The sequence below is a fragment of the Gaetbulibacter sp. M235 genome (genome assembly GCF_043876835.1).
In the GTDB taxonomy this organism is placed as follows: domain Bacteria; phylum Bacteroidota; class Bacteroidia; order Flavobacteriales; family Flavobacteriaceae; genus Yeosuana.
In genome coordinates this window covers 519,042-567,913 of the sequence record NZ_JBAWJZ010000002.1, presented here as the reverse complement: position 1 = coordinate 567,913, position 48,872 = coordinate 519,042, and the positions used below count along the sequence as shown (strand labels likewise).

The window sequence follows — 48,872 nt, the reverse complement described above, 5'->3', positions numbered from 1 at the left end:
CGGGCCTAACAGCTACTTGTGACCAAACCGTAACCGTAAACGATACTACGCCTCCAACTATAACTTGTCCTGCTAACGTAACTGTCAGCGCCAATGCTTCTTGTGAGGCTACTGGTGTGGCGCTTGGTTCGCCTACTACTGCAGATAACTGCGGGGTGGCTTCTGTAACCAATAATGCTCCGGCTACTTTCCCGCTAGGAGCTACTATTGTTACTTGGACCGTAACCGATAACGCGGGCCTAACAGCTACTTGTGACCAAACCGTAACCGTAAACGATACTACGCCTCCAACTATAACTTGTCCTGCTAACATCACAGTAAACACATCTGATGACGGTACAGGAAACTGTACAACAACAGCAAACATAGGAACACCAACAGTTTCCGATAATTGCTCATCTTCCGGTAATGTAATAATTACCGCTAAGATAGGTGGGGTTATTATTAACCCTGCCACATATATATTTAGTGTTGGAAACACAACTGTTGTTTGGACCGCAACAGACGAAAAAGGAAATATATCTATTCCTTGTAATCAAATCGTCACAGTAGTGGATAATGAATATCCAACAGCTTCAAATCCTGCTCCTATTACTGCCTCTGGCTCAGCACCAGATCCAGACATTACAGTGGTAATTGATGAAGCTGATAACTGTACAGCTAGCCCTGTAGTGGCTTGGGTTAGTGATACACCTTCAGGTTCATGTCCAGTAATAGTGACCAGAATTTACAGTGTAACCGACAATGCAAATAACAGCATCAATGTAACACAAACTATCACTGTTAATGATGCTATCCCTCCTGTAGTAAACTGTATTGCCCCTTATACCCTTACTATCACTTTAGATAGTATAACAGGGGAAGCTACTATTACAGCAGACCAAATAGATGATGGTTCTGCAGACAATTGTGATTTAACACCCTTACTTAGTTTAGATAGATATACTTTTGGCTGTAATGATATTGGCACCAATACAGTTACATTAACTGTTACCGATAGTCAAGATAATTTTGATACTTGCCAAACCATCATTACTGTAAATGCACCAACTATTAATAGTGGTATACTTACCGGATGGAATATGATGACTGAAACATCAGCCGATGCTTCTGATATTATTGAATTAACTGCTTGCCCTGTGGATAGTAACGGAAATACCATAGCTCAAGATGTAGAACTTAATTTATCAGGTATTGACCCGGCACTAACCGATGATATAAACCGATGGGAATATTCAACCAATGGTGGGGTTACTTGGTCTACTTTAACAGGGACAATTAACACAACTTTGACCTATACTCTTGTTGATGTTCAGGTAACTACACTTGTACGAACTGTTATTGATGTAGGTGACTGTTTAGGGTTTTCCCCTGTTGCAATTATATCTGTAATACCACCAGATATACCACCAACAATTATTAATAATCCAGACACAACTATATGTTTAGGAGAATCTGTATTAGTTCAAGTTGAAAGTCAATACGGTGTAGGATCTGACATAAATGAAGGAGGTTTATTCCAAATTGCAAACCCTGAAGATTGGAGAATAAATGGTATTGATAATTGGAAACTACCTGCCAGCAATAGTAATGAAAAAAATTATATATGGGCTGAAGTGACAAACCAGAATGGAGGAAGAAATATGAATGGCATATTATACAATGCCGCTCAACCAAAATATATTATTGTACATGGTGATTTAACTGACCCATCTATTAAAAGAAATGGTCAACCATGGAATAATACTTGGTCTACTCTTGAAACTCCAATTTTTAGTCTCTATGGGTTAACAGAGGCTACTCTAATGTTTGATACAGCTTATTATTTAGAAGCCGGAGCTTATATAAAAGTAGAGTTTTCTGTTGATGGTGGTAATACCTATGATACAGTTTTAGATCCTGGCATAAATACCTTTGATGGTCAACCACATAATTTTACTGGACCTTCTACTTCTGGGGCTGGTACACATATGGCTAATTTTGTTCCCATTTCAATTGATCTTCAAAACTATGTTGGATTGTCAAACCTAAGAGTCCGATTTACTTTTGAAGGTGGTGGTTCAACAGGAAGCTCTTGGGCACTGGATAATGTTCAAATTCCAAATCGCCCTGTTGATGAAGTTATTCAGTGGACAGATAATTTTGGTACAGTAGTTACCACAGGTTCTTCTGTAAACATCCAACCCGTCACCCCTGGTGTTCAAAATTATGGTGCTACTTCATTAATTAATGGTTGTAGAAGTGAGGACAATTCTGGAACACAATTTATCACTGTAGAAGCCACATTATCATATGCCGGTGAAAATATTGTTCCTATTGTTAACGAGTGTGGCGAAGATACGGTTACACTTCATGCCTATGACAACAGCTTAACAGCACAACAAAATTATGATAATGGCGTTTGGAATAACAATTATAAAGTACCAAATATTGCACCTATCTCACCTGATTATCCAGGCACTGGTGAAATTGGAACTTGGAGTGTAACTTCAGCTCCTTCAGCATGTGGTACCGGTTCCTATTCATTTTCTGATGTGAATGATCCTAATGCCATATTTACCGGTGAACCTGGTACCTACACACTAACCTGGACTGTTAATGGTTGCGCTAGTAATGTACAAGTAACCATAAATAGTTGTAGTCAAATTGATTTTGATGGGGTAAATGATTATATAACATTTAAAGATAATTATGACAGAACAGGGCCATTTAGTATTGAAATGTGGATAAAGGCAAATTCTTTAACAGGTGCTCAGAGCTTATTATCTAAACGTGATGCCAATGATCTATCAACAGGATACGATTTAAGATTAAATGGTAGTACTGTAGAATTCCGTTGGAATACTAATTCCATTTCAAGTAATGCTATTGATGCTACTACTTGGCATCATATTGCAGTCACTTTTAATGGTAGTACATATAAATTATATCTGGATGGTGTTGAAAGAGCAAGTGCCAATGGTAGTGTCCCCGGGTCTAATAATATGGAATGCATATTAGGAGCTATGGATCAAGCAAATAATCCGCCTAATAAACCTGTAAATTATTATCATGGTTGGATTGATGAATTACGTATTTGGAACAAAGCTTTGGATGCTGAACACATTCACCAAATGATGAATCAGGAAATAAAACTTGATGGAGGTGATGATGTGATGGGAGAAATTATTCCTTTAAAGATTCATGGGCAAGATGCTGATCAAAATGGAACAGATGATAATCCATTGCTATGGTCAGATTTAGATGGTTATTATCGAATGGATATTAATTGTGGTTATTTAACCCCAACTAAAGGTAGTCTTAATGGTAGACTACGCAATATTTATTCTGATCAAGATCAAACAGCTCCTCTACCTTACATATCTGCAAATAATGGGTTGTGGGATAATAATAACACATGGGCAGAACCTACCGTTTGGTATACTCCTAACAGTAGCTTGTTTGGAACTAAAATTGACTGGAATATTGTAGAAGTAAAAAATAATATAGAATCCGGTAATAATGACATAACAGTTTTAGGGCTTTTTGTTGACAATGGATTTGAATTAACCATTCAAGACCCTACACCTCCTTATGATGAAACCAACACAGGTCAAGGTTTGTGGGTAACCCATTACCTAAAACTTGATGGATTTATGGATTTAGTTGGGGAGTCTCAATTAGTACAGAAACGTTATAATACTTTTGGAAACCCTACAGTTCAATTTAACGAAAGTGTTTTAGAACCTACAAGTTCAGGACTTTTAAAACGCGATCAACAAGGTACTGTAAATAAATATAATTATAACTATTGGAGTTTCCCTGTTGGAGAAAGAAACCCAACTAGCAATAATGTGCCTTCTATAATACAATGGCGCCACCGTGATGGAACAGATTCTAATAACCCTAAAGTAATAAATTGGTTGGCTAGCGGCCGCGACGCATCTCCTACAAGTCCTTTATCTATTCCTGAATATTGGTTATATTCTTATGAAAACTATACAAGTAATACCTATGGTAAATGGGTAAAATTAAATAGATATTCAGCTGTTAAAGTTGGTTTAGGCTATACTATGAAAGGAAGTGGTGCAACTGGTTCTTATCAAAACTATTCGTTTATTGGCAAACCTAACAATGATATAATTAAAACTGCGATTACCGCTGGAAATGATGCTTTAGTTGGTAACCCATATCCTTCAGCCATAGATGCTAGAGAGTTTATTAAAGATAATATACCAACTCTAAATCCAGATGGTAACCCAAGTAGTGCAAATCCAGGAACTACTGGAAGTATTGATGGATCACTTAATTTTTGGATACATTATACTACAAACAACACGCATCTACTAAATGGTTATCAAGGTGGTTATGCTACATATACCTTAGCTGGTGGCCTTGAGCCTGTAACATCACCATTATTGACTGAGGACGGTTATTATATTAGTGGACAAGGTTATTCTAATTTAAGACCTGGTCATTTTATTCCAATAGCTCAAGGTTTCTTTGTTCATTCAGCTGGCACCAATAAAACTGGAAATGAACTTAAATTTCAAAATAGTCAAAGATTTTTTAAAACAGAAGCTTACCCAAATGACTCTCAGTTTTTAAAATCATCTGCATCAAAAACTGCGAAAAGCAGTTCAAATCCAACTATTGATGAAACTGCGATTAAACGTGTTAGGCTACAATTTAAAACTCCTGAAGGAGCTAGAAGACATTTATTGTTGGCTTTTACATCAGACAATGAAGCCACTGATGGCTTTGATTATGGTTATGATGCCAAGTCTTTTGATAATCTTCCTAATGACATGCTATTTATGATTAATGATGAAAAATATGTTATTCAAGCTGTAGGTGCTTTTAATGAAACAAAGCAATATCCGCTTGGTATATTTTCCAAAACAGGTGGGGCTATTGAAATTTCTGTTACTGAATTAGAAAATTTAGACCCAAATACCAAAGTTTATATATATGATAGCCTTTTAGGAACATACACTAAAATTAATGAGAAAAATTCAAAATACGAAACAACACTTGATGTTGGAAACTATTTAAATAGGTTCTTCATAACTTTTGTTAAAAACAACAGCCTTTCAGTAGCTGATGAAATTTTAGAGCATGTTCAAGTAAACTACTTACAAAATAGTGGCGAAATTTATATTAAAACAACTAATGGAGTTGATGTAAAACAAGTGAATCTTGTTAATATTCTTGGACAAAACATTAAGGCTTGGAATCCAACAAATACAGCTTCTTTCTCAAATGATATGAAGATTCCAATAGGTCATGTTTCTGAAGGCAGTTATATAATAAATGTTTTAACAACAAGTGGTTCTGTAAACAAAAAAGTAGTTATAAATCAATAATTAATTGATTACAAGTAAAAAAGGTGGATTTAAAAATCCACCTTTTTTATGCTTAAAAGTAAGACATAAAATACAACATTATGCATTTTGTCGATTTTATTTACCTTTTATAGATTAATAGTGTATTATTTTATATATTTACCATAAGTTTTTAAATGCTCATTATAAATCCCAAATCTAATGACTAAAAAAATACACTTATTCCTGGTATGCATATTATTTGTCATAGGAAGTAGCTTTACAAATACTTCAGAAGCTTATGCTGATAGTAATCTTCAAAGAGTTAGAATTGATTTTAAAATGCCAAATGGCTTTGTAAGACATTTACTATTATCATTTACAAAAGACAATTCTGCAAGTGATAGTTATGATTATGGCTATGATGCTATTAATAAAGATGTATATCCTTATGATTTAAACTGGATGATTGGAGATTTAAAATGTGTTATTCAAGGTGTTGGTGCCTTTGATGATTCAAAAAAATATCCTTTAGGTATGTTTATGTTTAATGATGGTAATATTGAAATTTCACTGGATACTCTAGAGAATTTTGACTCTCCTATTGATTTATTTATTTATGACTCACAACTTGATACTTATACCCAAATTAATGATTCAAATTATGCAGCAAATATAGCTAAGGGAGATTATTTAAATAGATTTTATTTGGCCTTTAAAACTGATAATGCAAGCAATTCATTTGCAAAAAACAGTCTTTCAACCGATGAAATTAGTTTAGAAGATATTAAAGTAAATTATTTACATAATACAAAAGAAATATATGTAAATACACATGATAAATTTATAATTAAAACCGTTAATGTGCATAATTTATTAGGACAACAAATATTTTCTTTAAGCTCTGTAAATTCCAAAGTTATTAAAATTCCGTTCCAAACTAATCAAACTAAATACGGTATTATAACGATAGAAACCGACGAAGGTGGTCATTTGAGTAAACAAATAGTTATAAATTAACCTCTAATTTATAAAGTAAAATATTAAAGGTCTGAATTAATATTCAGGCCTTTTTTCTTTTATAAGATTTACCAATTCATCAAGTGTTACTTGATTTTGGTCTCCAGAAATCATGTTCTTTAAAGTATAAGTATTCGAATTCATTTCTTGCTCTCCTACCAAAACTACAAATGGAACATTTCTCTTATTAGCATGCATCATTTGTTTTTTCATTTTAGCAGCATCAGGATATAATTCAGCATTAATACCACTTTCACGTAGTTTTTTAATAGCTTTCAAACTAAACAAAGCTTCTTTGTCTCCAAAATTTATAAATAATACATCAATGGTTTTTGTAATAGTTTCTGGAAACAAACTAAGTTCTTGTAAAACCAAATAAATCCGGTCTAATCCAAAACTAATACCTACTCCACTAACATCATTCAAACCAAAAATTCCGGTTAAATCATCATATCGGCCACCACCACCAATAGAACCCATTTGTACGGTTTTTGGGGCAGCAACTTCAAAAATAGCACCTGTATAATAGTTTAAACCACGAGCCAAAGTCACATCAAGTTGTAAAGCCGCCGTTTTCAATTCTAAAGAATTAATAGCCGTATTAATAAAATCTAATTCTTCAATCCCTTTTAAGCCATCTTCAGAAGTTGATAATATCACTTTTAAAGCTTCAATTTGCGATTGAAAACTTCCTTGTAAAGTAAATAATGGTTGGAGTTTATCAATTCCAGACTGTGGAATACCTTTGCTTAACATTTCTTCTTTAACCTTCTCCTCGCCTATTTTATCAAGCTTATCAAGAGCTACTGTAAAATCGATTAATTTATCTTGTGCACCGATAACTTCAGCAATACCTGAAAGGATTTTTCTATTGTTAATTTTAATGGTAACACCTTCTAATTTTAAGGCAGAAAAAACCGCATCGTATAATTGTACAAACTCTACTTCTTGCCATAATGATTGTGACCCAACTACATCGGCATCACACTGATAAAACTCTCTAAAACGTCCTTTTTGAGGTCTGTCTGCACGCCAAACAGGCTGCATTTGGTAACGCTTAAACGGGAATTCTATCTCATTTTGGTGTTGAACTACATAACGTGCAAAAGGCACGGTTAAATCGTAGCGTAGAGCCTTTTCAGATATTTTTGAAGTTAATTTGTTTGAATCTTTATTTTTATAGATTTCATCATCAACTTTGCTTAAATAATCACCCGAATCCAATATCTTAAAAATCAAACGGTCTCCTTCATCACCATATTTTCCCATTAAAGTTTCAGAGTTTTCAAAACTTGGGGTTTCTATAGGTTGAAATCCAAAAGTTTGAAACACACCACGAATCGTGTTAAAAATATAGTTTCGTTTTGCTACTTCTTCTGGGTTAAAATCTCTTGTGCCTTTAGGAATACTTGGTTTTTGAGCCATTGATAATTTTTTAAAGCACAAATATCTTAATTTTTAACGTGACTTGATACCTTTTTTAAAATTTATAGTAACTTTATTCCCCTTTGTTAGTCTAACCTTAAAAGGAAATAATTTATAAACCCAATTTATGTTTTCATTAGTACGAGAAAATATTAGAATCGCCATAGATTCTATAAAAAGCCAAATATTACGTACTATTCTAACTGTTTTAATCATTGCTATTGGTATCATGGCGCTTGTGGGCATTTTAAGTGCCATTTCTGCCCTTGAAAACACCATCTCGAGTGATTTTTCATCAATGGGATCAAACACCTTTAATATACAGCGTAATGAATTTGAAGTTAGACGCCATGGAGGTGAAAGGCAAAAGGAAAATCCTATAATTACTTATGCTGATACTAAAGATTTTATTGAAAAATATCAATTTCCTTCTTCGTCAATTTCATTGGTTTTTACAGGAACAAATTCTGCTGAAATAAAATATGAAAACAAAAAAACGGATCCAGATGTACTTGTTTTAGGCGCCAACGAAAATTATTTTCAAAATTCAGGGCTTAAAATAGCTATTGGTAGAGAATTCACTTTTTTTGATGTTGAAAACAATAACAATGTATGCGTCATTGGAAACGATTTAAATAATAAATTTTTTGAAAATTTAAATCCAATAAATAAAACAATTAGTGTACGAGGAAGTAAATTTAAAGTTATTGGAGTTTTAGAATCCAAAAAAACAGGATTAGGAAGTAATGAAGATTACAGAGTTATAATTCCGATACAAAAAGCGCGCGCTATTTTTACAAATGCCAATATTAATTATGGATTAAGTGTGAAAGTTGATAAAAAAGAATTTCTTGATGCAGCTCAGGAAGAAGCTATTATAACCTTTAGGAAGATTAGAAAATTAAACCCTATTGAAGATAATAATTTTGCTATTGAAAACAGTACAGATTTGATTAACAGGGTTGCTTCAATGACGCAATATTTATATATGGCCGCCTGGGTAATAAGCATCATAACCATTTTTGGGTCATCTATAGCATTAATGAATATTATGTTGGTATCTGTTACCGAAAGAACTCGCGAAATTGGTGTTAGAAAAGCATTAGGTGCCAAACGGGTTACCATTGCCATTCAGTTTTTTATAGAAACCATTATAGTTGGCCAACTTGGTGGTATTTTAGGAGTGATTCTAGGGATATTGTTAGGACTAATTTTTTCGGCTGTAGCCGGATTTAATTTCACAACGCCTTGGCTAGCAATGTTTAGTGCTTTTGCAATTACCTTTTTAGTTGCCATTTTATCTGGATTGTTACCAGCAATTAAAGCTTCCAAGCTAGACCCTGTAGAATCGTTACGTTACGAATAGCTAATTAATAAGTTTGTTGAAAAACTTATACAAATCCCCTTTTGTAATTACCGAACCTTGTTGAATCAGTTTAAAAATATCAAGATTTCTGTCTTCAGAATACTCTTTTTTTGCTTGTAAAAATTCAACATTTTCATCCATTAAATTCTCACGTAACCAATTAAAACCCTCATGCGTAGTCATATCTACATCATTTTTTAATGTTACTGCAATTACATGGATATTCTCTTCGTTAACGCCAAATAAATGCATATGCTGAGGCGAAATATGTTCTAAATATTTAGTGGTTTTTAAAACTCCTTCCCAAATTAAATCACTAAACACATCCAATTCCATTTCGGCTAACTCAGGCTTGTTCTCCTTTAAATTTTTCCACTCATCGGCAGTGATAGATTGTGTTGCTAAAAAATTAATGAACTCTTGGTGTAACTCTTCAAACTGTTCTTTTGTAAGTCTTGAATATTTCATAATAAAAATGCGCCCCTTTTTTAGGAGCGCAAATTTAATAATATATATTCTTTTATTTTAGAAAATATAGCGTAATCCCACTTGAGCTTGCCAACGAGATGCTAAACTTGTATCATAACCAAATGTTTTGGTTTGATTTGCATTAAAACTATAAGTAGGTGTTCCATTAGAATCAACACTTACTCCTATTGGTTGAACATTATTAGGTTGTTGAATAACGCCCCAATCAGAATTTATAAGATTCCCAATATTTAAAACATCTATACTGAACTGAATAGTATTAGTTTTATTTTCAGAAATTTTAATCTTGTAATCTTGTAAAAACTTAACATCCCATTTACCTCTCCAAGGTGCAATAGCCCCATAACGCTCTGCATATTGACCTCTTCTTCCACTTAAATAATCATCTTGTTTAATATAAGTTTCTAATGCGGCTGCATCACCTGCGCCTGCAAATTGCATTTGTCCAATTTCACTAGAAGTTGGGATATAAATAAGATCATTTAAATTTGAACCATCACCATTAATATCTCCTCCATAAGTGTAGTTAAAACGTCCACCTTGAGCATACTCAAAAAATGTTGATAATGTTGTTGACCATTTATCATTTCCATAATTCCACTTTTTACTTATTACCCCTATGAATCTATGGGTATCACCATATTTAGAATAGGATAATACATCATCATTTACATTACCTCTAGCAGCATTAAAAGTAAAGGCATCACCTGTTATTTCAGCTTCAATAGAGTTCACATCCTTAGAATCTAAATAACTATAGGCTAACATGGTATATAATCCATTTTCAAAAGATTTTTGTGCTTTTACAGAAGCATTCCAAATACGACCTTTATCAGAATTAGTAAACACATAAGCATTGTTGATGATATCTGAAGACGTATAAATTGGTCTGTTATCAACACCTTGTAAAGTTCCCGATGGTGGCAACAATCCCCAGTTTTGAACGTGTGCTCCATTAATATCTTTTGTATAGGAAACATCACCAGTCAAAATTAAGCCGTTTTCTAACTTATAATCGGTTCCAATATTGGTTCTCCAAACTTGTGGAAATTTATAATCAGGGTCAACTGCTTGATAGAAAAACACTTCTGGATTTGCAATTTGATTTCCTAACCATACAAATGGAAAACGACCTGTAAATAACCCAGACCCACCTCGCAATTGGAAAGTATCATCACCTTTTACATCATAATTAAATCCTAAACGAGGAGAAATCAACCAATCGTTATTTGGCATTTGTGTATTATCCAATAATACAGTTTCTCCATTATTTGGATTTACATAAGGTATGTCTGGAGCATAACAACACGCCCTGTCAATCACATCTTGTGCTTTTTTTGCAGAATCAAAAAACAGTGGTTTATCAAAACGGACACCATAGGTTAACTTGAATCTGTCTGTAACATTCCATTCATCTTGAACATAAAATGCTAACTGACCAACATTGGTTTCTGCCAAAGCCCAACCACCAGCTACACCAACGCCATTTGCTTCTAAAGCATTATAAGCAGCAGTAGCATCATTCAACATTCCTTGTAAACCTCCTCCTGGAGCCGAATCAGCAAGAAAATCTGCTACACTGTCGTATGATGGAAAAAATACTCCTCTTGCTCCATAAACACCTAAGTTAAATGAATTATCAAACTGAAATTTTTCAAATGAAGTTCCAATTGTAAACGTGTGATCTCCTTTATAAAAACTTAAATTATCTGTAAATTGAAATACCTTTTGATCTAGTGTATTGTGAATAGAAAATGGTTCATGACCAGCAATAATATAATTTGAACCTCCCTCTAAAATAGTTATGGTTGGTGCTGGAACTGACAATGGGTTTCTAAAGTCATCAAAATGCGTATAACCAACCTGAAGCTTGTTACTAGAGCTTTCTGATAAAGTGGAATTTAATTCTAATTGAATAGACTGAATTTTATTATTTATTTCATATCCTGTATTTTCAAATTGAAGTGTTGCAGCATTTGGCCCTCTAAATCCTAAAGCCGTTGGATGTGCAGGCTTTTCTTTTGAAGCGTTCAAAAAATTATAAATAATTGCCAAACGATTTTTATCGTTAATGTTCCAATCTAATTTAAAAATACCTTTTGTAGATTCTGAAGCATATGTAAATCCTTCGTAGGCACCAGTATTATATCCTAGGCCTCCTATTCTCGTTCCATTTGGTTGCAAAACGCCCCAAAGAGCCTCCTGAACTGCCTGCAAATCTGCAGCTGTTACCCTTGATTCATTAATCGCTCCTGTTCCTCTATTTGGCACCCAACCATTAGAGCCCAAATCAGAACGATCATCTTTTTCAAAGTTTGCAAAAAAGAATAATTTATTTTTAACAATAGGTCCACCAATACTTAATCCATACTGGGTTTGACTTAGTTTAGGCCTTACTACATTTTCTCCTTTAATTTTTTTTCCTGTCATTTTTTCATTCCTGGTAAAACCATATACAGTACCATGAAACTCATTAGTACCACTCTTTGTAACCGCATTTACAGAAGCGCCAGTAAAACCAGATTGAGTAACATCGTAAGGTGCTGTAGAAACAGAAATTTGATCAATAGCATCTAAAGAAATAGGCTGAGCGTCTGTTTGCCCGCCTGGTGTTGGGGCGTCTAAACCAAATGGATTATTAAAGATTGCGCCATCTAATGAAAAATTATTAAACTGATCATTTCTTCCTCCAAATGAATTCCCACTGGCTGTTGGCTCCAATCTAGTAAAATCGGAAGCAGAACGTGAAATGGATGGTAAACGAGTCAATTCGCGTCTTCCAACGCTAGTTTCAGCGCCAGTTCTATCACTTCCAAAGGTTCCAGTTCCAGTTGTACCAGTAACCACAACAGCCTCTAATTGCTGGCTATCTGCTTCAAGTGTTAAATCCAATGAAAGCGTTTTACCTAAATCTAGGTAAACATCATTAAAAGTTTGGGCTTTGTAACCAACATAACTAACAGTTATACTGTATGGACCACCAACACGAAGGTTTAATAAATTGAAACGTCCGTCAATATTAGTAGCGGCTCCATCTTTGGTACCTGTAGGCGTATGAACAACCACAATATTAGCACCAGGTAATGGTTGAGCTGATTCGTCTAAAATCAACCCTTTTATATTGGATGTGGTAACTTGCGCCATAGCAAAGCCAGCACTCAACATAAAAATTAAAGTAAATGCAATTTTTCTCATTTGAAAGTATGTTTGAATTAGTCGCTCAAATTTAGTTATTAATAACTATAAATAATGAAGGCCACTCATTTGAGTGGCCTTCATTTATCAACATTTGTTAATATTTTTTTAACTAATTTGCTTGTGCTATAACTTCGAAAGGTAATTCAACACTTACTGCTCTATGTAAACGAATAACAGCATTGTATTTACCAGTGCGTTTAATTGTAGCAACAGTAATAAATTTTCTATCAATAGATTGCCCTTCTTTTTCCAAAGCTTCAGCAAGATCAATATTATTTATAGAACCAAATAATTTATCACCTGAACCAACTTTGGCAGCAATTTTAATTTCTAATGCTTTTAAAGCTTCGGCAACTTTATTAGCATCATCAACTATTTTCTTTTCTTTATAAGCTCTTTGCTTTAAGTTTTCTGCTAACACTTTTTTAGCAGAAGCCGTAGCCATAACAGCTTGTCCTTGAGGAATTAAAAAATTTCTACCATAACCGTTCTTAACTGTTACAACATCGTCTTTAAATCCTAAATTTTCAACGTCTTGTTTTAATATAAGTTCCATTGTTATCGGTATTTATTTTAATAAATCAGCTACATAAGGCATTAAAGCTAAATGACGAGCTCTTTTTACAGCAACTGACACTTTTCTTTGATACTTTAATGAAGTTCCTGTTAAACGTCTTGGTAAAATTTTACCTTGCTCGTTAACGAATTTCAATAAGAAATCTGGATCTTTGTAATCAATATATTTTATTCCAGATTTTTTGAAACGACAATACTTTTTAGTTTTGTTAGTTTCAATGTTTAAAGGCGTAAGATATCTTATCTCTCCGTCTTTTTTTCCTTTTGATTGTTGTTCTATTGTAGACATAATTACGCTTTTACATTAAGTTTTGCTCTTCTTCTTTCTGCCCAAGACACAGCATGCTTGTCTAAAGTTACAGTTAAATAACGCATAAAACGTTCGTCACGTCTAAATTCAATCTCTAAAGGAGCAATTACTTCTCCTTCTACTTGGTACTCAAATAAGTGATAAAAACCACTTTTTTTGTTTTGAATTGGGTAAGCTAACTTTTTTAGTCCCCAATCTTCTTTTGATACCATCTTAGCTCCTCTAGAAACAAGAAAATCTTCGTATTTCTTTACTGTTTCCTTTATCTGATCTTCAGATAAAACGGGATTTAAGATGAAAACAGTTTCATAATGATTCATAAAAATTTAAATTTATTATTAAAATGGGTGCAAAAATAAGCTTTTTATTTATATATTGCAAGTACATTTTATCTATATTTCTTTGTTTTTGAAATGTTAATATTTTGTTAAAAAAAACAGTTTAACGATGAAATTTGGTTTTTAACCGAATTTTTTGTAATATTGTCGATATCTTAACCGAAATAATAAATGTTATGACTTTAAACTGTGTAGTAGTAGACGACTCGGCAATACAACGTCTTTCAATAGTTAAGTTAGTAGAGAATCACCCCGCTCTTAACTTAATTGCAGAGTACAGTAGTGCTTTAGAAACCAAAAATGGTTTAAATAACAACCAAGTTGACCTCATCTTTTTAGATATAGAAATGCCTGTACTAAATGGATTCGAGCTCTTGGATGTTTTAAACAACAAACCACAAATTATCTTTGTAACCGGTAAAACAGAATACGCTTTTAAAGCGTTTAATTATGATGCTACCGATTACTTACACAAACCAATTACTAGAGAACGTTTCAATACTGCTGTTGAAAAAGCTTTAGAGCAACACAAATTAACCCAAGATTTTAATGAAGAAGAAGGTGAACATATCTTTGTAAAGAGCAATCTTAAAAAACGTAAAGTTTATATAAAAGATATTAAATGGATTGAAGCTTTGGGTGATTACGTGAAATTAGTAACTGAAGAGAACAGTCTTGTAGTTTTATCTACAATGAAATCTTTTGAAAAAGAATTACCAGAAAATAAATTTTTGAGAATTCACAAATCGTATATTGTTAATCTTGATAAAATTGACAGATTTAACAGTAAAAATGTTGAAGTTGGTGCCTACGAAATTCCTTTAAGTAGAAATAAAAAGACCCAGCTTGTAGATGCTTTAAATAATATTTAATAAATTATTAAATACACTAAAAGTTATCGACATTTAAAATTACCTTAACCGATCTAAATTCCTTTATACTAAAGAAGCTGTTATTTGTTTTAATAATAGCTTCTTTAGTTTTTACTAACGATTGTTTTTTAGGTATTTTAATTAAAATGTTTTTATGAAACTGATTTCTAATTCTAGAAATTGGTGGTGATTCTGGGCCTAAAATAGCATCTCCAAAAACCTGTCTTAATGATTTTGCCAACCATTGCGACCCTGCTTCTACCCTATTATAATCTTTATGTTTTAAGGTTATTTTAATTTGCTTAAAAACCGGTGGATATTTATAGTTATAACGCTCATTCATTTGCTCATTAAACATCCCTATATAATCATTGGTTGAAACCTGCTGCAATATATTATGGTATGGATTATAAGTTTGAATCAACACCTTGCCACGTTTATCTGTTCTTCCAGCTCTTCCTGCAACCTGCAACATAAGCTGAAAACTTCTTTCATGGGCTCTGAAATCTGGAAAGTTTAACATGTTATCAGCGTTCATAACTCCTACGAGTGATACATTTCTAAAATCCAACCCTTTAGTTAGCATTTGTGTGCCAACCAAAATATCAACTTCCTGTTGCTCAAAAGCCGAAATAACTTTTTCATATCCATATTTTCCTCTAGTAGTGTCTAAATCCATACGAGCAACCTTATAATCAGGAAATAAAGATTTAGTTTCTTCTTCAATTTGTTCAGTACCAAACCCTCTACTATCTAATTCCACACTTCCGCAAGCCAAACAATTTTTAATCATGGGTGTTTGATACCCACAATAATGACAACGTAGTTGATCTTTATATTGATGATAGGTCAAACTAACATCACAATTAGGACATTGTGGCGAATTTCCACAAGTATTACATTCAACAATAGGTGAAAATCCGCGTCTGTTTTGAAATAAAATAATTTGATTGCCTTCTTGTAACGCTTCGGTCATTTCCTCAATAAGCCGATCACTAAAATGCCCTTTCATTAACTTTCGTTTATGCTTATCCTTAATATCAACCAACTCCATTTCTGGCATTAACACATTATTATAACGTGTATTAATTTCTACAAAACCATATTTATTCTGTTTTGCATTAAAATAGCTTTCTAAACTCGGTGTAGCAGATCCTAAAAGAGTTTTGGCTTCATGTAAATTTGCTAATACAATAGCTGTATCACGTGCATGATAACGTGGAGCTGGATCAAATTGCTTAAAAGAAGACTCATGTTCTTCATCTACAATGATTAAACCTAAATTACTAAATGGTAAAAAAATGGATGAACGAGCACCTAAAACAATTTTTGCTTTAGGAGTATTATCTAAAACGTGATTCCAAACTTCTACTCGTTCATGTGAGGAATATTTTGAGTGATAAATAGCAACTTGTTCACCAAAATAATTTTGCAATCTGGTAACAAGTTGTGCTGTTAAGGCAATTTCTGGCAATAAATATAATACTTGCTTCCCTTCTGAAATGGCATCTTCAATTAGCTTAACATAAATTTCTGTTTTACCAGAAGAGGTCACTCCATGCAACAAGGTGACACTTTGCGTTTCAAAAGACTTTTTTATTTCTTGCAATGCTACATTCTGAAATTCATTTAACTTTTTTGTTGCTTCATTTTCTTCACCTGAATATTGAACCCTATCCGTTTGCAAATAATATTCTTCAAGAATACCTTTATCAATAAGTGCTTTAATTGCTGTAACTGATGCATTACTTTCGTCGGCTAAATCTGAAACTTTTACAGGTTTTTTAGTTTTTGCTGAAATAGAAAACAAAGTGAGTATAACTTGACTTTGTTTGGGAGCTCTGTTTAATTCATCAAGTAATGATTGTAATGCCTTTTCAGATGAAAAACTAGCATGCAATTTTACATATCTAACCAGTTTTGGTTTGTATTTTTCATACACTTCTTCTTCAACTGTAATAACTTCTTTTTCAATTAATTGCTTAATTATTGGAAGCACAGTTTTTCTATCAAGAATATTTGAAATATCATGAATTTTTAAAGATGATTGATGTTGCAAGGCTTCAAAAATTAAAAACTCATCGTCTTTTAAGTCTAAATCATTAATTATTTTATCCTTATTTAAAAGGATTACTGTTTCGCTTTCTAAAATAAAGGCGTTTGGTAAAGCAGCTCGCATCACGTCACCCAAAGTACACATGTAATAGCCTGCTATCCATTGCCAAAGTTCAAGCTGATTGTTATTAACTATTGGGGCTTCATCTAATATTTGATGAATATCTTTAGCTTCATATGCAAAGGGTGCTTCATCATGGATTCTATAAACAATTCCTGTATATATTTTTGATTTCCCAAAAGGCACAGAAACCCGCATACCTATTTTTAAAAAATCAGACTCTGAAGTTGTTATACTATAAGTGAATAATTTTTCAAGTGGAATTGGAAGTATGACGTCTATATAATATGCCATAACCTAACATCTTTCCCTTAACTTATTCAACGAAGCATTTAATTCATAACCCAAAAGCAAAATATTAGCATTGAGCCATAAGTAAAACATCAATATTAAAAGTGCTCCTATAGAGCCATACAGCTTATTATATTGCGCAAAGTTTTCTATATAAATTCCAAACAAATATGACGTTAAAATGATTAAAATGGTTGTTAATAAAGCTCCGGCAGAAAAAAATTTTGAAATTCTTCCTTCTTTCGTTCCAAAATAATACAATGTTGATGTTGCTAGATATACCATAATAACAAAAAACATATACTTTGCAACATCAAACCAAAAAACCGTTTGTGATTCCACTTGATATCCTTGGTTTCCTAAAACGGTCAGTAATTTTTGAACTACAAAAATTTGAAAATACCCTAATACTACAATAGTGAAGATAAGCAGAAATCCTAAAATTAATGCAACACCCAAAGCGTATAAATACTGTCTTAAAATGTTTCTTGATAACTGTTGGTGATATGAATTTTCAAAACCCGAAAAAACCGCATTAACACCATTTGCCATTAACGCAATTGATAGCACAAAAACAGAAGAAACCAATCCACCTCTTTGTGATTGGTCTATATTTTCAAAAATATTCTGAAAGAAAAACTCAGAAGTGTTTGGTGGCAAAAAAGAATCTAAAAACCTTAAAAACTCTATTTTAAAGTCGTCAATTGGAACATATGGAATAACAATTAAAACAAACAATAAAAAAGGAAACAAAGCCATAAAGAAATTAAACGCTATAGAACTTGCTCTTGTTGTTAAAGCACCTTTAGCTATACCTATAACATAAAGTTCTAATAAATCATAAAATGAAAGCCCTTCAAGACCAGGAAGTTTTAATCGCTTTAAAAGATTTACTAAAATATTTACTACAGGAATTTTAGAAAGCTTGTCTTCAATGGGTTTTGTCATTAATGTTTGTATCTGTTATTTCACGTAAAGTTATTAAATAAAAATTTATACTTTCTATTTTAACAAATTCAAAAACTAACCTAATTCTAATTATTTTATGGCTTTCAAACTTAAATCCATATTATGGACAGAATGCGTTAATGCTCCACAAGAAATGTAATTAACACCAGATTCTGCATAATGTCTAATGGTTTCTTCATTTATATTTCCAGATGATTCTGTAAGACATTTATTTCCAATTAATTTAACAGCTTTTTTAGTGTCTTCGTAATCAAAATTATCCAATAAAATTCTATAAATACCATCGCTACGAAGTATTTCATTAACTTCAGACAAATCTCTGGCTTCTACCATAATATTTAAATCTCTATCGGTATCTTTTAAATATTGTTTAGCCATTTCAATAGCTTTAGTGATACCACCTGCAAAATCTATATGATTATCTTTTAACATAATCATATCATATAAAGCAAATCTATGGTTTTCACCACCACCAATTTTAACTGCCCATTTTTCTAATGCACGAATGCCAGGTGTTGTTTTTCGAGTATCTAATATTTTTGTCCTGGTTCCTCTAAGTAAGCTCACAAACATTCTAGTTTTAGTAGCTATAGCACTCATACGCTGCATAGCATTTAAAACAGTGCGTTCTGCCATTAAAATAGATTTTGGAGAACCTTCAACATACATTACTATATCTCCATAAGAAACTTCAGAACCGTCTTCTATAAGAATATCAACTTTTAAAGTTTTATCAACATAAGCAAATACTTTTTTTGCAAAAGCTACACCCGCAATAATACCCTTATCTTTAACTAATAGTTTTGCTTTTCCTCTAACGCCGTCTGGTATGCAAGCAATTGAACTATGATCTCCATCTCCTACATCTTCACGAATTGCATTTGAAATTATTATTTCAATTTCTTTGTCAAATTGTTCTTTAGCTATCATTACCATAAAAATTTATCGCTAAAATAAGAAATTGATTTGCTTTATTAGATTTTCAATTTATGAATTTTTTAAAATTTCTATCTTTAAATCCTTAATTGATAATTTTCAAATAGTAATTTTGCTTTATGACCATAAAACTTCTTGCCATAGGTAAAACTGATAACAAAGCACTTCAATTATTAATTGAAGATTATCAAAAGCGTTTAAACTTCTATATTAAATTTAATTTTGAAATTATTCAAGATTTAAAAAAAACTAAAAACTTAAGTGAAGAGCAACAAAAACAAAAAGAAGGCGAACTTATTTTAAGTTCTTTAACCTCAACAGATGTTTTAATACTATTAGACGAAAATGGCAAACAATTAGATTCCGTAGCTTTTTCTGATTATTTACAAAAACACATGAATTCTGGCATTAAGCAATTAGTGTTTGTTATTGGAGGACCTTATGGCTTTTCTGATGATGTTTACAAACAAGCTCAAGGAAAATTATCACTTTCAAAAATGACCTTTTCTCACCAAATGGTACGTTTATTTATTATTGAACAACTTTATAGAGGATTTACTATTTTAAAGAATGAACCTTATCATCATAAATGATTAACGATATCTAATCACTTAGATTGCCATCAGACCAATGCAAAGTATGGATAACACGGTGTATTGCGGGGGTTATTAAAATCCCTAGTGATATAATGAATATCAACCCAGCATACAAACCATATATACCAACAAACCAATGCCCTAATGGTGTTACCGGTTTTTCAATTAATCCTAAACCAGCTAATAATAAAGATGAGTTGAGGAAAGCCGTATGCAAACTTGCATTCTCAAAATACATAAACCCTAAAACGCCCACAATTAATGAAACAAGAAAAATCAATACCAACACCATAAAGTGATTGAATAGTCGTTTATAAAATTGGCTTCTGCTTATAGGCTTTTCTTTTAATTTCTCATACATAATCTACCGTTTTAACCCCCGAATACAGCTTTACCATTTTGTTGTATCACATAACCTTTCCAACTAATTAACTTATATTCTCCTGCCTCCCAATTTCCCGTATTGGTCTTGCTTAAAACAATGCCTTTATCTTGTCCGGGCAAAAAGATTTCGGCTTTTGTTTGCTTTTCATTAAATAACACATATGCGGGATTTCCTTTGGTCCTAGCACCATCCTTTAAAGGGTCCAATTTTATGTTTAGGGTAGCTAATTCTAAACATGTTTGTTTTAAAGCAGATACAGCTTTACCTTGAATAAACAAACAGGCTGCTCTTCATTGTTCACAGTCTGTTTTGGTTAATGCCGTAGTGGACATATAGTTAATTTTGCTTGTGTCTTTAAATGATGCTTTACTGCCTTCTATTACCATTTCTCCATAACCCTCAAAAAATTGTTCTCCATCAAATTTAAAGGCGACCTCCCTAACACTCTCCATTCCTTCAGATTGAAATGTATAGTCCCCAATCAATATATCTTCCTTTAATTGCCCTTTAAAGATTCCTATATTCTTATCCTTTTCTGCCAATGCATAGATTAAGTTACCTGAGATGGATTCTCCTGTTTCAGTAATCTCAAGCGTAATCATACTATTATTGGCGTTATAAACATAACATCCTTTATCTAAGGTGTTTGGCTTGGTTGTTTCAACTATTGCTGTTTCTTCAACAGGATTTGTATTTTCACCTTTTTGTTCTTTGTTTTTGCAATTCAATAACACTAATGCAACAAAAACTACTGGAAATATTTTTTTCATGACTATGTTTTATGGTTTTAATCGATTTTTTTAAATATTGTTTTTTCTCCTGAAGGATTTGATAATACGAGCCTGTTATTTTTAATACTATAAGAAGTGGTTTTTTCCATGGCTTTTAAAAATTCAGGCTCTTTGTTGTTAGGTTGGCACATCATTTTTGTGGTAACAATATTTGTAAAACGAAGTCTGTCCTTTTCAAAAAACAAGGTACCATTCATCCGGTTACAGCCGGCAAAACCAAAAAACTTGTTGGTTGTTGCGTTTATCTCCACTGACGGAAATTCTTTACTGAAATCTTCCTTGGTGATTTTTTTACCATTTAGTTCTTCCAGCACCCAAATATCGTGCAATCTGTAATCGGATATATAATGGCCACATCCTTCTACATTTTTAAAATCTGGATCTATGGTTTTTCTGTAATTTATAGAAACTTTATATGGTGAGCTATTGCCCGACATGGAATTAATGCATTCTTGCTGGGAAATTTGAATGTTAAGTTCTGCAGATTCCGTAACAAGTTTGTACAGTTTCACATTACTGTCCATCGCAAAAACCGGTTTAACATGGGGCATTTTAATGGAATCTCCTATAGTTTTAAAAACAATAAGGTTATCAAATATTTCCAACCCCCAAAATGGCTCATTCCCGCTAGCTTTAAAATATGGTGGCCTTTCTGAAGTTTTTATTTCTGCAATGTTCTGTAACTGTACAACTGTATCTGCACTAGCATTAATTTCTATTGTTTTATTATAGTTAGTTCCATTTTTGCAACCAATACACACAAAAAGAAAAAGGCTTAAATAAATTACAGGTTTCATCATTATTGCTTGTCTGCTATTTTTTTAAAACGCATCATTGGAACATCTCCAATCATTAAATTTAATTTTCCATCGCTGTCAATCTTGTACTTGTTTATTTTTTTTATGGTATTTAAAAAGAATTTTTCTCCTTCACCGCAGAACATCATTGTTGTTGGACCAGGTTCTCCAAAGGAAATTTCATCACCGTTCAACGTATAGTCAGCGGAATAACCATTACAGCTATTGTTACCCTCTACTTTGTTGGTTGTTTTGTTGAATGTAATTTTTGGTTTTTTGTCTGGGAACAGACCTTCAAAAGCAATTCGAGGTCCAGAAAGATAATCCAATTCCCAAGTGTTTCCAAAAAGTGCTTTATTGTTGGAATTATTAGTTGATGCACAAGAAACAAATAATAAGGTTAACATTGAAACGAATAAATAGAGGTTTTTTTTCATAATAAAATATTAAGGTTAAATAATGTTGTGTTTTAATTTACGACCGAAAGCTATTAAAATTGCCAAAAGGAGTATGATAAAACTAAATATTAAAATAAAATTAATAAATAATTGCTTATATCCTATCTCGGGTATGTTAACAAATGGATAAGGATAAAATCCTGAAAAATACCCTCTTGTGATTATGTAAGCAAAATAAATGACCGGGTACCACAACCAACCCTTTATGTTTTGAAAATTTACATCTTCACGCAATGCAAATAAAATCCAGTAAACCAAAACAAATATTGGATTTATGGTATGCAGCATTTCGTCTATTATTAATTGTAATCCCTTGGGCTCCCAAACATGTCGCAGTACAATTTGATACACTATGCCAACAACCAAGATAAATACGGTTAAAGCTGTTAACGTTCCCTTTTTATAAAAGAGAAACAATACCCTGTTCTTTATCTTAAAAGTGTGGACTGTAAAGTATAAAGCAACCAGGGTATTGGTTAAAATGGTGAAAAAACTAAAAAAGCGAATAATGGTTTCAACAATATCAGCCTGTCTGTTTTGAAGCATTAAGATGAATTGGGTGATTACCGAAACCCAACCAATTAGAAACCCAACACGATTAAACGGTTCTTTCATATAATCAGTAACTTCAACTTTGAACAAAGTTCATTCATAATTAAAACCTACTCCATAAACTCTTTTGTTTTTTTATTGCCTAAACACATAAACAGAACTTATCTTATCATTCCATCCAAAGTAGGACGCTAAATTGCCCACAGAATTTGTAAATGTTGTACTACTTCCTGTTAGGTTAGGGCCTTGATAAACAGTAATGGCAAAACCTTCAGGTAATTGGATTGATGAAATATTGGCTCCAAACCCAAGGCTGTTTGTAACTCCTTCTCTACAAGCTGTTGCCTTTCCTTTATAATTAGCATCAGCATAAAGAGTGACAGATCCCCAATTACCCCCTTGGTTGCCACCTTGTTGCCCACCACTATTACCTTTAACAATAGTTCCAGATGTTATTTTATTATCCCATCCATACTGTCCAAGATTACTAATGCTGGTGGTAAAATGCTGAAAACGCCCAAACTTGTCCCTTACTTGTAAAGTCCACCCTGCCGGTATATATACAGATGAGACATTTTCATATAGATTTCCTAAACTGCTAGAAGTAAATGCTCCATCAAAGTCTTTTGCTGTACCAGAATACTTTATATTATGATATAAAATTACTTTGTTTCCTTGCGGCGGAAGCGTTCCTCCACTAGTGCCTCCTGTTATCACTCCACTAACTATTTTATCGTTCCACCCAATTTGTGATAAATCAGAGATACTAGAACTAAATGTTCGTGTGTTATTATATTTATCATAAACTTTTACCGAATATTTAGAAGGAATATAAATTGAAGTAATATTACCCGATAAAAAACCTAGACTAGTCGTGTTAAAATTTCCAAAGGCAAAATCCTTAGACATTCCACTATATTTTGCGTCTTTATAAAATATGATTTTATTCCCTTGTGGGGGTAAATTATCGCCTCCACTGCTATAAGTGATTGAACCTGAATTTATCCTGTTGTCCCATCCGTATGATGATAGACTAGATATACTGTTTGTAAAAATTTGGGTTCTACCGTTTTTATCTCTCACATTAACAGAGCTACCATTTGGAATATATATAGAAGAAATATTATCTGTAAGAAATCCTAACGTATTCATGTTAAAATCACCAACACTTACTTCTTTTGCCATACCTGTGTACTTATGGTCTCTGTAAAAAATCACTTTATTCCCCTGTGGAGGAAGGTTATTACCAACATCACTTCCAGGCTTGTCTGGGTCATGCACCCAAAAAATCCTTATTGATGAAGCTTTATCATTCCATCTTGTTGAGGAAAGGCATAAAACTGAAGAATAAAAAGTTTCACTATGCCCCCTAAAATTCGCTTCATCAAAAATTTGCAATGCCATACCATCAGGAATATGGAAAGAAGACAATTTATCATTTTGAATACCCAGTTGATTGAAATTATAATTACCAGGTTCTAAAAACACTTTCTTACCAAGATATAAACAATCCTCAGCAAGCAAAGCAACATCGTTTTGAGCAAAAACAGGTAGTACAAAAAGAGCAAAAAGAAACGGAAAAACAGCAGACTTTTTCATTGAGTAAAATATTAAGTTTATCATTATTATGAATTATACTACATTATAAATATAATGATTTACTCAAATAGTTAACATTAATTGCTTGTTTTTATTGATTTTTTTTAGCTTAAAGACTTATTCTTGAAAATTAAGGTGTTTATTTTCAATAAATTATAGGTTTATCAGATGTTTTACTTGTCTTATTCAACATAAAAAGACTTTCAATGGCGAATTAAAAAATTGCATGTTTAATTCTTTTTCTTATTCTTAAATTGATCAAAATCAGACTCTTGTTCTTGTTTTGGAAACGTATTGTTACTAGTATCAGTATCAGCTAACTCAAAATTAGGATCTAAATTTACTTGAGTAACTTCTTTATCTTTAACAAAGGTTTTCTTTATTTCATATTCATTAAGTCTCCAGATTTCAGCAGGCAATTTATCAATTTCAGAACTACCATCTTTAAAAATCCATTCAATGGTTACTGGCATCACCAACCCACCAATATTTTTTATAGTTACTTCATAAATATTTTTTCCAGAAACTTGTTTACGAACTTCATTTTCATCAAGTCTTGAGAGAAATTGTCCATAAGCTTTGTCTGGTGTAGCATCCATTGTTATAACTTCTGGACCATTTGAAAAATCTTTGGCTTTTCCACCTGAATTTTCACCTTCAATTTTCATTTTTACTTTCTTGCTTTGGTCTTCAATATTCAAATTTTCTTCATAAACTTTAAACCATTTTACGTCTGATAATTCCATATCTACATTATCAGTTGTAAAAAACCATCCTCTATAAAACCAATCTAAATCAACCGCACTGGCATCTTCTAGGGTTCTGAATAAATCTCCTGGGTTTGGGTGTTTATATTTCCAACGGTTACAATATTCTTTAAAAGCCTGATCAAAAAGCTCTTTGCCCATAACCGAATTTCTTAAAATTTGCAAACCTACAGTTGGTTTCATATAGAAATTATTCCCAAATTGACTTAACAATTCATTGTCGGAAGTTGTCATAATTGGGCGCATAATACTTTTATCTCCACTCATAAAAGGAACAATGCTTTTTGGTGTTGTATAATTAAATTCTGGATAACGTTCTGCAATAGTTCTTTGGTGAATAAACGTATTCAAACCTTCGTCCATCCACATCCATTTGCGCTCATCAGAACTTATAATCATAGGAAACCAGTTATGTCCTACTTCATGGACAATGGTTCCAATCATACCAGCTTTTGCGCCATCGCTTATCTTTCCATTCACAGGACGACCACCATTAAAACTAATCATTGGGAATTCCATACCAATATTTGACGTGTTTACAGAAATTACTACCGGATAAGGATATTCAAAAATAGACTCTGAATAAACCTGTAACGCATTAACTACCGCTTTGGTTGATTCTTCCTGCCAAACCGGTAAGCCTTCTTTTGGATAAAAAGACATGGCCATAGATGTATGATCTGAAAACTTCACAGCCTGAGCATCCCACATAAATTTACGAGAGGATGCAAATGAAAAATCCCTAACATTATTAGCTTTAAACTTCCATGTTTTTAATTTGGTTGATTTCTCTTTTTCGTTGGCTATCGCTTCATCTTGTGTTACAATTAAAACGGGTTTATCAAAAGATTTTCTTGCTGTTTCCAGTCTTTGAATCTGGGTTTTTGTTAAAACATCAGAAGGATTTTGCAATTCTCCGGTTGATGCCACTAAATGATCTTCAGGAACTGTAATTTCAACTTCATAATTACCAAACTCTAAAGCAAATTCACCCAATCTTTCAAATTGTTGATTTTGCCATCCCTCTGTATCATTATAAACTGCCATTCTAGGAAACCAATGCGCTATTAAATACACTGTATTATTATCTTCTGGAAAGTATTCATAACCTTCTCTTGACAGCAAAAACATACTTCTATCTGTAATAGGATAAGACCAACCAACAGAAAAGCTTAAAGAAGCACCTGATTTTAATGGTTCATTAAGAAGCACTTTCATCATGGTATTATTCACTAATGATTTAATAGCGTTTCCATTAGAATCTTTTATGTATTTGATACTATAACCTGCAGGAAAATCGATAGCTCTGGTAAGGAATTGCATTTGTCTGGTATTCATTCCGTCAGCCATATTATTTAATGACCCAAAATCTTCACTGCCTTTTTTATTGACATTTTGCTCTAACTGAATCCATAAATATGTTAAATCGTCTGGCGAATTATTAAAATAGGTAATATTTTCTTCACCTGAAATGGTATTATTAGCTTCGTCTAAAAGCACTTTAATTTTATAATCGGCACGTTGTTGCCAATAGTCTTTACCTGGCGCACCACTAGCAGCTCTAAACGAGTTTGGTTGATCAACCATTCTATCAATTGGTTCAAATTTTCCTTGCCATGGTTGATTTTGAGAATATAAATTAAGAGTTAAAAAAACAACAAAACCAAAGGATATAATTAATCTCATTTTTAAGTATTTTTTAGTGGATTTTATCTTGACAAGATATAAATTTTGGATAGATTTTTATTGTTAAAATTTTGTGTGTCAATTTTAATTATAGTTTTGTTTAAAACTTTAATAATAAAAAAACATATGAAACTTGTTTTCGCGACCAATAATCTTAATAAAATTAAAGAAGTTCAAGAGTTAATTCCAAAGGACATTAAACTATTAAGTCTTGAAGATATTGGTTGTTTTGAAGATATACCTGAAACAGGAAATACCATTGAAGGCAATGCCATTCAAAAAGCAAATTATATAAAAGAAAAATATGGATTTGATTGTTTCGCAGACGATACTGGTCTTGAAGTTGATACTTTAAACGGCGAACCTGGAGTTTTTTCGGCCAGATACGCTGGAGATCAACGTAATTCTAATGATAATATGAACAAATTACTCAATGCTCTAAAAAACAGTATCAATAGAACTGCCCAATTTAAAACGGTTATAGCCTTAAACTCAAACAATAAACTACATACATTTATGGGAATTTGCAAAGGTGAAATCATTATCTCAAAACGAGGAGAAAATGGTTTTGGTTATGACCCGATTTTTCAACCAAAAGGATATAATGAAACTTTTGCTGAAATGGATATCTCTATAAAAAACTCTATTAGTCACAGAGGGAAAGCCGTTCAATTATTAATTGCTTATTTGAATTCATAAACCTTTATTTTTATTAGATTAAAAACAACAAAGTTATTGCTTGTTAATATTCTTTATACTATTTTTAGTTCATGACAGATGCCGAAATAGAACAAGAAAATGCAGCCATTGCTAAAGCCTACAAAGAGTTATTAAAAGTTAGTTACAGAACACTTTCTGGTGATGATAAAAAACTTATTAGGAGCGCTTTTGACGTAGCTTTAGATGGACACAAAGACCAACGAAGACGTTCTGGTGAGGCTTATATATTTCATCCACTTGCCGTTGCAAAAATAGTTGCTCAAGAAATTGGTTTAGATGCCACTTCTATTGCTGCTGCATTACTTCATGATGTTGTTGAAGATTGTGACGATTACAACATTGCAGATATAGAACGCCTTTTTGGAAAAACCGTAGCTAAAATTGTTGACGGTTTAACTAAGATTTCATCTTTGAGCAAGGAAAAAGATATGGATGTGTCTTTGCAAGCAGAGAATTTCAGGAAAATGCTTCTTACTCTAAATGATGATGTTCGCGTAATCATCATTAAAATTGCTGACAGATTGCACAATATGCAAACTATGGATGCCATGCGTCCAGACAAGCAAATTAAAATAGCCTCTGAAACACTTTATATTTATGCACCTTTAGCTCATAGAATTGGGTTATACAACATAAAAACAGAGCTTGAAGATTTAGGAATGAAATATCTTGAACCAGATGTTTATAACGACATTCTTAACAAGATAAAAGAAAGTAAAGAAGAACAAGATTTATACATAAAAGAGTTTAGTCATGTTATAAAAGTTTCGTTAGATAAAGAAAATCTTGAATATACTATAAAGGGAAGACCAAAATCCATTTTTTCAATCAGGCGAAAAATGATGAAACAAGGCGTTTCGTTTGATGAAGTATACGATAAATTTGCCATTAGAATTATTTATAAAAGTGATGCAGAGAACGAAAAATTCTTAGCTTGGAAAATATATTCCATTGTAACCGACCACTTTAGACCAAATCCAATACGACTTCGTGATTGGATTTCTTCACCTAAATCAACAGGATACGAAGCACTGCATATTACGGTAATGGGCCCAAAAGGCAGATGGGTTGAAGTGCAGATTAGAAGTGAAAGAATGAACGAAATCGCAGAAAAAGGATATGCAGCACACTATAAATACAAACAAGATTCTGAAAAAGAAGATAATCTGGAAAGTTGGATTAACCGTTTACAAGAAGCTCTTGAAAACCCAGAAGTAAATGCTGTAGATTTTGTTGAGCAATTTAAACTCAATCTTTATTCAAAAGAAATTTTTGTGTTTACTCCCAAAGGTGAGTTAAAATCATTACCAAAAGGTGCAACAGCCTTAGATTTTGCATTTAATATCCACTCAGAAGTTGGCATGAAAACCCGTGGAGCAAAAGTTAATGGCAAACTGGTTCCTTTAAGTCATGAGTTACAAAGTGGCGACCAAGTTGATATTTTAACATCTGAAAGTGCCAAACCCAATGCCAACTGGTTGGATTACGCAACCACTGCAAGGGCTAGAAGTAAAATAAAATCTGCCTTAAAAGAAGATAGGAAAAAGATTGGTGAAGAAGGCAAAGAGGTTCTTAGAAGAAAATTAAAGCAACTAAAAGTTACTTTAAACGAAGGGAGCATCAATGAACTTGTTAATTATTTCAAACTTAAAACCAGTTTAGACTTATTTTATAGAGTTGGTATTGGAACTATAGACAATGCTATGCTTAAAGACTATGCTTCTTCACGAAGTAATGCCTTAATGAGTTTTATTAAAAATAAAATTACCAGAAAGGCAAATATTAAAAAAGAAGACTTAGAAAAAGAAGAGATTACAGCAAATTATGATTCTCTTGTTTTTGGCAAAGAAGAAGAAAAGCTTGATTATAAATTATCCAATTGTTGCAACCCGATTCCAGGTGATGAAGTTTTTGGATTTTTAACAGTTACCGAAGGCATAAAAGTTCACAAAAAAAACTGTCCAAATGCTGTAAGTTTGCAATCAAACTATTCTTATAGAATCATGTCTGCCAAATGGATAGATTCAACACAACAAGAATTTTTGGTTCAAATTAGAGTTTCAGGAATTGATCATATTGGCTTAGTGAATGATATTACTAAAGAAATTTCATCAAACATGCATGTGAACATGAAAAGTTTAAGTTTTGATAGTGATGACGGCTTATTTACGGGAAAAATTAACGTTATTGTTAAAAATAATACACTTGTTAAAAAACTAATAGAAAAACTTAAAAAAATTAATGGTATTGATAAAGTGAATAGAGTTTAAAAGTGTAAATTTGTGGTGAAATTATGAATGCAAAAGCGGATAACAAAAATCAAGATATTGTAAAGAGTGTTTTTACAAACTTCTTAGAAAGCAATGGGCACAGAAAAACACCAGAACGTTACGCTATACTTCAAGAAATTTATAATAAAACCGAGCATTTCGATATAGAATCTTTATATCTAAGCATGAAAAACAAAAAGTATAGAGTTTCTCGTGCAACACTATATAATACCATAGAATTACTTTTAGAATGTGGATTGGTTAGAAAACATCAATTTGGTCAAAATCAAGCACACTATGAAAAGTCTTATTTTGATAGACAGCATGACCATGTTATTTTAACAGATACAGGTGAAGTGATAGAATTCTGCGACCCAAGAATTCAGTCTATAAAAAAAACAATAGAAGAGGTTTTCGATATTGAAATCAATAATCATTCACTCTACTTTTACGGAAATAGAAAATCAAATAAATAAATTTATACAATGGCAGTAGATTTACTACTAGGTTTACAATGGGGAGACGAAGGCAAAGGAAAAATTGTTGACGTACTTACATCCAAATACAATATTATTGCACGTTTTCAAGGTGGACCAAACGCAGGGCATACATTAGTTTTTAATGGAAGAAAACATGTTTTACACACAATTCCTTCTGGGATTTTTCATGATGATGCTACAAATTTAGTAGGTAATGGTGTTGTTATTGACCCAGTAATTTTTAAAAAAGAGTTAGATAAACTAGAAGAGCAGAATGTAGACTACAGAAAATCACTTTTGGTTTCTAGAAAGGCACATATCATTTTGCCAACACATCGTTTGTTAGATGCCGCTAGTGAAGCTTCAAAAGGAAAAGCTAAAATTGGTTCTACCTTAAAAGGCATTGGACCAACCTATATGGATAAAACTGGCAGAAACGGTATACGCGTTGGAGATTTGGAATTGAGCGATTGGAAAGAACGTTACAGAGCTTTGGCCGATAAGCATGAATCAATGATTGATTTCTATGATGTGGATATCCAATATGATTTGGCTGAACTAGAAAAAGAATTTTTTGAAGCCGTGAAGGTTTTAAAATCTATTACGTTTATTGATTCAGAAGAATATATATACCAAGCTCAAAAAGCAGGAAAGACCATTTTAGCAGAAGGTGCTCAAGGTTCATTATTAGATATTGATTTTGGAACGTACCCTTATGTTACATCAAGCAACACAACTGCAGCTGGAGCTTGTACCGGTTTAGGCGTTTCGCCTAGTCAAATTGGTGATGTATTTGGTATTTTTAAAGCTTATACAACACGTGTTGGCTCCGGTCCGTTCCCAACAGAATTATTTGATGAAGATGGAGCAACTATGAGTCGTGTTGGTCAGGAATTTGGCGCTACTACTGGAAGACCACGTCGTTGTGGCTGGCTAGATTTGGTTGCATTAAAGTATGCCTGTCAAGTAAATGGAGTTACACAATTAATGATGATGAAAGGCGATGTGCTTTCTGGATTTAAAACCCTGAAAGTTTGTACAGCCTATAACTATAAAGGAAATGTAATAACTCATTTTCCATATAATATTGATCCTGAAAATGTGGAGCCAATTTTTACAGAGTTTAGTGGTTGGAACGAGGATTTAACAGGAATGTCTGAAGCTAACCAACTTCCAAAAGCTTTAAATGATTATATTGACTTTTTAGAAAAAGAATTAGAAATTCCTATTACTATCGTTTCTGTTGGACCAGATAGAAAACAGACAATTTTCAGACATCAATAGATAAATTTATCTTTAGATAGTATATATTTATAAACGCTTCAAAATTTTTGGGGCGTTTTTTGATTCCTTATACTTAAACATTATAATAATCGTTATTTTTGCGTCAAACAATTCTATTTTGAACACATTAAAATCTATATATTTTTTATTTATTTTCCTTTTAATTTCTGGGTTTAGTTTGCATGCACAAGGACAGAAAAAAATTGAAATTGAATATTCAGGCTTTTTAACCTTCAACGAAGCTGAATATCCTGGTGCTAAAATCTTGACCCGTGATGATTCTCAACAAATTCACATTATACATGAGGGAACCAATATGTGGTGTGATAAAGCTTATTATTACACAAATGAAAATTTTATAGAAGCCTACGGACATGTAAAAATGATTCAGGGAGATACTATTAATATGAATTCAAAATATGTGGAATATAGTGGAATCACAAAACTAGCCTTTGCAAGTGGCGATGTGGTTTTAAAAGACCCAAATTCAACTATAACTACAGATACTTTGTATTTTGACAGGGAAAAACAACAAGCTTTTTATAGAAATGGTGGCACCGTAGTAAAAGATACTTCTGGAACTATAACAAGTAAAATTGGTCGTTATTATATGAACATTAAAAAGTATCAGTTTGTTAATGATGTAGTTTTAGTAAATCCAGATGCAACAATAAAATCTAATTACTTCGACTTTTATTCAGATACTGGTCAAGCTTATTTATTTGGACCTTCAACCATTACCACAGAAGAAAGTATTACCTATTGTGAAAAAGGATATTACGATACTAAAACCAAAATTGGTTATGCCTTAAAAAAATCAAAAATTTATTATGATAACAGAATCATTGAAGGCGACAGTTTATATTTTGATAATAATAGAAGTTTTGCTTCGGCAACAAATAACATTAAAGTAACAGATACTATAAATCACAGTATAGTAAAAGGTCATTACGCCGAAGTTTTTAAAGAAAAAGATTCTGTTTTTATAACAAAAAAAGCATTAGCAATTACTGTTCAAGAGAATGATTCTATTTACATGCATGCAGATACCTTAATGGTTACAGGAAAGCCAGAAAAAAGAATTACTCGCGCTTTTAGAAATGTACGACTCTATAAATCTGATATGAGCGGTAAAGCAGATTCTGTTCATGTAGATCATGCCAAAGGGCTAACCCAACTTATCAATATTTCAAAATATTCAACAGGAGATGCCTTTTCAACAAAACGTAGACCAATACTTTGGAATATAGGAAATCAAATGACTGGAGATACAATTCATCTTATTTCAAATCCTGAAACTGAAAAACTAGATTCCCTAATTGTTTTTAAAAATGCTTTTTTAATAAGTAAAGATACTCTTGAAGCCGGCTATAATCAAATTGCTGGCCAACGCTTGGTAGGATTATTTAACCAAGAAAATGAACTAAAAACAGTTGATATCATTAAAAATGCTGAGTCTATCTATTATTTTAGAAATGATGAGAACGAATTAGTAGGTATTGACAAAGCAAAATCTGGAAGTATAAAAATATTTTTGGAGAAAAAAGAAATTGAAGAAGTTAGGAAGATTAACCAAATAGATGGAAAAATTTACCCTGAATCAACGTTTCCTGAAAATGAAAAATTATTAAAGGGCTTTGATTGGCGTGAAGAGGAACAGTTAAAAAGTATTGATGATTTGTTTAAAGATGATCCTCCACTAGTTTTACCAATTATTAAAGGACTTGATGATTATGTGCCGCAAGAAGAGTTTTTTGATGAAGAAATGATGGAACGAATTAATATGGCTGGAAATAGTCATGATTTTATTGGTAAGAATGAAAATAATCTTTTAGAATTCGGCGAAGATTTTGAGAACCCTAAATGGTATAAAGGAAATTGTATAGTAACTGCAAATATTGAAGCAGCTCCGAATGGAAAAATAACTGCTGATAATATTGTTGGCGTAGATAAATCAGACGGTCATATTCTTCAATCTGTTAATAAAACAAGTGGAACATTTAAATTTTCAATTTGGTTAAAAGGCAAAGGCACAATACGCCTAAGGTTTCAAGAAGACGGAAAAGATTTTACTGTCTATAAAAATTTAGATATAATATTGTCTCCAACCTGGAAAAAGTACAGCATACAAGAAATCAAACCTAACGATGGCAGTAAGTTAAGGTGCTTAATAAGCAACATACAAACAGACGATAACTTCTTCCTTTGGAATGCCTCTTTAACCGAAATTAAAGAAGAAGAAGAATAGCTCATGAAACAAGACTTCCTAAAATACCAAGCACAAACATCACCACATCCATTGGCTTTAGAAATTTCTCATGCTGATGGTTCCTATATTTACGATTCTGAACAAAAAGCTTATCTAGATTTTGTTGCTGGAGTTTCTGCAACTCCTTTAGGACATAATCATCCAAAAGTTATTAATGCTATTAAGGAGCAGTTAGATAAGTATTTACATGTCATGGTTTATGGAGAATATGCTCAAAAAGCTCCTGTAGAACTATGTAAATTAATTGCTAATCATCTACCAAATCCATTAGATAAAACATACCTAACAAATTCTGGTACCGAAGCTATTGAAGGTGCTCTTAAACTAGCTAAAAGAATTACTGGCAGAAGCGAATTGATTGCTGCAAAAAAAGCTTACCATGGCAATACTATGGGTTCTATGAGCGTAATGGGTTATGAAGAGCGTAAACAAGCCTTCAGGCCTCTGCTACCAGATATTCGTTTTATTGAATTCAATAATGAAGATGATATATCAAAAATAACTTCTAAAACTGCAGGTGTTATTTTAGAAACCATACAAGGTGGAGCTGGTTTTATAGAACCAAAAAATAATTATTTAGAGAAAGTCAGAAAACGTTGTGACCAAGTTGGCGCCATTCTAATTTTAGATGAAATTCAACCAGGTATAGGTCGTACAGGAAAACTTTTTGGTTTCGAAAACTACAATTGTATTCCAGACATCGTTGTTATGGGAAAAGGTTTAGGTGGAGGTATGCCTATTGGTGCTTTTACAGCTTCAAGTGAGCACATGGATTTACTCCAAGACAAACCTAAATTAGGACATATAACTACTTTTGGCGGACATCCGGTTATTGCTGCTTCTGCCCTAGCTACTTTAACAGAAATTATTGAGAGCGATTTAATGCCACAAACATTAGAAAAAGAAAAACTCTTTAGAAAACTTTTAGTACATCCATTATTATCAGAAATCAGGGGAAAAGGCTTAATGCTTGCCCTAATTATGACTTCTGAAGACGTAGCAAACAAGCTAATTCTTACTAGCCATGAAGAAGGTTTGATACTTTTTTGGTTATTATTTGAACCTAAAGCTGTAAGAATTACACCTCATTTAACCATTTCAGATGAAGAAATCATCAAAGGATGTTCAATTATTTTGAATATTTTAAACTCAATTCAATAAAAAAATAATCTTTAACTTTTTGAATATCAAAAACAAAGGCATTACATCTTAAACAATAAATTAATGTGTTCATTACTTTGTTAAAAACATTTAACACATATTCTTTAAAAAATCAATTAGAGCGTTAAATTTATTGATGTAGAATCATACAAACATGCTTATGGAGTATAGCTCTAACGACAACGATAGTTTACCTCTTTTAAAATTTGAATCCATGTTAAAAACAAACAATGTTTTGTTTTTTGATTCAGAAGAATTCGAAAATATCATACACCATTACCTAAATCAAGGTAAAATGTCTTTAGCTAAAAAAGCCATTAAATTGGGTTTAGAACAACACCCTACATCAACCAATTTAAAACTATTTAAAGTTGAAGTTTATGTCTTTGAAAACAAGTTGGTTCAAGCTGATACCTTACTTAATGAATTGTATCTTTTAGAACCAATGAATGAGGAAATATACATTCAGAAAGCTAACATTCTATCTAAAAAAGATGAGCACCTGCAAGCAATTGATGTTCTTAAAAAAGCTTTGGATTTAACTGATGATGTAGTTGATTTGTATTCTTTAATTGGAATGGAATATTTGTTTTTAGATCAGTTTGAAGACGCAAAAACTTACTTCATTAAATGTCTTGAAGAAGATATTGAAGACTATTCAGCATTATATAATATTATCTACTGTTTTGATTTTCTTGACCAAAATGATGAAGCCATTGAATATTTGAATTCATTTTTAGACAAAAACCCATACTGTGAAGTGGCATGGCATCAATTAGGAAAACAATATTATACCTTAAAAGACTATAAAAAAGCGTTGGCAGCTTATGATTTTGCTATCATTTCTGATGATACTTTTGTTGGCGCGTATCTTGAAAAAGGAAAAGTTCTTGAAAAATTAAAACGTTTTGAAGAGGCCATAGAATTTTACAGCTTTACCTTAAAGTTAGACGACCCTACATCTTTTGCATTATTACGAATAGGGAATTGTTATGAAAAATTAAGAAAAGATGATTTAGCAGTTCAATATTATTACAAAACTGTTCATGAAGATCCTTTATTAGATAAAGGATGGATAGCTATCACTCGATTTTATAATAGAAAGAAAAATTATCAAAAAGCATTATATTACATCAATAAAGCCATAAATATTGATAGTGAAAATGTTATTTATTGGAAACTTTATTCTCATATAAATTTAAGATTGAATTTATTTGAAGAAGCAGAACGTGGTTTCAAAAAAACTTTAGAGTTAGGCAATTATGAGCTTTCAACTTGGCTGTCTCGTGGGGATTTACTAATTAAATTGGGTGAGCCTGAAGCTGCTATTTACAATTTTGAGCAAGCAGTAGAATTCTATCCTGAAAATGCCGAACTTGAATACCGATTAGCTGGTTTATTTTTTTTATTAAATGAATCTGACAAAGGTACTTTTCATTTAAAAAATGGTTTGAAATTCAATCCTGATTATTCATTTATTATTGATGAACTTTTTCCTGAAGTATGCAATAAAATTCAAGTTAAAAACATACTAAAATCAAACTCTTAATAAACGTCTTTAAAAAATTTATATACCTTTAGGTTTTTAAATTAAAACCAGAATATGCAAAGACGTTTTACTGATTATTTACTGATTTCCTTAAAGGGTCTAGCAATGGGAGCAGCTGATGCTGTACCAGGTGTTTCAGGCGGTACAATTGCGTTTATATCGGGGATTTATGAAGAGTTAATTTCAACTATAAGCAATGTAAACTTATCGCTTTTTAAAACGTTATTTAAAAAGGGTTTAAAGGATTTTTGGACTCAACTTAATGGTAATTTTCTTTTAGCATTATTATCAGGAATTATTGTTAGTTATGTCTCTTTTATGAGACTGGCTAACTATTTGATTGAAAATGAACCAATATTAATCTGGTCATTCTTTTTTGGACTTATCATCGCAAGTATCTATTTTGTTGGAAAGCAAATCAAAAAATGGAATGTTACTGTTATTATTGGTTTGCTTTTTGGTGCATTTTCAGCTTATTACATTACATCATTACCTTCTCTAGCAACAAACGAAAGTCCCTTTTTCTTGTTTTTTGCTGGTGCTTTAGCAATTTGCGCTATGATTTTACCAGGTATTTCTGGTTCATTTATACTAGTTATCTTAGGGGCTTATAAAACTCTAAGTGATGCTCTTCATGATTTTGATTTAAAAAAAATAATTGTTTTTGCAACAGGGGCTATAATAGGATTATTAAGTTTTAGTCATCTTTTAAAATGGCTTTTTAAGCATTATCATAATTTAACTTTGGCAATTCTTACTGGGTTTATTTTTGGTTCTTTAAATAAAGTCTGGCCTTGGAAAGAAACATTGACCTGGCATGTTAATTCAAAAGGTATTAAAACTCCTCTTTTAGAAAGAAGCATCTCCCCTTTTTCGTTTGAAGGAGATAATCATATTGTATTTGCAATATTATTAATAATCGTTGGTTTTTTAACTATTTTTATTCTTGAAAAAGTAGGTTCAAAAAAACACTAATGGAAAGCACTAGAACATTTAGAGATAAAGTTTTCTTAATCTTAAAAGGATTAGGAATGGGAGCTGCAAATAAAGTTCCAGGAGTTTCTGGTGGTGTAGTTGCCTTTGTTGCTGGTTTTTATGAAGAATTCATTTATTCACTTAGAAAAATAAATGCTAAAGCTTTTAAATTACTCATTAATGGTCGTTATAAAAGTTTTTACAATTATGTAAATGGCAGGTTTTTAAGCTTACTTTTCTTTGGTATGATTGTGAGCTATTTTAGCATTTCCAAGGTTTTAGATTATCTTATAAAATACTATGAATTATACGTTTGGAGTGTTTTTTTCGGAATGATAATTGGCTCCATTTATTATATAAATAAAGATTTTAAAGACTGGAATTACAAAACATACTTATCTCTTTTTATTGGAATCATTTTAGGCGTTGGCGTAAGTTTTTTAAGCCCTGCAAAAGAAAATGATAATTTATGGTTTGTGTTTTTTTGTGGCATAATAAGCGTATCGGGCATGACACTTCCTGGGTTTTCTGGTTCATTCATTTTAATTCTTTTGGGAAATTATGTATTGCTACTTGTGGAATCTGTTAATGCTCTATATGATACTTTTTTCGATTTAATAAGTGGTGATTTTGGCTTCATAACAAATCCTGAACGATTAAGAATGCTTAAAGTACTTGTTGTATTTACATTGGGTTCTTTAACAGGTTTAATTACATTTTCAAACCTTTTAAGTTATATTTTAAAGCATTATAAAAGCATCACAATTTCAGCTATAATTGGATTTATTATTGGCTCGCTTGGTGTGGTTTGGCCTTGGAAAAAAACTATTTATAAATTAAGTGAAACCGGAAGTTTTCTTTTAGATTCAAGAGGTGAAAAAGTTGTTGAAAATTATAAGAGATATATTCCTGAATTAACAAATGACACTTATTATGCCATAGTATTCATTTTTGTTGGTATTGCAATTGTATTGGCGCTGGAAATTTATGGTCAAAAAACAAGAAAAGAACATGCGTAAGTTAGGGTTACTGGGTAGAAATATATCGTATTCATTTTCAAGAGCCTATTTCAGAAAGAAATTTGAAGATGAAAAAATAGACAATATTTCATATGATAATTTTGATATAGAAACTATAGGTTTATTCCCATCAGCAGTTAAGAATATTGATGATTTAAAAGGATTTAATGTAACCATTCCTTATAAAGAAGCTATTATACCCTATCTTGATACATTAGACGAAAAGGCAAAAGAAATTGGAGCTGTAAACACTGTTAAAGTCACTGAAGACAATAAACTTGTTGGCTTTAATACAGACTACTTTGGTTTTATAGAATCCTTAAAACCATTTTTAAAGCCGCATCATAAAAAAGCTTTAATATTAGGAACAGGTGGTGCCAGTAAAGCAGTCGCCTTTAGCTTAAAAGAATTAAACATTCAATATCGATATGTATCTAGAACTGCAAAAAATGATATTGATTTTTCCTATGACACATTAACCGAAAACATCATAAAACAGCATCAAATTATAATAAACTGTTCGCCTGTTGGCACATTTCCAAATGTAGAAGCCTGCCCAAATATTCCATATAAAGCTATAACCAAAGAGCATATTCTTTACGATTTAATATACAATCCAGAAGAAACCACTTTTTTAAGACTTGGCAAACAAGAAGGAGCGCTAACTATAAACGGCTTAGAAATGTTAAAATTGCAGGCCGAAAAAGCCTGGTCTATTTGGAATTTACATTAAAAACAAACTTAAAAGTATTAAAAACCGTTCACCTTTTTGTAATTACTCTAGTTGTTACTATATTTAAGCAATAAAGTAAATTACTGAACCTAAACATTTATAAAATGTCTGAGCTAGATAACCTGCAAGATGCAGAAGGAAAAGAAGAAAATAAAACTTCAAAAAGTAAAAAAATTAAAAAGGAAATTTCTGATGATGCTTCATTAGAAACTTCTGATTTAGATATTTCAAATACTATTTCAGAAGTTAATAATAAGAATTCCATAAAAGAAGAATCCTTAGAGTCTGAAACTGAAACAATACAAGTTCAGCCAGAAGAAGTGAAAGAGATAAATGAAGAAGATAATGATGATGTTTTAAATGAGATTGACGAGTCTAATGCTGAAGATGCTGAAGATGATGGCCATAAAGAAAGACACACCATTGAGGTAAAAGATTACGATAGCATGTCGCTTGATGCACTTACCATAGAATTAGAAAAATTGGTAAAAAATGAAAAAATTCAAGCTATAAAAAATCACGTTGAACAAATAAACGCAGAATTTAAAACAAAATTTCAAGCATTACTTGACGAGAAAAAAGAAGAATTTTTATCTGATGGAGGTAATGAAATTGATTTTTATTATTCAAGTCCGGTACAAAAACGTTTTAAAGAAACCTATAAAGATTACAAAACAAAACTTCATGAACACTATAAAAGTTTTGAGCAAAATTTAAAGCAAAATTTAGCTGACAAGCTTGAAATTATTGAAGAATTAAAAGGATTAATAAATGTTGAAGAAAACATAAACACTACCTACAAGCATTTCAAAGAATTACAGGAACGCTGGCGAAATACAGGTCCAATTCCAAGAGACAAATACAATAATGCTTGGAACAGTTATCATCACCATGTTGAGATGTTTTACGATTTTCTTCACCTTAATAGAGATTTAAGGGATTTAGATTTTAAGCACAATTTAGATAAAAAATTAAAAATCATTGAAAGAGCTGAAGAACTAGCCAAAGATGATAATGTGCTTCATGCCTTTAGAGAATTGCAAGAGCTTCACAAAATGTGGAAAGAAGAACTTGGTCCTGTAGATAGAGAATTTAGAGAAGATATTTGGAATCGATTCAAAAATTCAACCAGAATAATTAACGATAAACGCCAAAAGTATTATCAAGAGATAGATAAGGTCTATGAAAAAAATCTTGAAAAGAAACTTGAAATAATTACTTCTATTGAAGCTGTAGGTGCAGAAAACGTAAGTTCTCACAGCGTTTGGCAAAAAAAAATTAAAGAAATAGAGGTTCTACGTGATGCCTTTTTTAATGCAGGAAAAGTTCCTTCTAAGGTCAATGAAGAAACTTGGGCAAAATTTAAAGATGCCGTTAGAAATTTTAACAAGAAAAAGAATTCATTTTATAAAGGTTTAAAAAAAGAGCAATACACAAACCTTCAAAAAAAATTAGAACTCATCAAAATTGCTGAAGACAATAAAGACAATGAAGACATTGCAACTACTACAGCATTGATGAAGAAAATTCAAAATGACTGGAAAAAGATTGGGCATGTACCTAGAAAAGATAGTGATAAAATCTGGAAACAATTTAAATCGGCTTGTAACCACTTTTTCGATAAACTTCACACAGAAAGAAATGCTGCTAACAAAGTTGAAATGGATGCTTATAATCAAAAGAATACTCTTTTAGATTCCATGAAGAATTTAAAGTTATCTGGCGGTAAAGAAAAAGACTTAGTTGTTATAAAAAACCTTATTTCGGAATGGAAAAATTTAGGACGTGTTCCTAATGATAAAAGATTTATAGAAGGAAAATTCAATAAATCCTTAGATGAATTGTTTTCTAAACTAAAAATGGATAAGAATGATGTTGAACTAATTAAATTTGAAAATAAATTAGAAGTTCTAAGCAATGAAGACGATAATCAAAACCTTGATAATGAACGCTCTTTTATCCGTAAAAAAATTGATGAACTTAAAAGTCAAATTAATCAATTAGAAAACAATCTACAGTTTTTTACAAATGTAAATGATGACAATCCTTTAGTTAAAGAGGTTCATAATAACATTAAAAGTCATAAAGAATCATTAAAGCTTTGGAAGACAAAACTTAGCAAAATAAAAGAACTTTACTGATTAATATTTTTATAAAAATCTTGCTTGTAAAATAATCATACAAGCAAGATTTTAATTTCATAAACACTTTAGTATTTCAATTTTTATGAACTATAAATTAATTTGTAGTGACATTGATGGCACATTACTAGATAAAGACAGAGCATTATCAGTTGCTACGATTAGAGAAATTAAACGTTTATCACATATTCCATTTATATTAATTTCATCAAGAATGCCAAAAGCAATGAGGCATTTACAGGAAATTTTAGGGAATACTAACAACCCTATTATTGCCTATAATGGAGGATTAATTTTAAATCAGCAAAGCATTATTCATTCAACAGAAATCAACAATGGTGTTCTTGAATCTATCATAAACAAAAGCTTAAATACTTCCATTCATTTAAGCTTATACCATGCCGATAAATGGTTTGTGCCTTCATTAGATTTTTGGGCAAACAGAGAAATTAATAACACAAAAGTTCTACCTGAAGTTAAATCTAATTTAGATGTATTACAATCCTGGAAAAAAGAAAACAAAGGTGCCCATAAAATTATGTGTATGGGCGACGAACAAGAAATTGATTTTCTATACAAGACTTTAGAAGCAGAACATAATGATGAGATTATTTTATATCGGTCTAAATCAACTTACATTGAAATTTCACATCGTTCCATTTCTAAAAAGACAGCTATTGAAACTCTTATAAATCATAATTATCCAGATATTGAAATGCATGAAGTGATAGCATTTGGAGATAATTATAATGATATTGAAATGTTGAAAGCTGTCGGTTTAGGTGTTGCAGTTGAAAACGCTATTGAAGAAGTTTTAAAAATTGCAAAAAAAGTAACCGATACCAATAAAAATGACGGTGTTGCAAAAGTTTTAGCAGAACTATAACCTATCTAACCAAGCTGAAATGACCATGAAATGTCCTAACATTTCCAGTAACTTCAACGAGTTCTGCTACAAACCAATAATCTGAATCAGCTAATTGTTGACCATTAAAAGTACCATCCCAATATCCGTTTTTTGCATTTAATTGCTTTATCAACTTTCCATAACGGTCAAATACACTAACTACGGAAGCGTTTGAATAATCATTATCTAAGCCTTTAACATACCAAGTGTCATTATTTCCATCATTATTTGGTGTGAAAAATTTAGGAAATCCAAGAATAAAAACCTCTAATTGAGCGATTCCACATAAGTTTTTGTCTTTTACATAAATTATGTGAGAGCCGGCTAGAACATGATCAAAATAGGGTTGTTCTTGATAGGGACCGTCGATATTGTCCAAGGCAAATTCATAATCTCCAATTCCCAGATTATTGTTGTCATTATTAATGGTGATATTGTTATTGTCTGATAATTCAACAATAGAAACATAATCAGAACTTATATTGGCAACTGCAGATTGAACCACAGTAAAGGATACAGGAAACGATTCACAGACATAACTTGAGGTTGCAATAACCGTATATGTACCGCCTATAACAACTGTAATAAAAGGTGAATTACCAACAATCTGTCCACTCTCATCTTTCCATTCATATAAAAAATCACCATTTGGGTTATACGTAAATAATGTAACCGGTTTGTTGTCAAAACAATATATTTCTGTTTGATCAATCTCAAATTGCGGTCTGGGATGTACAATTAATTGCAAATGAGGGCCAATACCATAACAATCACCATTATTGTCACTTTCTACCCTAACAAATAACGTTTGTGAAAAAGCAGATTCATTTATATAAGATGTCTGGTTTAAAATTTCATTATTCTCTAGCTGTGCATCATCAAACGATCTATAATAATGAACACTTAAATTTTGATTAGGAGGAAGGAAATCTGAAAAAAAAGCATCGGAAGCTTGGGTCAAATCAAAAACTCGTTTTCCGTCAATTACATCATCGTCATCACAATCACCCATATTATAAACATAACCTTGAGGGAGTGAGGTTGTAGAAACCTGTAAATCTATGGTTGATATATCATAACATCCATCGGCAGTCTCAACACGTGCAAAAACAATGTTTCCTTCTGAATTATTGTAAATGGGATTTATTAGACCAACTCCTGAATTAGCTTCAGCTTGTGTTTTATAATATGTGATTGTCAATCCTTCTGAGTTATTATTTGTTATGATATCATTAGCTTCTTCCAAATTATAATTGATGAATCCATTTGGCATACCATCATCATCACAGTTTTTAAAGACAATATTCTTTTGAATAACAGGCATCTCATAAACAGTAGCCACAACAGGGGTTCGTTCTCCTTCCTGACAACCGACTGAAGCCAATACATAATAGGTGGTTGTACTGTTAATCACCGGCGTAAACCTATTGCCACTCCATATTGAACTTCCTCCAGTGGATGCTTCAAACCATAACACCTCTGCCGTAGGTGTAGAGGCATGAGCCTCCAAATCCACGCTACCTGTACCACATCTTGAGTTTGGGGTAGTATCGGTAATTTTTGCAACACTTATATGGGTACTGGCTGAAATATTTAAAGGAGGATCGGTTGGAGATCCATACTCAACAATATAACCTTTTGGTTGATAGTCTCCAGACGATTCTCCTGTATTAGACAAATCGTTCCAAGATCCTTTTATTCCTACATTATAGGTTACATGAGCATAATCTTCATCACCCAAATTATTAGGTTCACCTGAATTCCAATTAGCATAATTTGGTGTAGAACCATTAGGTCCACCATTCCAAAAAATGGTACCTGCTTCAGGTCCAGTAACCCATTTCCAAATGCCTTCAGTTTGTGCGTCACTACCACCAATCCATCCTGCTCCAGCAGCTTGTTCACCAGCTAATTGCGCCTCCTCAGGATAAAGAATTGTTGCTAAATAACCTTGTAAACCATAATATGTTCTCAACTCTGCTGCTGCCTTGGCTGCTGTCCATGTAATACCCAGGGCAGAGACGTATTCATAATAATGACCTGTTCTTGGTAAATAGTTAGCATCACCTATAGTAAAAGAAAAAAACTTATTGCTTGGATTAGTACTTGTACTTTTAAAAACAACATCTTTTACAGCTGCAATTAAATCAACATAAGCAGCCAATGGTGTTCCATTCCCTTTTAAAGTTAATTTTCCTTCAGTTACATTCCATGACGTAGCTATATTCGGATGTGTTCCATTTAAAATTAAAGAATCGAAACCTAATTGATATCCTGTTGAAATTTGTATGTAAACTGCTGCTATTTGAGTGTCATCAGGGTCTACAATATCAAAATCTGTAACAACATTTATTTCAGATAATGGGCAATAAATTTGGTTTCCAGTAGCGGTAATTGTTGGAGCTATATTTCCATTTTGAGACCAACAAAAATTCATTGCAAACAAAAAAAAGAAAACGTGAACTACTATTAAGTCTGCTTTATTGGCCATTAGAAAATATTAAATATCATTTATTCAAATAATTTTATTATACTCTTTTTACATGTTTTTAAATTGCATATTTTGTAAAGATACTAAACGCAGAAATCATAAAGAAAGAATCAAATACAATTAACGGATCTTTCGTATTTAATAATTAAATTATGGATTTCTATTTAACTTATAAATTTCAAGGTCGCTAATTTTATCAAAAAAGACATATTCATTTTCTAAAAATTCTTTAATTTGATTTCCATAGACCTGATCAACATCGACGGAATCATTTTTGAGTTTTAAAATAATTTCAGGTGTTTTTCTTAATAAATCGGAATAAACAATTTCTCTGTGTTTTTCTTCGGTGATGAAAATTGAATTAAAGTATTTACTTGATGACACTCTACCTGACTCCAACAATGATGATACAAGTTTTTCATCGCTACCTAAAATATAAATAAAGTCTGTTTCATTAGTATTATCTCTAATCCAAGCACCCATATCTTTAGAAGATGAATCTAGAGGTTTAAACAAAAATTTTGTGGTCAAATAAGTTTGTATGTATGGAAAAAACAAAATAACAATTATATATATTATTAACTTTGGATTAATACTTTTTAGATAAAAATTATTTACTGTTAAATTGCTCATCACTATTCCAGCCATAATTGATAAAGAAGGTATAACTTGTTTAATTTGATGGCCGTAAAAATATCCAGAAGCAATAACTCCAACAAAATCTAATGCAAACCATAAAATGACTGCCAAAAAAAAAGGTTTTTGTTGTAATTCTTTTTGAAATAAAAACAAAACAATAAAAAGGTAAAAAATAATGAATTTGGTAACTATAAGGTGGTTCCAAAAATTATCAAAATATGCTTTAAAATTTGGTGCTTTTGAACCTGAATTCAACAATATTAACCAGGCACCCTCGAAATAATCATAAAACGAAACATCATTAAAATAAAGAATGAAATAAGATAAAGAAATGGATGTCAAACATCCTAAAAACAAGAAAAAAATACCTTTTAACTTCTCTTTTATTGAAAAACCAATAGCTGAATATATTAAGAAGAAGAATATAAGTGCCAGAAATGTTGTTACTGCAATTTGCTTGAAAGAGATTCCTATGCCAACAGATACGCCCCCTAAAAATAAATACCATTTCATATTCTCAATATCGCTACACTTCATAATTAAATAAAATCCTATAATAGAAAACATAATCATAAAGACTTCTGTATGTGCAAAATAGGAACCACAAAACAAATACCAATTCATGCTAAGCCCAAAAATATACATACAAAAAACTCCCGCCAGTTTAGTATGTAATTTTACGCAAATTTTATAAAGTGTCCATGTTGAAATTAGAGTTGAAATAACTCCAATTAATCTAATAAAAAGAATATTGCTTTCAAATAAAAAATCAGAAACAGCATATAGAAAAAATATACCAGGAGTCTTATTCTCTACTGCTCCTGTATATGGGGGAATCCCTTTTCTATTCCATATCCTACCAATGTAAGACCAAAGGTTTTCATCATAGTTTGGTAATGGATCAAAAGAATTAAAAACAAAAAGCACTAATAAGAGAGCTAAAATTACAAAAGGATTTGTTAATAGAGTATAAAAATTATTTTTTCTCATGGTAAGACTCTTCTATATTTATTCCCCAAATATTTTCTTTAGTTTTAACTCCATTAATTATATTATCTACAGCAGTTATTGCTGTTAACATAGAATGGTCCTGATTATTATATTTGTGCATTCCATTCCTGCCTATTAAAAATAAATTTTGGAATTTGTCTGTAAATTTTCTTATAGTTTCAAATTGTGAATAGGTTCCAAAGTAAGCTGGATATGCTTTTGGAACTTTAATTATTGTACTATCAATAACATCAGCTTTATCAATTATATTTAACGATTCCAATTCATCTATTGCAAAATCAATAAACTCATTATCTTTTTTAATCCATAATTCATCATCTACATTACAAAAATATTCCAAACCTATCCATACATTATTTTTATCTAACACCAAGTATGGGGACCAATTGTTAAATATTTGCATTCTACCAATTTTAACATCATTTTCTTGAATATAAATCCAATTATCTGAAACTATTTTATTATTATCTTTTATTAATAATTTGTTTAAAAGTAATCCAACAGTAATAAAATCTCTATATTTTAAACCCTCACTAACATTTTTAACAGAAACTGGAGCATTATTTCCAAAACTCCTAATTAAATGTTTCACCGGCATAGTTGAAAAAAAGTAGTCTGCTTTTAATATGATATTTGATTTAGTTAATCCATCAATATAAACTACATCCGTAATATTATTATCTTTAATATTTAAATTAATTACTTCAGCATTTAGTATAATTTTACCATCACCATCTTCTATAATTCTTGCAACGGTTTCCCACATTTGTCCTGGACCTAATTTTGGATACATAAATTGTTCAATTAAACTAGTTTCAATATTTTTTTGTTCAATTGATTTGTTTTTGTAAAATATAGATTTTAAAACATGATGAATTGTACTAGAGATAGACAGTTTTTTTATTCGTTGTGCTCCCCAACTAGCATCAATTTTTGAGCAAGGTACTCCCCATACTTTCTCTGTATAATCTTTAAAAAATGTTTCATAAAGCTCTTTACCGAATCTGGAAATAAAAAACTGTTCTAAGGTGGTTATTTTTTTTATTGGAAAAAGTCTAATTTGAAGGTAGGTAAATCCAATCCTTAAAACTTTGAAAAAACCCAATGATGACAATGTTTCCCAATTAATAGATATTGGATAATTAAAAAACTTTCTTAAAAAGAAAATCCGTGAAACTCTGTTACGAATTAGCATAACTTCGTCAGTTATTTCAGGGTTTGGACCCCCAAATGATAACTTTTTTGTTATACTCATTTTAAGAATTCCGTCCTTTATATTTAACTCGTCACTAGCTGGCGATCCTTGAATTGGTAATATATTTTGCCACCATTTCATTACTACATCAGATTTTGAAAAAAAACGGTGTCCTCCAATATCTATTCTATTACCTTTATAAACTTCAGTTCTTGAAATACCTCCTATTTTATCAGACATTTCTAAAACAATAGGTTTTATATTTGTTCTCTTTAAAAGTTCATATGCAGCCGTTAATCCAGCTGGACCAGCTCCAATAATTATTGCATATTTACCCATTAACAAAAGTTTCTGACAAGTTATTTTTAGGCATATTTAGTTATCTATTTTTAATAATTTAGCTTCCTCCCAAAATACGTCCATTTCAGAAAGTGTCATATCCTTCAACGATTTGTTTATAGATTTTGCTTTTTCTTCAAGATATTGAAAACGTTTTGAGAATTTTTTATTGGTACGCTCTAAAGCATTTTCAGGATTGATTTTTAAGAATCTGGCATAATTTACCATTGAGAAAAGTACATCACCAAATTCACTCTCCATAGCATTTTGATTGCCTTTATCTACTTCAACCTTAAACTCCTGAAGTTCCTCTTCTACTTTTTCCCAAACCTGATTGGGTTCTTCCCAATCAAAACCAACTCCTGCAACTTTCTCTTGAAGCCTGTTAGCTTTAACCAAAGCCGGAAGACTATTAGGTACACCTTCTAAAACACTCTTTTTTCCTTCTTTTAGCTTCAAGTTCTCCCAATTTCGTTTAACATCTTCTTCATTGTTAACTTTTACGTCTCCATAAATATGTGGATGCCTATTAATTAGTTTTTCACAAATTTCGTTACAAACATCGGCTATATCAAAATCATTGGTTTCACTTCCTATTCTTGAATAAAACACGATATGCAGCAACACATCACCCAATTCTTTTTTAACTTCTTCTAAATCATTATCTAAAATTGCATCACCCAACTCATAGGTTTCTTCAATGGTTAAATGACGTAAACTTTCCATAGTTTGTTTTTTATCCCATGGACAACCTTCACGTAGTTCATCCATGATAGTTAATAATCTATCA

General features: G+C 31.8%; 38 protein-coding genes (1 of these 38 only partly in view). 17 read left to right on the top strand and 21 right to left on the bottom strand.

The window, feature by feature from the left end:
- Together V8G69_RS05305 and V8G69_RS05300 are read left to right on the top strand one after the other, a co-directional pair.
- Nucleotides 1-5,345: LamG-like jellyroll fold domain-containing protein (locus V8G69_RS05305; RefSeq protein ID WP_394880773.1), on the top strand; the 5,345-nt coding region annotated here is incomplete at its 5' end.
- A gap of 180 nt (nt 5,346-5,525) precedes the next feature.
- Entirely contained in the window at nt 5,526-6,323 is a 798-nt protein-coding gene (locus V8G69_RS05300) for a hypothetical protein (RefSeq protein ID WP_394880772.1), read from the top strand.
- 36 nt (nt 6,324-6,359) lie between these two features.
- Here V8G69_RS05300 and hisS read toward each other — a convergent pair whose 3' ends face one another.
- Entirely contained in the window at nt 6,360-7,748 is a 1,389-nt protein-coding gene (gene hisS / locus V8G69_RS05295; protein WP_394880771.1) for a histidine--tRNA ligase, read from the bottom strand.
- Between the two features lie 127 nt (nt 7,749-7,875).
- On the opposite strand from hisS, the gene V8G69_RS05290 reads away from it, so the two are divergent.
- Nucleotides 7,876-9,114, top strand: coding sequence for an ABC transporter permease (locus V8G69_RS05290; RefSeq protein ID WP_394880770.1), 1,239 nt, complete (start codon nt 7,876-7,878; stop codon nt 9,112-9,114).
- Here the strand turns inward: V8G69_RS05290 and V8G69_RS05285 are convergent, their stop codons facing one another.
- The 5 genes from V8G69_RS05285 to rpsF all read right to left on the bottom strand — a co-directional run bounded on the left by V8G69_RS05285 (nt 9,115) and on the right by rpsF (nt 14,007).
- Nucleotides 9,115-9,582, bottom strand: a complete 468-nt coding sequence (locus V8G69_RS05285; RefSeq protein ID WP_394880769.1) for a DUF6495 family protein — start codon at nt 9,580-9,582, stop codon at nt 9,115-9,117. It abuts the gene before it with no gap.
- A gap of 57 nt (nt 9,583-9,639) precedes the next feature.
- A complete protein-coding gene (locus tag V8G69_RS05280) occupies nt 9,640-12,798 on the bottom strand; it encodes a carboxypeptidase regulatory-like domain-containing protein (protein WP_394880768.1) in 3,159 nt (1,052 codons plus the stop codon).
- A gap of 112 nt (nt 12,799-12,910) precedes the next feature.
- Entirely contained in the window at nt 12,911-13,357 is a 447-nt protein-coding gene (gene rplI / locus V8G69_RS05275; RefSeq protein WP_394880767.1) for a 50S ribosomal protein L9, read from the bottom strand.
- A gap of 12 nt (nt 13,358-13,369) precedes the next feature.
- Complete coding sequence (gene rpsR, locus V8G69_RS05270) at nt 13,370-13,666, bottom strand: 30S ribosomal protein S18 (protein WP_183489942.1); 297 nt, start codon at nt 13,664-13,666, stop codon at nt 13,370-13,372.
- A 2-nt stretch (nt 13,667-13,668) separates the two neighbouring features.
- A complete protein-coding gene (gene rpsF / locus V8G69_RS05265) occupies nt 13,669-14,007 on the bottom strand; it encodes a 30S ribosomal protein S6 (RefSeq protein ID WP_394880766.1) in 339 nt (112 codons plus the stop codon).
- Between the two features lie 194 nt (nt 14,008-14,201).
- On the opposite strand from rpsF, the gene V8G69_RS05260 reads away from it, so the two are divergent.
- A complete protein-coding gene (locus V8G69_RS05260) occupies nt 14,202-14,897 on the top strand; it encodes a LytR/AlgR family response regulator transcription factor (protein WP_379940841.1) in 696 nt (231 codons plus the stop codon).
- Between the two features lie 16 nt (nt 14,898-14,913).
- Here V8G69_RS05260 and priA read toward each other — a convergent pair whose 3' ends face one another.
- The 3 genes from priA to nadC form a co-directional block, all read right to left on the bottom strand.
- On the bottom strand, nt 14,914-17,367 hold the full coding sequence (gene priA, locus V8G69_RS05255; RefSeq protein ID WP_394880765.1) for a primosomal protein N': 2,454 nt from the start codon (nt 17,365-17,367) through the stop codon (nt 14,914-14,916).
- Between the two features lie 3 nt (nt 17,368-17,370).
- Nucleotides 17,371-18,312 (bottom strand): YihY/virulence factor BrkB family protein, encoded by a 942-nt coding sequence (locus V8G69_RS05250; RefSeq protein WP_394880764.1) that lies wholly within the window; start codon nt 18,310-18,312, stop codon nt 17,371-17,373.
- Nucleotides 18,313-18,402: 90 nt separating this feature from the next.
- Nucleotides 18,403-19,263, bottom strand: a complete 861-nt coding sequence (gene nadC / locus V8G69_RS05245; protein ID WP_394880763.1) for a carboxylating nicotinate-nucleotide diphosphorylase — start codon at nt 19,261-19,263, stop codon at nt 18,403-18,405.
- Between the two features lie 125 nt (nt 19,264-19,388).
- Here nadC and rlmH point away from each other — a divergent pair, with 125 nt between their 5' ends.
- Nucleotides 19,389-19,862: a 23S rRNA (pseudouridine(1915)-N(3))-methyltransferase RlmH gene (gene rlmH / locus V8G69_RS05240; RefSeq protein WP_394880761.1), complete on the top strand. Its 474-nt coding sequence runs from the start codon at nt 19,389-19,391 to the stop codon at nt 19,860-19,862.
- A gap of 10 nt (nt 19,863-19,872) precedes the next feature.
- Here the strand turns inward: rlmH and V8G69_RS05235 are convergent, their stop codons facing one another.
- The 8 genes from V8G69_RS05235 to V8G69_RS05200 form a co-directional block, all read right to left on the bottom strand.
- Nucleotides 19,873-20,226: a hypothetical protein gene (locus tag V8G69_RS05235; RefSeq protein ID WP_394880760.1), complete on the bottom strand. Its 354-nt coding sequence runs from the start codon at nt 20,224-20,226 to the stop codon at nt 19,873-19,875.
- An 11-nt stretch (nt 20,227-20,237) separates the two neighbouring features.
- Complete coding sequence (locus tag V8G69_RS05230) at nt 20,238-20,528, bottom strand: hypothetical protein (protein WP_394880759.1); 291 nt, start codon at nt 20,526-20,528, stop codon at nt 20,238-20,240.
- A 12-nt stretch (nt 20,529-20,540) separates the two neighbouring features.
- Complete coding sequence (locus V8G69_RS05225) at nt 20,541-21,020, bottom strand: hypothetical protein (protein ID WP_394880758.1); 480 nt, start codon at nt 21,018-21,020, stop codon at nt 20,541-20,543.
- A 17-nt stretch (nt 21,021-21,037) separates the two neighbouring features.
- Entirely contained in the window at nt 21,038-21,838 is an 801-nt protein-coding gene (locus tag V8G69_RS05220) for an META domain-containing protein (protein ID WP_394880757.1), read from the bottom strand.
- 2 nt (nt 21,839-21,840) lie between these two features.
- Entirely contained in the window at nt 21,841-22,275 is a 435-nt protein-coding gene (locus V8G69_RS05215) for an META domain-containing protein (protein ID WP_394880756.1), read from the bottom strand.
- Nucleotides 22,276-22,290: 15 nt separating this feature from the next.
- A complete protein-coding gene (locus tag V8G69_RS05210; RefSeq protein WP_394880755.1) occupies nt 22,291-22,911 on the bottom strand; it encodes a Pr6Pr family membrane protein in 621 nt (206 codons plus the stop codon).
- A 72-nt stretch (nt 22,912-22,983) separates the two neighbouring features.
- The gene (locus tag V8G69_RS05205) at nt 22,984-24,447 is read right to left on the bottom strand and encodes a hypothetical protein (protein WP_394880754.1); all 1,464 of its coding nucleotides are present in this window, start codon (nt 24,445-24,447) and stop codon (nt 22,984-22,986) included.
- 230 nt (nt 24,448-24,677) lie between these two features.
- Nucleotides 24,678-26,900 carry a M1 family metallopeptidase gene (locus V8G69_RS05200; protein ID WP_394880753.1) on the bottom strand — a complete coding sequence of 741 codons (2,223 nt, stop codon included), beginning with the start codon at nt 26,898-26,900 and terminating at the stop codon, nt 24,678-24,680.
- Between the two features lie 126 nt (nt 26,901-27,026).
- Here V8G69_RS05200 and V8G69_RS05195 point away from each other — a divergent pair, with 126 nt between their 5' ends.
- The 12 genes from V8G69_RS05195 (at nt 27,027) to V8G69_RS05140 (ending at nt 42,386) form a co-directional block, all read left to right on the top strand.
- Entirely contained in the window at nt 27,027-27,599 is a 573-nt protein-coding gene (locus V8G69_RS05195; protein WP_394880752.1) for a non-canonical purine NTP diphosphatase, read from the top strand.
- 71 nt (nt 27,600-27,670) lie between these two features.
- Nucleotides 27,671-29,890: a RelA/SpoT family protein gene (locus V8G69_RS05190; protein WP_394880751.1), complete on the top strand. Its 2,220-nt coding sequence runs from the start codon at nt 27,671-27,673 to the stop codon at nt 29,888-29,890.
- A gap of 23 nt (nt 29,891-29,913) precedes the next feature.
- Nucleotides 29,914-30,366 (top strand): Fur family transcriptional regulator, encoded by a 453-nt coding sequence (locus V8G69_RS05185; RefSeq protein ID WP_394880750.1) that lies wholly within the window; start codon nt 29,914-29,916, stop codon nt 30,364-30,366.
- 9 nt (nt 30,367-30,375) lie between these two features.
- Nucleotides 30,376-31,653 carry an adenylosuccinate synthase gene (locus V8G69_RS05180; protein ID WP_394880749.1) on the top strand — a complete coding sequence of 426 codons (1,278 nt, stop codon included), beginning with the start codon at nt 30,376-30,378 and terminating at the stop codon, nt 31,651-31,653.
- A gap of 118 nt (nt 31,654-31,771) precedes the next feature.
- Nucleotides 31,772-33,901 (top strand): OstA-like protein, encoded by a 2,130-nt coding sequence (locus tag V8G69_RS05175; protein WP_394880748.1) that lies wholly within the window; start codon nt 31,772-31,774, stop codon nt 33,899-33,901.
- Between the two features lie 3 nt (nt 33,902-33,904).
- Complete coding sequence (locus V8G69_RS05170; RefSeq protein ID WP_394880747.1) at nt 33,905-35,083, top strand: aspartate aminotransferase family protein; 1,179 nt, start codon at nt 33,905-33,907, stop codon at nt 35,081-35,083.
- A gap of 160 nt (nt 35,084-35,243) precedes the next feature.
- Complete coding sequence (locus tag V8G69_RS05165) at nt 35,244-36,632, top strand: tetratricopeptide repeat protein (RefSeq protein ID WP_394880746.1); 1,389 nt, start codon at nt 35,244-35,246, stop codon at nt 36,630-36,632.
- A gap of 54 nt (nt 36,633-36,686) precedes the next feature.
- Nucleotides 36,687-37,607, top strand: coding sequence for a DUF368 domain-containing protein (locus tag V8G69_RS05160; protein ID WP_394880745.1), 921 nt, complete (start codon nt 36,687-36,689; stop codon nt 37,605-37,607).
- A complete protein-coding gene (locus V8G69_RS05155; protein WP_394880744.1) occupies nt 37,607-38,626 on the top strand; it encodes a DUF368 domain-containing protein in 1,020 nt (339 codons plus the stop codon). The genes V8G69_RS05160 and V8G69_RS05155 overlap by 1 nt, the downstream gene beginning before the upstream one ends.
- The gene (locus V8G69_RS05150) at nt 38,619-39,359 is read left to right on the top strand and encodes a shikimate dehydrogenase family protein (RefSeq protein WP_394880743.1); all 741 of its coding nucleotides are present in this window, start codon (nt 38,619-38,621) and stop codon (nt 39,357-39,359) included. The genes V8G69_RS05155 and V8G69_RS05150 overlap by 8 nt, the downstream gene beginning before the upstream one ends.
- Nucleotides 39,360-39,463: 104 nt before the next feature.
- The gene (locus V8G69_RS05145) at nt 39,464-41,500 is read left to right on the top strand and encodes a DUF349 domain-containing protein (protein WP_394880742.1); all 2,037 of its coding nucleotides are present in this window, start codon (nt 39,464-39,466) and stop codon (nt 41,498-41,500) included.
- An 85-nt stretch (nt 41,501-41,585) separates the two neighbouring features.
- The gene (locus V8G69_RS05140) at nt 41,586-42,386 is read left to right on the top strand and encodes a Cof-type HAD-IIB family hydrolase (RefSeq protein WP_394880741.1); all 801 of its coding nucleotides are present in this window, start codon (nt 41,586-41,588) and stop codon (nt 42,384-42,386) included.
- Between the two features lies 1 nt (nt 42,387).
- Here the strand turns inward: V8G69_RS05140 and V8G69_RS05135 are convergent, their stop codons facing one another.
- The 4 genes from V8G69_RS05135 to mazG all read right to left on the bottom strand — a co-directional run.
- Nucleotides 42,388-44,898 (bottom strand): T9SS type B sorting domain-containing protein, encoded by a 2,511-nt coding sequence (locus V8G69_RS05135; RefSeq protein WP_394880740.1) that lies wholly within the window; start codon nt 44,896-44,898, stop codon nt 42,388-42,390.
- A gap of 150 nt (nt 44,899-45,048) precedes the next feature.
- Nucleotides 45,049-46,527, bottom strand: coding sequence for an ArnT family glycosyltransferase (locus V8G69_RS05130; protein WP_394880739.1), 1,479 nt, complete (start codon nt 46,525-46,527; stop codon nt 45,049-45,051).
- A complete protein-coding gene (locus V8G69_RS05125) occupies nt 46,514-48,082 on the bottom strand; it encodes an NAD(P)/FAD-dependent oxidoreductase (RefSeq protein ID WP_394880738.1) in 1,569 nt (522 codons plus the stop codon). The genes V8G69_RS05130 and V8G69_RS05125 overlap by 14 nt, the downstream gene beginning before the upstream one ends.
- A gap of 36 nt (nt 48,083-48,118) precedes the next feature.
- On the bottom strand, nt 48,119-48,872 hold the 3' portion of the coding sequence (mazG, locus tag V8G69_RS05120) for a nucleoside triphosphate pyrophosphohydrolase (RefSeq protein ID WP_394880737.1). 32 nt of this gene lie beyond the right edge of the window; 754 of the gene's 786 nt are visible here — the last part of the coding sequence; its start codon lies off the right edge, out of view; it ends in the stop codon at nt 48,119-48,121.

What these genes read in the sequence shown, in the direction of transcription:
- V8G69_RS05135 (WP_394880740.1), bottom strand. Translation starts at nt 44,898, where the DNA reads ATGGCCAATAAAGCAGACTTAATAGTAGTTCACGTTTTCTTTTTTTTG.
- V8G69_RS05155 (WP_394880744.1), top strand. Translation starts at nt 37,607, where the DNA reads ATGGAAAGCACTAGAACATTTAGAGATAAAGTTTTCTTAATCTTAAAA.
- V8G69_RS05195 (WP_394880752.1), top strand. Translation starts at nt 27,027, where the DNA reads ATGAAACTTGTTTTCGCGACCAATAATCTTAATAAAATTAAAGAAGTT.
- V8G69_RS05185 (WP_394880750.1), top strand. Translation starts at nt 29,914, where the DNA reads ATGAATGCAAAAGCGGATAACAAAAATCAAGATATTGTAAAGAGTGTT.
- V8G69_RS05130 (WP_394880739.1), bottom strand. Translation starts at nt 46,527, where the DNA reads ATGAGAAAAAATAATTTTTATACTCTATTAACAAATCCTTTTGTAATT.
- V8G69_RS05190 (WP_394880751.1), top strand. Translation starts at nt 27,671, where the DNA reads ATGACAGATGCCGAAATAGAACAAGAAAATGCAGCCATTGCTAAAGCC.
- rlmH (WP_394880761.1), top strand. Translation starts at nt 19,389, where the DNA reads ATGACCATAAAACTTCTTGCCATAGGTAAAACTGATAACAAAGCACTT.
- priA (WP_394880765.1), bottom strand. Translation starts at nt 17,367, where the DNA reads ATGGCATATTATATAGACGTCATACTTCCAATTCCACTTGAAAAATTA.
- V8G69_RS05250 (WP_394880764.1), bottom strand. Translation starts at nt 18,312, where the DNA reads ATGACAAAACCCATTGAAGACAAGCTTTCTAAAATTCCTGTAGTAAAT.
- V8G69_RS05225 (WP_394880758.1), bottom strand. Translation starts at nt 21,020, where the DNA reads ATGAAAAAAATATTTCCAGTAGTTTTTGTTGCATTAGTGTTATTGAAT.
- V8G69_RS05215 (WP_394880756.1), bottom strand. Translation starts at nt 22,275, where the DNA reads ATGAAAAAAAACCTCTATTTATTCGTTTCAATGTTAACCTTATTATTT.
- nadC (WP_394880763.1), bottom strand. Translation starts at nt 19,263, where the DNA reads ATGATAGCTAAAGAACAATTTGACAAAGAAATTGAAATAATAATTTCA.
- V8G69_RS05160 (WP_394880745.1), top strand. Translation starts at nt 36,687, where the DNA reads ATGCAAAGACGTTTTACTGATTATTTACTGATTTCCTTAAAGGGTCTA.
- V8G69_RS05145 (WP_394880742.1), top strand. Translation starts at nt 39,464, where the DNA reads ATGTCTGAGCTAGATAACCTGCAAGATGCAGAAGGAAAAGAAGAAAAT.
- V8G69_RS05210 (WP_394880755.1), bottom strand. Translation starts at nt 22,911, where the DNA reads ATGAAAGAACCGTTTAATCGTGTTGGGTTTCTAATTGGTTGGGTTTCG.
- V8G69_RS05200 (WP_394880753.1), bottom strand. Translation starts at nt 26,900, where the DNA reads ATGAGATTAATTATATCCTTTGGTTTTGTTGTTTTTTTAACTCTTAAT.
- V8G69_RS05140 (WP_394880741.1), top strand. Translation starts at nt 41,586, where the DNA reads ATGAACTATAAATTAATTTGTAGTGACATTGATGGCACATTACTAGAT.
- V8G69_RS05280 (WP_394880768.1), bottom strand. Translation starts at nt 12,798, where the DNA reads ATGAGAAAAATTGCATTTACTTTAATTTTTATGTTGAGTGCTGGCTTT.
- V8G69_RS05165 (WP_394880746.1), top strand. Translation starts at nt 35,244, where the DNA reads ATGGAGTATAGCTCTAACGACAACGATAGTTTACCTCTTTTAAAATTT.
- V8G69_RS05220 (WP_394880757.1), bottom strand. Translation starts at nt 21,838, where the DNA reads ATGAAACCTGTAATTTATTTAAGCCTTTTTCTTTTTGTGTGTATTGGT.
- rpsF (WP_394880766.1), bottom strand. Translation starts at nt 14,007, where the DNA reads ATGAATCATTATGAAACTGTTTTCATCTTAAATCCCGTTTTATCTGAA.
- V8G69_RS05300 (WP_394880772.1), top strand. Translation starts at nt 5,526, where the DNA reads ATGACTAAAAAAATACACTTATTCCTGGTATGCATATTATTTGTCATA.
- V8G69_RS05235 (WP_394880760.1), bottom strand. Translation starts at nt 20,226, where the DNA reads ATGTATGAGAAATTAAAAGAAAAGCCTATAAGCAGAAGCCAATTTTAT.
- V8G69_RS05125 (WP_394880738.1), bottom strand. Translation starts at nt 48,082, where the DNA reads ATGGGTAAATATGCAATAATTATTGGAGCTGGTCCAGCTGGATTAACG.
- V8G69_RS05205 (WP_394880754.1), bottom strand. Translation starts at nt 24,447, where the DNA reads ATGAAAAAGTCTGCTGTTTTTCCGTTTCTTTTTGCTCTTTTTGTACTA.
- V8G69_RS05290 (WP_394880770.1), top strand. Translation starts at nt 7,876, where the DNA reads ATGTTTTCATTAGTACGAGAAAATATTAGAATCGCCATAGATTCTATA.
- V8G69_RS05180 (WP_394880749.1), top strand. Translation starts at nt 30,376, where the DNA reads ATGGCAGTAGATTTACTACTAGGTTTACAATGGGGAGACGAAGGCAAA.
- V8G69_RS05150 (WP_394880743.1), top strand. Translation starts at nt 38,619, where the DNA reads ATGCGTAAGTTAGGGTTACTGGGTAGAAATATATCGTATTCATTTTCA.
- rpsR (WP_183489942.1), bottom strand. Translation starts at nt 13,666, where the DNA reads ATGTCTACAATAGAACAACAATCAAAAGGAAAAAAAGACGGAGAGATA.
- rplI (WP_394880767.1), bottom strand. Translation starts at nt 13,357, where the DNA reads ATGGAACTTATATTAAAACAAGACGTTGAAAATTTAGGATTTAAAGAC.
- hisS (WP_394880771.1), bottom strand. Translation starts at nt 7,748, where the DNA reads ATGGCTCAAAAACCAAGTATTCCTAAAGGCACAAGAGATTTTAACCCA.
- V8G69_RS05260 (WP_379940841.1), top strand. Translation starts at nt 14,202, where the DNA reads ATGACTTTAAACTGTGTAGTAGTAGACGACTCGGCAATACAACGTCTT.
- V8G69_RS05285 (WP_394880769.1), bottom strand. Translation starts at nt 9,582, where the DNA reads ATGAAATATTCAAGACTTACAAAAGAACAGTTTGAAGAGTTACACCAA.
- V8G69_RS05170 (WP_394880747.1), top strand. Translation starts at nt 33,905, where the DNA reads ATGAAACAAGACTTCCTAAAATACCAAGCACAAACATCACCACATCCA.